The following is a 55,547-nucleotide window of genomic DNA, read 5'->3' as shown; positions in this document are numbered from 1 at the left end:
TGAACTTGAAGGTTTAAGCTTTACTAAACAGTCGTTATTTACTATACACACTGAACTTGACGAACTGTTGGCTGATTTATCGGGATTTTTTGTTAGCAAATTAATGTGGTTTTTATTACCAGAACAAAAAGGCGTAGTTGTTACCTTTAAAAAGCCAATGCATTTTGATGATGAAAGCATTGAGTGTAAAAAATCAGTGTGCTATTTCGCTGTTGCAGACAATTGGCAAGACGATACCAAAGAATTAGCTGATATAGCAGATGTTATAAAAGTAACACCTTGGATAACTAAATAAATATAATTTTATAAAAAATTATTTAAAGCGGCTTTTGCCGCTTTTTTATTTAGTAACCTTAACTCTGGTTAAGAGATTTACTAACGTATTGAATCATAGTTATATTTAGCTTTATTTTCTCTAGCCAGAGATTTTCAGTGAATTCAACGCAGTTAGCGCTGAAAATAGCTGCTTGAGATAGGTTTATTATCCGCAGTTGAGGTTATTTAGTAACCTTAACTCTGGTTAAGTATTATATTGCGGACGTGTTGGCTTGCGAGAAGAGGGTGTGATCGTATTGGCTAACTACTTTGTCGCGGCCTGTTTCTTTTGCAAGGTATAGGTGTTTGTCGGCGTGTAATAATAGCTCTTTTAAATTTAGCTGGTTAATAGTGGTACTACTAACACCGGCACTAACAGACAGAGGAATGGATTGATCATTACAATAAAATGGTTGCTGACGAATATTAAAGCTTAATTGCTCTGCCAAGGTATTTGCTTGCTCAAGCGTATAACCATTAAGCAATACTGCAAACTCTTCTCCCCCAATTCGCGCTGTTATGCCAATATTCATAAATAATTGGCTGATATGTTGCGCTATCCATTTTAATGCTTGGTCGCCTACATCATGGCCATATTTATCGTTTACACGCTTAAAAAAATCTATATCTAACATAATTAAAGCAAGGGTATGATTTTTATCGGCTGTATTGGCTTTAATGTTTTTACAGGTAGAGAAAAATCCGCGGCGATTTAATAATTGCGTTAACGAATCATTGTTTGCCAAGTTAATCAGCTTAGATTCTGAATTTGCAAAAATAATAAAAGGCAAAATTAAAGCACAGAGTGTGGTAATAAAAAGGTGCGCTATTAATAGTATGTGTAACTGGGGCTTAAAGTCATCATTATTTGAGGTTATAAAGGGGAGCAACAATAAAATAACTTGTCCTAACATCACTAAGCTATGTGTTACTAAGCCTATTATAAGTAATCGTTGCTGTAATTTAGCAACGCAGTGTGTTTTTAATAAAATAAAAGCGCCGTATAAAAATAAAATGGCAACAATAAAGCTTGTTAATATTTGGCTTAAAACATGATTGTATACAAACACGAGTAATAAAGCGCACAAGCCATAAAGGTAAGCCAAAGGCGTTAAGTTTATTACAGCTTTGTTGTTAAACTTATTTAAGCCGATTACAAGTAATAGTGGGCTCAGTATAATAAATAGGTTTGCAAGGTAGTGAGTTAGCCATGGGAGGTTTAGCTCTTCTTTAAAGCTCACAAGTAAAATAGCAGTGGCAAACGAGATACAAGCACCACCAAATAACAAAAAGCTAGTTGTTTTTTTGTGCAGGTAAAAAGAAGTAAACAGTATACCTATCAGTAAGTTGAAAATAAAAGATAGGCTAGTTATAGTTGGTAAGTGCAGCATGTTGTAAGTACTCTTAAATATAAAGTGGCAGAGCAATTCGCTGCGTCCGTGTATTATATACTGTTATAAAATTTTAAAAATCGTTGTAAAGCATTGTATTTATAACTAAATAAGTATTTATAAATGCTGAATGACTGTGCTTATACTAAACTCTCTAATGCCGAATCAATATCAGAAAAATGAAATCGGTAGTTATGCTCTAATGCTTTTTGGGGGAAAACATATTGTCCGGTAATGAGCAGATCAGCCATTTCGCCCATTAACAGCTTTAACACAAGCGCTGGCATAGGAATTAGAGCTGGTCGAGATAACGCCTTACCTAAACTTTTGCTAAATACTTTACTACTTACAGGGTTTGGTGCCGTTGCATTAATAGGCCCAGTCATATTTTTATGTTTTATAATAAATAATATTAACTGCGTCATATCGTCAATATGGATCCACGACATACCTTGCTCGCCATTGCCAATAGGGCCGCCTAAACAGAGCTTAAACGCCGGTAGCATTTTGCTCAAAGCACCGCCTTTTTTTGCTAATACTATACCTGTGCGCAGTAAACACACGCGGGTACTAGTTGATTGAGCTGCTAATGCTGCGTTTTCCCAGTCTTTACAAAGCTGGTGGCTAAACTCATCGTGGGGTTTATTATTTTCTTCATCAATTGGGGTAATGCCTTGGCGACCATAAAAACCAACAGCGCTGCCTGATATAAACGTATGCGGTGGGGTATTGGATGCAGCGATTGCTGCAGATATTTGTTTTGTTAGCTCAATGCGGCTATCGCGAATAATCGATTTTTGCTTATCACTCCAGCGTTTATTTACAATGGGCTCACCTGCGAGGTTAATTACTACATCAACATTATTAAAATCAACCGCTTCTATGTTAGTAACTGCATTTATTTTATGCCCTAAAAGTACGTTTGCTTTTGTGGGGTTACGGCTTAGCACAGTAACACTATGATGATGGGTTAAAAAAGGACAAAGGTGTTGGCCAATTAAGCCAGTAGCTCCAGTAATAAAAATATGCATAACACAGCCTTATTTTTTAATTGCTAGCAAGTGTTTAAAATTTATACTCGCTAGTGCTTGGTTTTGCAAATTTATACGTGTAATGCAGTTTTATGATCACTTAGTAAATATTTCATTTTATTAGCTTTTGCCTTACACTAAAGCCTAATAAAAAATAATAAGGATCATAATATTGGCAAGTTTAACAGGGGTAAATAAAAGCTTAATTATTTTTGCTGCACTAGTTATTGTGCTCGCAGGGATCAAGTCGGCCAGCGCTATTATTATTCCCTTTATTTTAGCGGCATTTATTGCAATTATTTGCAGCCCGCTAATTAAATTTTTTGCTCGCTATCGTATTCCTAAAGGCATTGCTGTTATTTTTGTGGTGCTTATTATTGTAGGGCTAGGAGTCAGCCTTGGCGGCTTGGTAGGGCAGTCAGTTAACGATTTTTCGCAGCAACTTCCGCAGTTTAAAGTTAAATTAAAAGAAGAGTTTGTTTGGCTGGTTGATATAGCGTCGCAGTACAATATTTTAATTAATAAAGACCAAATATTATCTATGTTTGATCCTGGTAAAATGGTTGATGTCGCCACCAATATGCTCACCGGCTTAGGTGGGGTAATGGCGAATATGTTTTTAATTATTTTAACCGTGGTTTTTATGCTATTTGAAGGGCCGTCACTTAATCATAAAATACATTCGGCGCTTAACGATCCTGATAAAAAAATGAAACAAATTAATCGCTTTTTAGACTCAATTAACTCTTATTTAGCCATTAAAACCTTAGTAAGCTTAGGAACGGGTATATTAGCTGCTTCTTTACTGTGGTTTTTAGATGTCGATTATTTTGTATTGTGGGGTGTATTAGCCTTTATGTTTAATTACATTCCAAATATCGGTTCAATTATTGCTGCTGTACCTGCGGTATTATTAGCACTTATAACGCAAGGCCCTTTAGTTGCTGGTTTAGTGGGAGCCGGATATTTAGTTATTAATACTGTGATGGGTAATATAGTAGAGCCTAAATTTTTAGGTAAAGGGCTGGGGCTTTCTACCTTAGTGGTGTTTTTGTCTTTGATATTTTGGGGCTGGTTATTAGGCTCTGTAGGTATGTTGCTGTCGGTACCTTTAACTATGATAGTTAAAATAGGGCTTGAGGCAAGTGACGAAGGCCGCTGGGTGGCAACATTACTAGGTACAGGCGAAGAGCTTACTGAAAACTAATTTATAGCAAAGTAGTATATTACTTTGCTATAAGCATAACTTTACGGCTATTAAACTTTTAAAGCATTAATAGCCGTATCTGATGCGTTTATTGCACCTTCTAAATATCCTGCCTCTTGCTGCGCAAATTCACTGCCAACAAAATGAATATTTAAGTTAGCTAACTGTGAGCTTAGCCCCGAGTAGTTAAACTCTGGGTGTTGTGAAGGCCCTGTTTTATCATTTTCATTTGCTACATAGGGGTCAGCTGCCCAGTCTTTAATAAAATACCCCGTTGCCGCGTATACTTCATCGCCATAAAAATAAGCAAGTTGCTCTATACACGCTTGTTTTAATTGCTCAGTGCTTACTGTACTGCGCGTTGAATAAGGTACACCAATAAAGCCAAATAGGGCGGGGTGGCCATTATGACTGGCGCTTGCATCGTGAACTTCTACTAATGGCCCAACACGGCTAAAACATTGCCCAGATAAGTTTTTATCACGCCAAAAAGCATGTTCAAAAGTTGCTATAAATTTAGCTTGGCCTGCCATCCATGTAGGCACTGCAGTTAAGCGATTTATAAGTGTTTGGTCAGCCCAAAGATCAGGAGTTAAGTGTTGGGTTATCATACGTGGGGGGAGCGCTGCAATTAGTTGCTTTGCGCTAAATTGCTTAATTTTGCCATTGTGGTTAGCGGTTATATGCCAGGTATTTTGTTGTTTATGTAATTTAACGACGTGATGCTCTGTTAGGATTGAAGCCGGATTAAGCTGCTCATACAAGGCTTTAATTAAGCTGTACATGCCGCCTGTTAATCTTAGTAGGTGCATTTCGCCTGCACCTGCTATTTGTTGTGGCTTTAGCGTTTGCGCTGCCTGATATAACACATCGCCTTGTGTATATTGTGCAAATACAGGTAAGCATAATAACGAGATAAGTTGTTGAATTTTAGGTTGATGATCAAAAATCCAAGTAGGGCCTAAATCAAAGCTAATAGCACTATTGTGAGTGTCATGTGCTGCTTCAATTCGCCCGCCTAACTGTGGTTTTGCTTCTAATAATAGGTAGGGAATATTGCGTTGCTGTAGCAGGTATGCACTATATAACCCAGCTAAGCCGCCGCCAATAATAATAACGGGTTCATTTGTAGTGGATTTGCTCATAGTAAGCTTTTATACCTTTGTGGTTTGCATTGTAAGGCGCTGGACTATTTATTAGTATCGCTACTTATGTCGATATCAATAGCGCAGCACTTATTTTGAATATTAAAGAGGCCGCTTTAAGTCTAAAGTAAATTGCTCTACTAGTGATAACTCGCAGGTTTTATAGGTTATTGCAGCAGTTAAAGCATTAGGCAACTTTAATGAGTAGCGCCATTGGCAACTATGCTTAATATAATTTTCGTTACTGGCAATGCTTTTTATAAACAGCTGTAAAATTTGCGTATTGCCAGTTTCAAATTCTAATTTGTTTAACTCAAATTTGCGCTTTTGGATCCAAGTGTTTTGCAGTTGTTTAGCTGTATTTAATTGATCATCAAGGCACTGAATGTAACGCTTAGTAACCTCTGGTGTTGCTTGAGCAGGTAATTTACATGCTTGCTGGGCAAAGCTTACCGAGCTAAAAAATAATAAAGTTAAGCTTAATAAATAAATTATAGAGTTACTTTTTTTCATGGTAATTAAACTCTAGCATAAACTTGGCCCCGCCTAATTGCTCAGACTTAGAAATGGTGAGTAAGCCACGATACGACTTAACTAAGTCAGATACGATTGCCATACCCACACCATGGCCACTTTCGTAGGTATCTAAGCGTGTGCCTCTGGTAAGCAGAGATTCGCGTTTGTCTTGTGGTACACCTGGGCCGTCGTCGCTAATACTAATACACAGGGTTTTACCTTGCGCTACTTTAATGGTTACTTGCGAGCGACATGCTTTACAGGCGTTATCAATTAAATTACCAAGTAATTCCATTAGGTCGGTTTTATCACCTAAAAAGTAATCTTTTTTACCTACTTTACAGTCAAAAATAATATCTTTATCGCGGTATACTTTACCCATAGCACTTAAAATAGAGTCTAAAACAGGTTTAATAACGGTTTGTTTTTTCCAAGTGTCGGAAGCACCTGTAGCAGCACGCTTTAATTGATGCTCGATCATCACATTGATGCGATCTAGTTGTTCTTGTGCATCGGCATCATTTGCCAATGGACTCGACTTTAGTACTGCCAATGGTGTTTTAAGTGCGTGGGCTAAGTCGCTTAATGACGCTCTGTAGCGCTCTTTTTGGCGTTGTTGCGATTCAAGTAATAAGTTTAAATCAGCTTTTATTGTTTGTAACTCTACTGGGTACAAGCCTTTTATTTCTTGTATATCGCCAGACTCTATCGCTTTAATTTCTTTATCTAGGCGCTGTAGTGGCCGGGCACTCCAAATAAAACCAATTGCCATTAACCCAGCAATTGCTATTCCCATTATAAACATCCAGTCAACCAGTGTTTGTTTAAAGCCATCCATAAGCTTTACTAACGCGTCGTTACGTTTGAGTAAAATAAAGCGTGCTTGCTCAGACTGATCAATATTATTGAGAATAACGGTTAAGCTTAATTGCCAATAGCTGGTGTTATTATACTCCACACGCCTAAAGTCAGCGGCGCCGGCTTTGGGCTCAATATATTCTGGCGTAAAATTAACATTCACCGCCGACTCAGAATACCAAATAGGTACATCATCGCGGTATATCATTGCGTAGGTATCTGAATTTAAATTATTAAGCTCGGGGGTTAAAATAGTGCTGGGCATAATAATGCCGCGCTCTGTAAAGTCGACTTCAGAAATTAGGGAGTACAGATGGGCTTCGAGGTTTTTTTCTGTTGCATCAACCAAAGAGGCATAATAAGCGGTGCCTATAGAGTAAAACAAAATAGGCAGGGCGACTAACAAAACAAAGACAAGGATAAATCCTTGCCTTATTTTTAACGATATTTGCGGTGCTACCACTGGCTTTTAAGCCTGTAGCCGCGTCCTCGTAGTGTTTCTACAGGGTTTAATACGCCTTCAGGATCTAATTTTTTACGTAAACGCAGTACAAATACTTCAATTACGTTCGAATCAAGGTCAAAGTCTTGGTCGTAAATATGCTCAGTAAGCTCTGATTTAGAAATTACCTTTTGCGGATTAACCATGAGGTATTCTAGTACTTTGTATTCGTATGCAGTTAAGCTTAACTCTTTATCGTCAACCCACACTTGCTGCGAGCGAGTATGAATTTTAATTGGTCCTGCTGTCATTTCTGGGTTTGCTTTACCTGCGCTGCGGCGAATTAGTGCATTACAACGGGCAATTAGCTCCTCAACATGAAATGGTTTTGTTAGGTAGTCATCTGCACCGGCATCTAAGCCTTCTACTTTGTCTTGCCAACGATCGCGCGCTGTTAGTATTAAAATAGGAATGGTAATGCCTTGGGCACGGGCTTTATTAATAAGCTCAATCCCGTCTATTTTAGGTAAACCTAAGTCAACCACAGCCATGTCCAGAGGGTACTCAGTGATATGAAAAAGACCCGCTTCACCATCGTGGCATAAATCTACGCTGTAACGTTCTTTTTCTAGAGCATTACGCAGGTTATCTGCTAAGTGTAAATCATCTTCTATAACTAAAATTCGCATCAATCAATCCTTTTTCACTTCGCCAGTTTTTTTATTTATTTTTAAATCTACGACGTGGCCGTCAGATTTTAAAATTCGTACAGTATAAAAATTTATTTTTTCGGTAATTTTTAATGTCGTACCGTCAGTGGTTTCTTTTGCAAGTACTACCGCTTTCTTTTTGCTTATCTCAACGCTATTAACCTTGGTTATTGTATTAGCTTGCAGCGTATTAGCAAAACAAATACAAGCGAAAAAGTTGAGGATTAATAATACGCGCATGACGGGACTCCTAGATCAGACCTACTCAGTTTAATAAACTGAGTTACCAAAATTCAATTAAATACTTAATAAGAATTTTACGGCAACAGTTTAATAATTAACGAGTGAACAAACCCTGAATTTTATAGTGAGATCATTCAAGGTTAAGTACATGTGTTATTAAGCAGGGAATACTTTTTTATATGGTTTAACAATTGAGTTTTCATATACGCCAGCCGCAACATAAGGGTCGGCTGCTGCCCATTCTCGGGCGGCCTCTAAAGAGTCAAACTGAGCAATTACCAGTGAACCGGTAAAACCTGCATCACTTGGGTCTTCATTATCGATAGCCGGAAGCGGGCCTGCAGTCAGTAAACGGTTTTGCGAATCAAGTTCACTTAAGCGTGCAAGGTGCGCTGGTCGGGCCTCTTTACGCAGTGCTAAGCTGTTTTCAACATCGATTGAATAAATCATGTACAACATAAAGAATCTCATAAAATTTGTTAAATTTAGTTAAGTGTATACTAGCATAGCGTTGAAAAATGGTGAATTAAAAGTGTTTACAGCTTTGTTTACAGTGAGAATATTTTTTTACTGTGTAATTGCTTGAAAAGCGCTGTGTAACACTGTTAGAGTCCCATGGATAAGATAAATAATAACAAGGTTTATACATGAGTGAAAATAGAGAGCACTTTAGCTCCCGCTTAGGTTTTATATTAGCAGCGGCGGGCTCTGCTGTGGGCATTGGTAATTTAGTGGGCTTTCCTGTTTCTGCAACAAAAAACGGTGGTGGCGCATTTTTGCTCGTCTATGCCTTGTTTGTCGCATTTATTTGTTTACCCGTAATGATGGCTGAAATGGCCATGGGCCGTAAAGCGCAAAAAGATCCCCTAGGCTCATACAAAATATTGGGTAACAATGACACAAAATGGAAGTTGGCTGGTTTTTTAGCTGTATTTACTCCTTTTATGATAGCGGTTTTTTATATGGTTATTACCGTATGGATTTTTGGCTATTTAACGCAAACCGCACTTGGTAATTTAGATTCGTTGGCAAACCCTGGACACTTTGGGTTGTTTATTAATAGCTACACAGTATTTGCTTATATGGCAGCTGTGGTACTTGTTGTTAACTTAATTTTGTTAGGTGGCGTAAAGCAAGGAATAGAAAAAGCGGCTAAATTTTTAATGCCGGCATTATTTGTCATGTTAATTGTGTTAGTGGGTTATGTATTAACGCTAGATAACGCGATGGCAGGTGTTAAGTATTATATTATTCCTGATTTTTCTAAAATGAATGCCAGTGTGTTAAATGGTGCGTTAGCGCAAGCATTTTTCTCATTATCGCTTGGTATGGGTATTTTAATGACGTATGCGTCTTATATATCTAAAAAGGACGACATTGTAGGCAGTGCAAAAATGGTTGCGATTACCGACTCATTAGTTGCGTTTGTTGCAGGTTTAATGGTGTTACCGGCTATTTTTAGCTTTGATCCAAATACAGACCCAGCAACGCTTTCTGATTCATCAGTATCGATGATATTTGTATACCTTCCTAAAATATTGTTAGCACTGCAACATGATATTGGTTACTTTGGTGCATCGGCAGTGGCATTCTTATTCTTTTTATTAGTATTTTTTGCTGCAATTACATCACTCGTTTCTATTGTAGAAGTACCTACAGCAACATTAAGCGATCGCAAAGGCATAAGCCGTAAAAAAGCATTGGGTATTTTAACCTTAGCCACAGGCGTACTTACAATTTTATGTACTATGTCGTTTGGTATGGTAGATAGCTTAACGTCGTTTACTGGTTACGGCGGTGAAAGTAAAAGCTTTTTTGATGTAGTTTACGATGTATTTTACGACACCATCTTACCGCTTAACGGTTTAATGGTGTGTTTATTTGTAATGTACCGCTGGAAAAAAGCAAATTTAAGTAAAGAGTTGAGCATAGGCTCGCCTAATTATGCAGGCAGCTTTATGGAAAAATATGTTAACTTTTCGCTTTCAACGTTTATTCCAATTATTTTAGCGACTATATTTATAAACACAGTTGCAACTAAGTTTTTTGGATTGAAATTATTTGGTTTTTAAAAACTGATTAATATTAATTAAGCCGCGTATTTCGCGGCTTTTTTATGTCTGAAATAAATGTACAGCTAATATTAATTGTATTAACGCTGCAGGGTTGACTTGCGTCCTTGTAAGCCTTAGCCTCCCTGACTTTATTTTATATTATGGTTAAATTCCCACGCTTAATTAATTTCATTATGCGTGTATTTAGGAGCATTCAATGAATAAAGCACAACTAGTTACCGCTATGGCTCAAAAAAGTGAGTTAACTAAAAAAGACGCACAAGCAGCACTTACCAGTTTACAAAAAGTAATTACTAAGTCGCTAGCAGAAGGGGATCAAGTTCAAATAAACGGTTTTGGTACTTTTGCATTAAGCTATTACCCAGCACGCACTGGGCGTAATCCACAAACCGGTGCCAGTATTGAAATTGAAGGAGCTAATAAAGCAGTGTTTAAAGCTTCTAAAACGTTAAAAGATGTTCTTTAATTTAATTCTCCGTTAAACACTTTATTTATAAAAACAGAAAAGGGCATTTTAAAAATGCCCTTTTTTAATTTCCGTTGTAGTTTATTAAAGCGCTGTAGCAGCTTTCATTTTAGCTACAAAGGCTTTTAATTGTGTGGTCATGGTGGGTAAATCATCAAGGTTTGCTTCGATAATTTTAACCACTGCCGAGCCCGAAATAGCCCCCGCAGCACCGGCACTTAATGCGGCTTTTACATCATCAGGCGTTGAAATACCAAAACCTAATAGTGCTGGTGCGCTATGGTATTCTTTTAATTTAGTTACAATGTTGCCCGCTGGCATTTGCGCTTTTTCGTCAGTGCCGGTAACTCCCGCACGCGACAGTAAATAGGTGTAACCTCTGCCATACGATGCGCATGCACGAAGCGTGTCGTCATCAGCATTAGGGGTGGCAATAAAGATAGGGTCTACACCGTTTGCCATGGCTGCTTTTCTAAATGTTTTTGACTCATGCAGTGGCACATCGGCCACTAAAATAGAGTCTACGCCGGCGGCTTTAGCATCTTTATAAAAGGTGTCTATACCGCGCTTAAAAACTAAGTTTGAATATAGTAATAAACCAATTGGAATATCTGCATTGTACTGGCGTATTTGTTTAATAATATCAAAGCAGTCTTGGGTGTTAATGTGTACATTAAGGGCGCGAATATTTGCTTTTTGAATGACTGGTCCATCAGCAATTGGATCTGAAAACGGAATACCTAACTCTAGGGCATCAGCGCCGCCATCAATTAAACTTTTAATAATAGCAATACTTTGCTCTTTACCGGGGTCGCCAATAGTTACAAAGGGTACAAATGCCCCGTGTTTTTGCTCATTTAGGGCTGCAAACATTTTACCGTAGCGATCTGTTTTTACTTGGCTCATATTTGACCTCCTTGCGACAATACATTGTGAACGTGGGCTAAGTCTTTATCGCCTCGGCCACTTAAATTAACCACTATAATGCTTTCATCAGTTAGCGCTTCTGCATATTTAAGTGCATAAGCGAGGGCGTGGCTAGATTCGAGCGCCGGAATAATACCTTCATTTTTGGCAAGCGACTGAAAAGCGTCTAGTGCTTCGGTGTCGGTAATGGCTACATATTGTGCACGACCTGTTTCGTGTAAAAATGCATGTTGCGGCCCAACAGCTGGGTAATCAAGGCCGGCAGATACAGAATACGACTCTTCTATTTGGCCGTCGTCATTTTGCATAATATAGGTGTAAGTACCGTGCAATATACCTTTAGTACCTTTACAAATAGTAGCACCGTGCTCGTGTGTATCTAAACCTTTACCAGCAGGCTCAACACCAATGAGCTTTACACTTGGCTCGTTAATAAAATCACTAAACATACCAATGGCATTAGAACCGCCGCCAACACAGGCAATAACGGCATCAGGTAGGCGACCTTCAGCTTTTAGCACTTGTTGTTTTGCTTCTTCACCAATAATTTTTTGGTATTCACGCACAATAGTTGGGAATGGGTGTGGGCCCGCTGCAGTACCAAGTAGGTAGTGCGCATCTTGATAATTTGCTGACCAGTCACGTAGTGCTTCGTTTACAGCATCTTTTAATGTGCCTGAACCCGCTGTTACCGGAATCACAGTCGCGCCCATTAGCTCCATTCTAAATACGTTTGGTTGCTGACGTTCAACGTCTTTTGCACCCATGTAAATACGGCATTTTAAACCCAGCAGAGCACAAGCAAGTGCTGTAGCAACACCATGTTGGCCTGCACCTGTTTCGGCAATAACCTCTGTTTTACCCATACGTTTAGTTAATAACGCTTGGCCAAGTACTTGGTTAGTTTTGTGCGCGCCACCGTGCAGTAAATCTTCACGCTTTAAATACAGTTTAACCTTTGGGTTTTTAATTAAATTACGCGTTAAAGTAAGTGGCGTAGGGCGACCCGCATACTCGTTAAGTAATTTTGAAAGCTCAGCCTGAAACTGTGGATCTTTTTGTGCTTTGTTAAATTCGTTTTCTAACTGCTTAAGCGCAGGGACAAGTAGCTCGGGTACAAACATACCGCCAAACTCGCCAAAATAAGCTGGATTTTTCATTTTAACCTCAATAATTTCTAATACTTGTAAATGCGTTTTGTAATTTGTTAGGGCACTTTTTACCCGGAGACTGTTCCACTCCAGAATTAAGGTCTAGCCCTAAGGCGCCTTGAAAAAGTGCCTCTTTAATGTTCTCAGGATTTAAGCCTCCAGCAAGCATAAAGGGGGTGGTGGCATCACGTAGCACCGACCAATCAAATGTTTTACCTGTACCGCCAGCTTGGGTGTTGCTGTGGGTGTCGTACAAAATGCGATCAACACCATGTACTGGAGTCGGCAATGCATCTTTTATTGCCTGTGCTTTCCAAATTTCGCAGTCGCTAGGTAGTTGTGTACGCAAGGTGGTAATGTAATCGTCACTTTCTTGACCGTGTAATTGCACAGCCGCCAATTTTAACACACTTGCGTACTGGGCTACTTGCTCTATAGGCGCATCTACAAATACCCCAACAAAGTTAAGCGGTGCACTTTGGCTAAGCTCTATGGCGCAGTCTAAGTCGACATAACGAGGCGACTTGGGGTGAAAAATTAACCCGCCATATACGGCGCCACTTTCATACGCTGCAAGCGCATCTTGGCTGCGCGTTAAGCCACATACTTTGTTATCGCCTAATATAACTCTTTTGCAGGCTTGTTCTAAATCGCGTTCGCTCATAAGTGAGCTGCCAATTAAAAAGCCATCGCAAAGTGGCGCTAATCGTTTTACGTCTTGGTGGGTGTAAATACCCGACTCCGAAATAACGACTTTATTAGCCGGAATAAGTTTACGTAGCTTTTCGGTGGTGGCTAAATCTGTACTTAAATCGCGTAAGTCTCTGTTGTTAATGCCAATTATTTTAGCATCAAGGGCAAGCGCACGGTGTACTTCTGCTTCGTTACTTACCTCAGTTAGCACCGACATATTTAACGAGTCAGCAACGCTATGCAATGCTTTATAGCTTTCATCGTCAAGTACTGAGAGCATTAATAATATAGCGTCGCCGCCATAAATACGTGCCATATATACTTGATACTCGTCTATAAAAAAATCTTTGCAAATAAGAGGCTGCTCTACTTGGCTACGTACAAACTCTAAGTAATCAAAGCTGCCTTGAAAATACTTGGTGTCGGTTAGCACGCTCATACAGCTGGCATACTTTTTATAAACCGAGGTTATTTCAGTTAAATTAAAAGGTTCTCTAATAAGCCCTTTAGACGGCGATGCTTTTTTACATTCTAAAATAAACTGAATGCCAGGGGCTGCAAGTGCTTTATAAAAGCTGCGAGTTGTTGGCACCGCAAGATGCTTAAAGTTATCTAGTGGGCGAGCGGCTTTGCGCTCAATTAGTTCTAATTTTTTATCAGCAACAATTTTGTCTAATACATTAGCCATTACTTACCTCAATAATTGCATTTAGTGTGTTCATGGCTTGCCCTGAACTTAATAACGTGTGTACTTGTTGTGCGCCGTCTTTTAGCGATTGCGCTTTACCACTTAGGTATAACAGTGCGGCCACATTGACAATAATAGCGGCATTATGCGCTTCATCACCCTTACCTTGCAAAATAGCAAGAGAGACATTAGCGTTGTATTGTGGGCCTTCACCGGTTAGTTGTTCAAGTGAATAGTTTGCAAGGTCAAAGTCACTTGGGTTAAGCGTATACTCGCTAATGTTGCCATTATTTAACTCAACCACAGTAGTTGGGCCGTGCAGAGCAATTTCGTCGGTGCCAGAGCCATGTACTATCATTGCGCGCTTGGTGCCTAGGGTTCTTAATGTTTGTGCCATAGGTAGGCATAAATTGGGGTTGTATACCCCGAGTAACTGTACTTCAGGCGCAGCTGGATTTACCAAAGGCCCTAAAATATTAAAAATAGTGCGTGTTTTAAGGGCAGTACGTACTCCCATTGCGTGGCGCACGCCTGGGTGATACTGAGGTGCAAACAAAAAAGTAAAGCCTGTTTGTTCTAAACAATTTGCCGCTTGTGCTGGCGTCATTTCAATATTGATGCCCAATGCTTTGAGTAAATCGGCAGAGCCTGAGTTACTTGAGACACTGCGATTACCGTGTTTTACCATATTAATACCTGCCGCGGCTGCAACAATAGCAGCGGTAGTGCTAATATTAATTGTATTAGAGCCATCGCCACCGGTGCCGCAGCAATCAGCAAGTTGGTTACGGGTAGTATTAAAGGCAAGCGCATTTTCTCGCATAGACGCCGCAGCGCCAGCTATTTCATCGCTGATTTCGCCTTTTGATTTTAACGCTATAAGCAGTGCGCTAAGCTCAATATCACTCATGTTACCTTGCATTATTTCATCAAACAGCGCTTTAGATTGCGTGTAGCTTAATGATTGGTTGCTTATCAGTTGCTCAATTGCAGTTTGAATGCTCGCATTGTGCATATTAGCACTGAGAACATTAATGTTTTGCTTGGTTTGTATACTCATTATGTTCTCCTTTATTGGCTAGCGGTTAAGTAGGCAATGCTTTGCTGTAATAGCTGCGCGCCGTTTGGGGTTAAAATAGACTCAGGATGAAACTGATACCCTAAAACATTGTCATCATGATGATAAATAGCCATAGGAATATCTTGGTATTGGGCAATTACTGCAATATTATCAGGCACTTTAGTGGCCATTAAAGAGTGATAACGCGCTACGGGCATAGTGCTGCCCATACCGTTAAATACTGGGTGTTCACCTAAATCAATTATTGACGATTTGCCGTGTACGGTTTCCCCAGCATGGCCAATTACGCCGCCATAACTTTGGGTTAAAGCTTGCTGGCCTAAACAAATACCCAGCATAGGGAAGTGACCTTTGGTAAGCGCTATTAAATCCATTAAGCAGCCTGCATTACTTGGTGTGCCAGGGCCTGGGGAAAGTACTAATAGCACTTGGCCTTGCTCTTGGCGCATTTTATTAAAAATAACCTCAGCGCTAATATTGTTTCTGTAAACAACCAGTTCACAGCCAAGCATAGTTAGCTCGTCAACTAAGTTATAGGTAAACGAGTCAAAGTTATCTAAAAAGTAAATTTTAATTGGGTGTTGCTGGCTCATGTTAACCCGCCTCGAAAGTAGATTTAATAGCAGTAATAACCGCTTGTGCTTTAGCACGGGTTTCGTTTGCTTCTGACTGCGGATCTGAGTCAAATACCACTCCGGCTCCGGCTTGCACGTAAGCAATATTATTTTTTACAAAGGCTGAGCGAATAACAATGCAGGTATCCATAGCGCCATCACCGGTTAAATAACCTACAGCGCCACCGTAGCTACCACGGCGTTTACCTTCGGTTTGGCGCACAAGTTCTGCAGCGCGTACTTTTGGTGCACCAACTAAGGTTCCCATGTTCATACATGCTTGGTATGCGTGTAGTGCATCAAGCTCTGGCTTTAGCGTGCCGACAACGCGCGACACTAAATGCATTACTTGAGAGTAGCGGTCTACTTTTAATAGCTCTTTTGCAAAGCGCGTACCGGCTACGCTAATACGGGCAACATCGTTACGGGCTAAATCAACTAGCATTAAATGCTCAGCGCGCTCTTTTTGATCGTTTCTCAGCTCAAGCTCGATGCGGCTATCTAAGTCTAGATTTATTTGACCATTCGCAAATTTGCCACGCGCTCGAGTACCTGCAATTGGATACACTTCGACCTGTTTTGATGCCACAGTGTATTTAAGTGCTGACTCGGGTGATGCACCAAATAAAGCAAAGTCTTCGTCGCGCATATAAAACATATACGGGCTGGGGTTTTGCTGTTTAAGTTTGCTGTAAGCATGAAGTGGATCGGGGCAAGGCAGCGAGAAAGTACGCGAAGGCACAACCTGAAATATATCGCCATCTACAATATTCTTTTTAAGCTTAATTACTTGTTCGCAGTAAGTTTCGTCGCTTATATCAATAGCAACATCGCATTCGCCGCTTTGCATCTTGGCGCTAAATTGTGCAGCGTTATCGCATAAGGTATTTAAGCGCTCTAACTCTTTACCTACTTCAAAGCAGTTTGCATGTACGTCGGGGCCATTAAATACATTACCAATAAGTTCTGTGGTTTGTTTTTGATGATCAATTACCACTAGTGTTTCGGCTAAATAAAATACGTAATCGGGGCAGGTGTTTTCGCCGTCTGGCACATCACTTAACTGTTCAAAATTGGCTACCATATCGTAGGCAAATACACCGCCTAAAAAAACCGAAAAAGGATTGTTGGTGGTGCTTTTAATACTGTTAATACAGGTGCGCAGTGCACTGAATGCATTATCGGCAACCAACTTACTCGCTTCGTCAATATCATTGTTTGAGCTTAAGTACGCAAGCGTTAATGTTGTCTCGTTTAGAGTGGCTTCGCAGCTTTTTACATTGGCTTGTAAATAGCTTAGTAGCTGTTGCCCATTATTTGATTGCGCTGTAATCGTTACGGTTTTACCCTGGCATACAATACGCAGTGCGCAATCAACTAAAATTAAACTTTTAACACTGTCTTTAGACTCAATTTCAGCCGACTCAAGCAGTAGCGAATTTGGCTTATCAAGTGCGCTATATAGTGCAAGCGGGCTACTAATATAGTCGCGTACTTGCGTAATGCTGGTTACTTCACCTGGTGTGGTAGTTATGTGACTAAAAATCAAACCTCATTCCCTCAAAAAAATAAAACCCCGCAATGCTGTGCAATGCGGGGTTTAAATAACGATATCTAAATTACAAACAGATCATTACCGTCCCGCTAAATTAAGCGCCACCAACGATGTGTAAGAGTAAGATTGTTATTCATGTTTTTTAGCCTCTAATGCTTTTTATTTTTTCCAGTCGTTACTGGTTAAAAAGATACGTTTAAATAATAATTATAAAATTTAGTGATAAAAAAACCCGCACAGTTGCGGGTTTTGAATATTTGTTAGACACGACAATTCATCACCCGGAAATTACGAGTGCCACCACCAAATAGTGTTTAAAGTAGAATTGTTCATTATTGTTAATGCTTATAGTGTCTTTAAGTGGCTACAGTAAAACGTATCATATGCTTTGATGTCAAGTGTTTATTTAAAAACAATTTAGTTAAAAAACTTGTTATACTAATTACCGATACTTTCCACACTTAATTTTAAGTAGTTTTCTTTTGATAAAATATGATTTACATAGCCATACAACACATTCCGATGGGCAGCTAAGCGTTGCAGAGCTATTGCATCGTGCTGTTGATAAAAATATAGATGTGTTTGCTATTACAGATCACGATACTGTGGCGGCCATAAAGCCTGCTCAGCATATTATTGATACCGAAAACCTACCATTATTGCTGATCACTGGAGTTGAAATATCAACCCGCTGGGAAAGCTTTGAAATTCATATTGTGGGGTTAAATATTGATACTGAAAATTCAGACCTAACGGCTTTATTGCTAGAGCAACAGCAAAAACGCGAAACTCGCGCGTTAGAAATAGGTACACGCCTAGCTAAAAATGGCTTTGATGATATTTACGAGCAAGCAAAAGAGCTTGCAAAAGATGCGCAAATTACTCGCGCGCATTTTGCTCGCGCTTTAATAGCACGCGGTGTTGCAAAAAACTTTCCCGGGGTATTTAAAAAATACTTAGGGCGCGGAAAAACCGGTTATGTACCAAGTAGTTGGTGCGATATGAAAACGGCTATTAAGGCGATTCATGCCGCTGGTGGAGTGGCGGTTTTAGCTCACCCTAGCAGTTATCAAATGTCTAATAAATGGCTACGCAAATTATTGGTTGAGTTTAAATCTGTTGGCGGAGACGCAATGGAAGTTGCTCAGCCTCAGCAAGCACCAAGTGATCGTCAATTTTTAGGCGAGTTGAGCCGTGAGTATGATTTGTTGTGTTCACAAGGGTCTGATTTTCATTTTCCGACAAGCTACTTAGAGCTTGGTAAAAATCTATACTTACCTAAGGATTGCCGCGGCGTTTGGCAAGCTTGGGAAAAGCAAGAAGGAGCAGCAACATGAGTCAACTATTTCATATTCATCCAGAGAATCCACAATCAAGGTTAATTCAACAAGCTGCCGATATAATTAAGCAAGGCGGCGTTGTTGTTTACCCTACAGATTCGGGGTATGCCATAGGGTGTAATATTGGTAATAAACAAGCAAAAGAGCGTATTGAGCGTATTCGTGGCATAGAAAAACACCATAACTTTACCTTAGTGTGCCGCGATTTATCTGAGCTTTCTACGTATGCACGCGTAGATAATCAAACCTTTAGATTAATAAAAAACAATACTCCCGGGCCTTATACTTTTATTTTTAAAGGCACTAAAGAAGTACCAAAACGTTTATTAAACGACAAGAAAAAAACCATAGGTATACGCGTTATAGCGCATCCTATTGCGTGTGCATTACTAGAGGAACTTGGCGAGCCACTCATGTCGTGTTCACTTATTTTACCAGGTGAAGAATACACTGAGTCAGATCCAGATGAAATTATTGAGCGATTAGATAAACACGTAGATTTAATTATCCATGGTGGTTATTTAGCAGAGCAAGCAACCACAGTGGTTGATTTATCTGAAGATGAAGTGCAAATTTTGCGTGTTGGCTGTGGTGATACTAGTCCGTTTGAGTAAAAAATAGTGAACGAAGAAAACACCAAACCAATAAGCACCCCCATTGAAAAGCCAGTGCAGCAAAAGCTGCCACTGGCTTTTTTACATGGTAAAGCCATGGTTGATAAACCGTCTGATTTATATATTCCGCCAGATGCGCTGGAAATTATTTTAGAAACGTTTGAAGGCCCGCTCGATTTATTGCTGTATTTAATAAAAAAACACAAGCTTGATGTTCTCGAATTGTCTATTTTTAGTATTACAGAGCAATACATGAGTTATGTTGAAATGATGACTGAGTTTCAACTCGAACTTGCGGGCGAGTATTTAGTGATGGCAGCCTTATTGGCGCAAATAAAATCTCGTTTACTGTTGCCCGTACACAAAGAGCTAGAAGAAGAGGAAGATCCACGTGCAGAGCTTATTAAACGTTTGCAAGAATACGAGCAATTTAAAAAAGCCGCCGAGAACTTAGACGAAATTCCGCGGGTGGGTCGTGATATTTTTGTAGCCCATGCTGCTATGCCGGTGGCTGAAAATATCACTGAGCAGCTTCCTGAAGTGCAACTTAAAGATTTACTTTTTGCCCTGAGCGATATAATGGCGCGCGCTAAAACACTAGAACATCACTTAATTAGCGCCGAAGTACTTTCTACCCGTGAACGCATGAGCCAAATATTGCAGCAGTTATCACATACTCAATCGGCTTTACCATTTAGTGCACTTTTTACTGTTAATGAAGGGCGAAGCGGTTCAGTGGTTAGCTTTATCGCTATACTTGAGCTGGTAAAAGAAGGGTTAATTACCTGCCTGCAAGTCACATCAGATAGCCTTATTTATGTGAGCCTCAGTAAAAAATCGACTCAATAGTTATTAATAAGCACTCAAAAACAACCTCTTTTAATAACGATTACAATTAACAATAGTTATTAAAAAGCTCTGCATGCAAGTCTTATAATTCTCTACTTATTACCTACTAGTTAATAAAATTGGCTGCGTAAACATACTTCTGTGCGTATATGCACGTAAAGTGTTTGTAAATGTTATTCCTATTTATGCTCTTGCGCGATATTGTAGGTGTAATAACATAAAGGAATAAAGACATGTTTAAAAACTCGCCTGCATCTTACGGGCTTATTGCGATTATTTTACATTGGCTAATGGCATTAACTATCTTTGGTTTATTTGGCCTTGGCTTGTACATGGTAGAACTTACCTACTACGATAGTTGGTATAAAGGCTCATTAGACTTGCATAAAAGCATAGGTTTGACTTTAGCTGCGGTGTTTTTGTTTAGAATTTTATGGCGCTCTTTTTCGACTCAACCTAAGCCACTGGGTACTAACAAAACAATGAACCAAATAGCGCACACTGCCCATATTATTATGTACATTATTTTGGCGGTTATTGTTGTAGCAGGCTATTTAATTTCTACCGCAGATGGGCGAGCTATCGAAGTGTTTACGTTATTCAATGTGCCAGCAATAAACTTTACATTTGACGGACAAGCCGATATTGCTGGGGAAGTGCATTATTACGCAGCCTGCACTTTAATTGGTTTTGCTGTACTGCATGCACTAGGTGCATTAAAACACCATTTTATAGATAAAGATAAAACATTAATTCGAATGATTAAACCAATTAACGCTAAAAATTAATAGCTAACCTGAACTCAGATTAGCTATTAATGTTAACGGGTATTTACCAATAAAAGGATGATTACAATGAAAAAACTACTATTAAGTACCGCGGTATCAGGCGCTATGCTGCTATCGGCAAGTGCTGTAAACGCTGCTGATTATGTGATTGATACACAAGGCGCACACGCGTTTGTAAATTTTAAAATAAAGCATTTAGGCTATAGTTGGTTACATGGTCGCTTTAATACCTTTGACGGTACATTTAGTTATGATGCAAAAACACCAAACGCATCACAGATCACGGTAAACATTGATACCACGAGTTTAGATTCTAACCATGCAGAGCGTGATAAGCACTTACGAGGTAAAGATTTTTTAAATGTTAGTAAATACCCAACGGCAACGTTTAAAAGTACCAGCGTAAAGTTTGATGACGACGATTCTGGTGAAGTGACGGGTGAGTTTACTTTGCATGGCGTTACTAAAACCATTACCTTTGAAATAGATAAAGTAGGCGAAGGTAAAGATCCATGGGGTGGTCATCGTGTAGGCTTTGAAGGCGAAACTAGCCTTAAGTTAGCTGACTATGGCATTGACTACAATTTAGGCCCTGCATCAACTCATGTTGATATTGGTTTATCTATTGAAGGTATTCGTCAGTAATATCTGAAGTAAGCACTTCGATAAAAACGCCACATTATGTGGCGTTTTTTGTTTCTGCTATGCGTGTTTTAAGCTTTATTTTTAAATGCGGAGGTAACCAGCGCATTAATATTTGCGTATAAGCTTGGGTTTGTTTAATTATTTTTAGTTGTTCATTTAACAAAGCAATGTGTTTGGCACCTTGCTGGTTTTTAGTGCAACCTATATAGCCATAACTTAACTCAGGTGACTCTAGAAGGGGTCGCTGTGTTAGGTTTTTATCAAAATTCATAGATTTAGCTAAATAGTAGTGCTCGCTTGGGTAACCTAATAACAAATCAATGCGTTTTAAATTAAGCATATAAGTAAGGCTTGCTAAGCTATCTCGGGTAGGTCTAATAATTAAATTTATATCGGGTGTGGTATTAATAAGTGTGTCTATTTCGTTACCGTAAGAGCGGCTCATAGAAATACCTAAAGTTAACTTATCAGCCGTAATTAAAGAGGCTAACGACACCGCTTTATCAGCAGGTAGCTTAAGTGCTCTACTGAGCTTAATATGCATAGCTACTGCAGGAGAAAGGCCAGTAGTAGAGCTTTCATCAGTAAAGTAAATGCGCTCTTCTCTAAAACTATTTTTATACAGTGACAAAGCACACGTATTGGCTGAGGTATTGGAGAGTTCTTGGATAACTCTGCCCGAAGGAATGAGTATTCTATTAAAAGTAATATTGGGGAGTTGTTTTTCGAGTAAAGAAATAATGCTTTCGTCGCGACCTTGGTGTTTGTTTTCTCCATTTAAAATGTAGTAGGGTGCAAAGTCATGCGTTAACCAGTTAATGGTGTTAGCAATAACTGGTGAGCTGAATAAGCTAAGTATAAAAACAACTAAAAATGCGCGGAGCATTACAAAAATTACCTACTATTATTCTATTAACCTTAAGTGTAGCTAATAAAGTGATAAAAAGTAAAATGCCAGCAACAAGGCTGGCATTTAATTTTGATTATTGCGCTAATAAGTAGGCAAATTATAATCAGTGTAGGTTAGCTGGCTTTTAGCCATTTAACAAATTGACGCGCATCGCTTGCTTTTTGAAACAATGCATTTTTTAAACCTTGTGTATCACTAAAAATTACACGATGTTTGTTTACTGAAATTGACTGCACTGGATGTGCAATTTGGATCATAGACCCGTTATATTTATAAGACATAATAAAACTCACTTTATTCTTGTTATTTATTCTGCGCTATTTTTTATAGCTATATGCAGTTAATAAATTAACGATGTTGTGTTTAGCTTCATTACAGTGTTGACGATCTTTATGACACTTTTGCGATGATAATAAAATCATCTCGGTATTATTTAAGGGGTTCTCGCCGTACAATAACTTAGCTTTTGAATATACGTTTTGCGGGGCTTACTGGATCAGGGTAAATGGTTAACCGCGGTGGTTTATTTAAACCAGAGAGGGAAGGTAACCCAGTTGTATTTTATATGCAAGCTTTTTGTTATATTATTTATGACAGCCACTATCAATAACTTAAAAGGGAAATGATGCAATACCTAGTTATCAGCGATATTTACGGTAAAACACCTTGTTTACAGCAATTAGCTAAGCACTTTAATGCTGAAAACCAAATAGTTGATCCCTATAATGGAGTTCATCAAGCCCTTGAAAATGAAGAGGAATACTATAAGTTATTTATTAAACACTGTGGCCATGACGAATATGCAGCCAAGCTCGAAGAATATTTTAATAAATTAAGCAAACCCACTATTTGTATTGCATTTAGTGCCGGTGCTAGCGCTGCATGGCGGGCACAAGCGAGTACTACAACTACACATCTTAAAAAAGTAATTGCTTTTTATCCTACGCAAATACGTAATTATTTAAATATAGATGCTATTCATCCATGTGAATTCATTTTCCCTGGGTTTGAACCGCACTTTAATGTAGATGAATTAATAACTAATTTATCGGCCAAAAACAATGTGCGCTGTTTAAAAACACTATACCTGCATGGCTTTATGAATCAGCAGTCACAAAATTTTAGTGAATATGGTTACCAATATTTTTATAAAGTTATAAAAACAGCGAATAGCGAAGCGCATTAAAAATGCCCGGCTGTAAATAATAAGTGCGTATAAAAACCACTAAGATTACTTTTACAGTTTTAATTATTATAAGCTGCGCCAATTCAAAAACTCATTTATTAACAGCTATAAAATGGCAAGTTCTGACTATTCATTACTGTAATAGTCGCTATAAAAAGCAACTGCAGACACGCTTAATTTAACATGCTTTAATCGAGGGTAATGTACTTTTGATGGATGTTAGCTTTGCAGTATCAACATATTAATGTGCCCGAACAGGGGCAAAGCATAAAAATAGCAAAAAATGGCCAATGGCAAATTCCGTTGCAACCTATTATTGCTTACATTGATGGTGATGGAGTAGGCCAAGATGTGATGCCTGTAATGCGAAAAGTGGTTGATAGCGCGATAGCGCATTGTTACCAAGCAAAGCGAAAAATTCATTGGATGCAGGTATACAATGGTGAGCAAGCAGCCAAACTATATGATGGTGATTGGTTTCCACAAGAAACAATAAATGCAGTAAGAGAATGTAAAATAGCGATTAAGGGGCCATTAACGACTCCTTTAGGTGGTGGTTTTCGCTCGCTTAACGTTGCACTTAGACAAGAAATGGATTTATTTGTCAATATGCGCACTATAAAAGGCTTTAGTGCATTGCCATCGCCGTTAAAAAATCCTTATTTAACTAATATCACTGTGTTGCGCGATAGCAGTGAGGATGTTTACTCGGGTATAGAGTGGCAAGCTGGTAGTGTTGAAAGCGAAAAAGTACTCGATTTTTTATGCGAAGAAATGGGGGTTACGCGTTTAAGGTTTACCCAAGAATGCGGAATTGGCATTAAAAACATTTCTAAAGAAGGCTCAGAGCGCCTAGTACGTTACGCAATTAATTACGCGCTAAAAAATAACAGCGAATCGCTGACTTTAGTGCACAAAGGCAATGTGCTTAAATTTACTGATGGTGCATTTAAACGCTGGGGCTTTGCACTCGCTAAGCGTGAATACCAAGCCATTGACGATGAAAACGGCCGTTGGTTACATATTCCACGACAAGGGCAGCCACCACTTATAATTAAAGAAGTTATAGCCGATAACATGTTACAGCAGTGTTTAATGCACCCAGAGCAATTTGATGTAGTTGCAACGACTAATCAAAATGGTGACTTTTTAGCAGATATGCTTAGCGCACAAGTAGGTGGAGTAGGCATAATGCCGGCGGCTAATTTAAATAATGAGGTAGCATTTTTTGAACCCACGCACGGTACATTTGCGCGTATTGCTGGGCAAAATAAAGCGAATCCGAGCAGCAGCATTTTAAGTGCGGTATTAATGCTTAAGTTTATGCAGTGGCATGAGGCGGCTAATTTAATAGAAAATGCCTTAGAGCGCACGTTAGCGGCGGGAGAGGTTACGTTTGATTTGCTATCTGAGCCTCATAACTCGATGCCCTTAAGCTGTACAGACTTTGCACTTAGGGTCATCGAGCACTTTTAAACAACACCATTATTAGGCTGCAGATACGTTAACAAGGTTTACGCGATGCGTACATGCACGATTAGTTAACTGCGCAGCACGATGATAAATAGCATGTGCATCTTGGTCGGTATTAAATGTGCCGCTAAGCGTATCCATTAACGCAACTACAATAATGGCTGGAACTTGGCAGCAATGCTCATCCAGAACAGCTTCTGTTGTTTGCGAGTCTACATTGCAATAAGGGTGGTTATTATGCTGATAAGCATTAAGCAATGTTTGCACGTCTAAAACATCATCCGCATTATGTTTAGTTTTACGACAAGTACAGCCAAATTCATCTACTAAAGTGGCAAGTACCTGATAAATATCATCGCTTGGCATCGCCGCTTGTGGTGCTAACTGCTGCTCAATAAATTGATGAAAATGGCTATTAATAAACAATCCGTCTTGTTGGGTGAAGCTTGATGAAGTTTGCATAATTATTACTCTTAGTTAGTTGGCTTAACTTCACTCTAGCGCTAACTCTAGTATTAATAAAATTGTTGTTTTCAATAACTGATATTGATTATATCAATACTGTTAAATTACGACGAATTTTAGTGTGTTTAGCAAGGCTACATTAAGCCTAATTAGCTTACAGTAGCCACAGTTGTTAATTTTACAAACTAGATACAGAGGCTTAACCACACTGGTATAAGTATCTATTATTAGTAAGTTAACAGATAACACTTAACAATAACCTTGTTACACAGGCAATGGTTTAACCACTAACTAACAATAAAGAGACTGCTATGAAAATTTTTGCTCCTGCTATTATTATCACCACATTAATGCTTTCGGCTTGTGGTAATGAGCCACAAGACAACAGCCACACCGACGTAAAAAACACGGCACAAACAGCGGTAATAGTGCATAACTATCAGTGTGAAAGTGGTAATACAATGGCGGTAACTTACCCCTCTACAGACACTGCAACAGTTGACTATTTAGGTACAGAATACGAAATGAAGATTGCTGTGTCGGCCAGTGGTGCGCGCTATATAAATGACAAGTACGAGTTTTGGACTAAAGCATCAGGTACTGGCTCTGAAGGCACGCTGTTTAGCCATATGCAAGATGGTAGCACCGGTGATGCAATTGAAACATGTACAGCGCTATAAGCCTTATTAATACGCATTAAAGCCTAAGTTTAGGCGAATTTAACGAGTAATTTGCAACACCTACTGTGCAAGTTACTCGTTGTAAATTTTATATACCTTTGCACTAGTATTACTACCTGTCGGCAATTGTTTTTGCAAATTCCAGTAGTTCTCTGCGTAACCATTGGTGCGCCGATGCATGATGCAACAATGGGCTCCAGATCATTTTTACCTCAATAGGTACAATTTGAAAAGGTACTGGGCTGATAACCAAGTTAGTATGCGTAGTTAACAGCTTAGCTTGGCGACGTGGTAATGTAGCAATTAACTTATCTGACTGGCACAGTAAACTGGCAATCATATAGTGGCGTGTAAAAACGCGTATTTTTCGAGTTTGTTCTAATTGCCACAGTGCTTCGTCTACCCATCCTAACTTTTGCTTACCAGATTTATTAGTAACAGCGGGCTCAGGCCCCCAACCTGCACGATTTACCCAAATATGTTCGCTTTTTAAGTAATCTTCTAGGCTCGACTGTTGTAAAAATTGATTATTGGGGTGCGTTAAACAACAATAGTTATCGCGCCAAACCGTAGCTTGGTGAAACGAGCGTGGTAGGCCATTAAAGCGGTTAATTGCTAAATCTATGGTGCCTTTTTCCATATCTTGCAGATTTACATCACTTGGGCTGAGTATATCAAAGTTTATTCCTGGGTTTTTACTCAACTGCTCAGTTATAAAAGGGGCGATTAACGTCGACTCTAAATAATCGTTTGCCATAATTCTAAACGTTACTTTGGCACTTGTCGGATCGAATAGCTCAGTGGGCTGAGTAATTTCTTCAGCCATTTTAAGTAATAACTCTATTTCGGGCTTTAGTGCCAGCGCTTTTGCTGTGGGCGCCATAGAGCCTGAAGCCCGCACCAAAAGCGGGTCGTCAAATAAGTCACGCAGCCGCTTTAACGCATTACTCATAGCAGGTTGGGTAAGTGCGAGTTTATTAGCCGCTTTAGAAACACTTTTTTCGTCTATTAGTACGTTTAGGTACACAAGCAAGTTGAGATCGACATTTCTTATATTCATTTAATCAATCTTATTTATTTACTGTATTAATTATCTAAATTAAAGCCTGCTTGCTAAGGTGTAAACAACTAAAAAATAATAGCCGTAATAAGCCTAGTAAATATGCCAGATACAATAACGAATAAACTGCAAAATAGTACAGTGCAAGATGTGATTGCGACTAAGTTAGCGCGCGCCGTTTTTGCTGGGTTTGAAGCTATGTTTGCCACCTTTTTAAATATAACCTTAGGCGCACAAAGCCGCTTTGAACAGCGACAATATCACGAGGTACAAAGTGCTATGCGCGAGCGTTTACAAGTGTATGAGCGCCAAGTTAAAAGTGTAAGTGAAGCGGTAAAGGTTATTGCCTACGCGGAGTTAAGCTGTCCACAGACCTGGCAATTAGCTAAAAATATTTATGGCAACATGGTAAAAAATCATGAAAACGAGCCAATAGCGCATACTTTTTTTAATTCTACCTTTGGTGCTATTTGGGACGATAAAAAAATACGTACTGTGCATTTATTTGTATTAAAAGCTAAATATCGTACTCAACCTCGACCATACGACAGCTTAGTTAAACGTATTTCATTGCAGCATGGCTTTAATAGCGCAATAAAAACGCTGATCACTAATCAGGTTTTTAGAGTGCCATTTAGTAATTTAAACCAAGATGTTGCCACCCTGCAGGCTACTTTAACGCAAGGTGCTAAGCAACAATGTCGACAAGTTTATGAGTTAATAAACTTAAATGACGGCTATATAGAATATGCATATTCACATTTTTATAGAAACAAAGCCTGTTACTTAATAGGCCGATGCATTGCTAAAAATGGCGATAATATGCCCTTTGCTATTGCCATTTTAAATACCCCCAAGGGGCTTAAAATTGATGCGGTAATGATGGGCGCCGACCAGCTAAGTTTACTATTTGGATTTGCGCGCACGTATTTTATGGTCGATACCGACCAACCAGCGCGTTATGTAGATTACTTAAGTGTACTTATGCCGCATAAACAGCGCTTTGAGCTATTTAATGCGATTGGCTTTATAAAACATGCCAAAACAGAGTTTTATCGTTATAAAGTAGATACCACTAAAAATAGCCCCGCGAGCTTTAAGTATGTGGCTGCGCCAGGTACACCGGGTATGGTAATGCTAGTGTTTACTATTGCTGGCTCAGACCATGTTTATAAAGTAATTAAAGATAAATTTAGCGCACCAAAAACCGCCACTAAAGCGCAAGTAAAAGAAAAATACAACTTTGTAAAACAAGCCGATAGAGTAGGGCGACTGGTAGATACGCATGAGTTTAGGTATTTAGCGTTTGATTTGAGCCGCTTTAGCGAGCAGTTGCTGCAACAAATGAAAGAGCACATTGGGTCCAGTTTAATTATTTCGGGCAAGGCGCTTATTTTAAAACATGTTTATGTTGAGCGAAAAATGACCCCGCTTAATTTATATATAAATGATTGCGACAGCAAAGCACTTGCACAAGTGATGCTAGATTACGGCAGAGCAATTAAAGACTTAGCCGGTGCTAATATTTTCCCTGGGGATATGCTGATGAAAAACTTTGGTGTTACGCGCTGGGGGCGGGTAGTTTTTTATGATTATGACGAAATTTGCCCACTTACCGATTGCAACTTTAGAGAAGTGCCGCAAACGCAAAATGCGCTAGAAGAGCTAAGTTCAGACTCGTATTTTGATATAGAGCCAAATGATATTTTCCCGAGTCAATTTAAAGTGTTTTTTAGTGCTAATGAATTGGCATTTAATGCTTTTAATAGTCATCACAGCGATTTATTTAACGCCCAGTTTTGGCAAACGTGCCAACAACAGGTACAACAAGGCTATTTACCCGACGTGTATCCATATAAACAAAGTTGGCGCTTTAAATAAGGTGTTTTGATCCCCATATATAAATTACATTAATTTAGTTATGCAACGTTTAGTAATAGCGTTTAGTTATATAAAGCTTAGGAGTGGCAATGAAATACATTTCTCATGAAGATGGCATACTTGCATTTAGTGAAACCAATAAACCGGTTTTAAAGAGCCATGAAGTACTGGTAAAAGTAGCCGCCATTGGTGTAAATCGCGCCGATTGTATGCAACGCCAAGGTAAGTATCCGGCGCCAAAAGATGACAGCCAAATATTAGGGTTAGAGTGCGCAGGCATCGTTTGCGATATTGGTGGTAAAGTTGATAAAATTTGGCTTAATAAACGCGTTTTTGCTTTATGTGCTGGTGGTGCTTACAGTGAATATGTTGCGGTTGATGCCAAACAGCTAATGGAGTTACCAGATGACGTGTCTATGAGAGAGGGCGCTGCAATAAGTGAAGTATATTTAACAGCATTTGGTGCTTTGTTTGAATTAGGTAAATTACAAGCTGGGCAAACGGCGTTAATTCATGCAGGTGCAAGCGGTGTGGGTGGTGCTGCAATTCAAATGGCTAAAAGCGCAGGGGCAACTGTGGTTATAACCGCAGGTTCAGATGAAAAATGTGCACATGCCAAAGCACTGGGCGCCGATCATGCTATAAACTATAAAACCACTGATTTTGTAGAATATATGAAGGCTAATAACCTAACGGCTAACACAATTGTAGATCCTGTTTCGGGTAGTTATTTAAACAAAAATGCGGCTGTTGCGGCTATGGATTGCCAAATTGTAATGCTGGCATTTTTAGATGGTCGTTTTGCTGAAGTTGATTTTGCCCGTTTACTGCAAAAACGTATCTCGTTTCATGCATCAACACTTAGAAACCGTAGTATAGAGTTTAAACGCGCATTAAGAGATGATTTTGTAGCGCGTTTTTATAGCGATATTGCAAGTAAAAGCTACGATTTTAATTTATATAAAGTGCTACCTTGGAGCCAAGCAAGCGAGGCTCATGCTATTTTAGAGCGCAATGAAAACGCCGGTAAAGTAGTGTTAAGTGTAGAATAAACCAGTACGTGTAATGTATAGGCATTGTTTATGTCTCTGGTAGTCAATATAATTTAGTTATAACACACATAATAAGGTTAATAATGAATCCAATTATCGCCACTTTAAAAGAGCATAATGTTAGCGACGAGCAAATAGCCGAGCTATTTGAAGCATTAACGCAAAACCCAATGATGGCAATGGCCATGGTGCAACAACTTGGTATACCACCTGAAAAACTACAGCAACTAATGGCAGTAGTGATGACTCAGCCGCACTTAATTAAAGAAGCGACAGACGAGTTAGGTTTAGACTTTTCGAAAGTACAAGCCGCAAAAGATAAGTTAAATCAGTAATCCCTCCGTACTTTTAACCAAGGTATAACCTTATACCTTGGTATTTTAGCTCACCTTAAACATGTTTTGTTACATTAGTAATTGAACTGCGATTGATTTTTAGCGTCTTAGTTTTAGTCGATAAAATGGTGGGAATATTGTATGAAAACACTGATTAAATTTTGGAAAAATAACCGTTCATTAATCATATTTATAGCGTTAATGAGCGTATTTAGAAGTGCAGTTGCCGATTGGTACGAAGTACCTACAGGCTCTATGCGGCCCACCATTGAAGTAGGCGACAGAGTTTTAACAAATAAAATGGCTTACGATTTACGCTTACCCTTTACGCATATACCACTAATGAAGTTAGGCGACCCACAAGCAGGTGATATCATAGTATTTGATTCAAAAAAAGCTGATAACCGCTTAATAAAGCGGGTAATAGGCGTACCTGGCGATACTGTGTCGCTTGAGCATAACGAGCTTATTATTAATGGTAAAAAGCTTAACTATGCTCGTTTGCACAGTAATTTAGGTTCACTTGATAAAATTGAAAACTTAAACGGTCATAAACACTCAATAAGAGTAGCCAATAGAGCGTCGCGATTAGCAGGGTTTGATAAAATCACAATCCCGAATAATTACTATTTAGCCATGGGGGATAACCGCGATAACAGTGCCGATTCTCGCGTAATAGGCTTGATCCCGCGTAGCGAAATGCTAGGTAAAGCAGAGCGAGTAATTGTATCGCTTGATTACGATAACTATTATTTACCGCGAACTGATCGATTATTAAAAGCGCTTGAATAAGCGTGTTTGTATTTTAGCAGCTAAATAAAAACCCGGGTTATACCCATTGAGTTGTATTGCATAAAGTAATAAAACGAATGTAAATTGATGGTAATTATAGTAGCTTGATATTCCTGCTATTTTTTAACACCTGTTCAGCAGAGTCAATAATATGAGCTTAAAGACTAAAGAATCGCCTATATTACTGTTCGATGGCGTATGCAATTTATGCACAGGCTCGGTACGCTTTGTGATTGAGCATGATCCATATAAAAAATTTCGCTTTGCGTCATTGCAGTCAACTGTAGCAAAAAACTTACTCAAGCAGCAGGGAAGTGAAGCTACAAGTAAGCTGGGTTCTGTGGTGCTTATTGACGATAGTGGCATTTGGTTTAAGTCAACAGCGGCACTTCGTACTGCTGGGCAGTTATCGGGTTTGTGGCCGTTGTTGCAAGTGTTACTCATAATACCTCGGCCATTACGAGATTGGGGTTATGATTTTATTGGTGCTAGACGTTATAAGTGGTTTGGGCGTACAAATGCTTGTTGGTTGCCAGCAGAGGACATAAGTGATCGCTTTTTAGATTAAATTTATAAATAGACTTTTAACTTTAATACGCAAATGCTAAGGGGAATTAATCATGATAGTAAGAATACTTGATAAGCTAACCTTTGCTGTTGCGTTAATTATAGCGTTGCAAGTACCGCAACTTACGGATCATTATCAGCAACATTTAGCAGGCTTGTATCAGGCAACAAAATGGCAAGTTGATGGTTATAAAGCCACCGCCCAAATGCATGCATTTCCCAGTGTTAAAGCAATGATTGATAGACACTTACGCAATAGCGAGCCAAGTGTTAAAACTGATGCACAACAAAAGCTGTTAACCCTTGATTTATTTGCAGATTTAGAAGGTGGAATGACTATATTTAAACAGGGTAACTTTTTTGAAAAACTAATTTATATGTTTACTCCCACCCGTTTCGATATATTAAAAAATACTATTGATAACTTTAAATTAGGCATACCGCTTACTTTTAGCGGTATTGCGTTTGGGCTAGTATTTGGTTTTTTATTAAATCAATTAATTATGCTACCTTTTACAATTTACTCAGTTAAAAAAAGGGCAAGTAAAGTCAACACTATCGAGAAACCAGCCCAATAATAGTATAATCATTTAAATCACCTATATAACTAGGCTCACATATTATGAGAACTGATAGCATTTATGCGATATTTATCGGCAATTTCCCTTTGTTTATTTATGGTTATAAGCATGCTTTTTGGTTGCGCTAGTTATCCTAAGGTTCAAGCCGAACCTAGCTATGCATTTAGCAAAACGCAAAATACTAGCTTAGCTAAAGGCATAGCATTAGAGGCGAGTAAACACCCTGCGAGCTCAGGGTTCTATCTACTTGGTGATGGCCTTGATGCATTTGCAACTAGGCTGTTATTAATAGAAAAAGCCGAAATGTCTATTGATGTGCAGTATTACTTATTTCATAACGATACTACGGCCAAAATATTCACTCATTACTTACTTCGTGCAGCCGATAGAGGCGTGCGGGTACGCATGTTACTAGATGACTTTGGCCACGAAAGCCAAGACGCTTTATTTAGTGCCTTGGTGCAACACCCTAATGTGTCAGTACGGTTATTTAATCCGTTTTCAAATCGCACTTTACCTTATGTTGATTTTTTAACTAATTTTAAACAGATCAATAGGCGCATGCATAACAAGTCGTTTATTGTTGATAATCAGGCGGCTATTATTGGTGGCCGTAATATTGGAGATACTTATTTTTCTGCCAATATTTACACTAACTTTTCTGATTTAGATGTACTTGGCGTGGGGGAATTTGCCCCGCGTGTGGCCACTGCATTTGATTTATATTGGAATCATTCACTCTCGGTAGCGATTAAATATATAGCGCCTGCATCGAGTGCAGCTAAACTAGAACAAGTACGAAAACAACTCGCTAAAATATATACTAGTGAGCAAAGTAAAGCCTATCTACGGCGTTTAGAGTCACTGGATATTATTGATAATTTGCTACGCGGACAGCTAGCACTTTACTGGGCAAACTCTGAATTAGTATACGATCATCCTGATAAAATAATGAATGAGAGTGATGATAATACCGGTTATATGGCCCCAGCATTAAGTAATTTACTTAATGATGCACATAGTGAAGCATTAATTGTTTCACCTTATTTTATTCCCGGTGATGCAGGCGTTGCAAGCTTAAAACGTTGGATTAATACCGGTGCTAATGTGACCATTTTAACCAATTCGCTCTCGGCCAACGACGTACCCGTTGTGCACGCCGGCTATGCAAACTATCGTAAGTCACTTATAGAGGCGGGCGTTAAATTATGGGAGTTACGCGCTACAGTAAAACCTAAGTATAAGTCTAAGTCTAAGCCTAAAATTAAATCTAAAGATAAAACAAAACATAAAAAAATCACCGATTTAGCTGGTTCATCAAAAGCGAGCTTACATGCTAAAACAATGATTTTTGATCGTAATACGCTTTTTGTTGGCTCAATGAACTTAGACCCACGTTCAATTAATTTAAATACCGAAATAGGTGTTGTAATTTACAGTGACAAAATGGCAAGCACAGCAGCAGATATATTTTTAGAAGAGTTACCTCGCCATGCATGGCGATTAGATGTCACTAAAACTGAGAATTGGTGGGGTTTTAATCACGACTTACTGTGGTTAGATGAATCAATTACACCCACTAAAGTGGTAAGTAAAAACTCTGAGCCAGAGGCCAGCACCTGGGTACGTTTTCAGGCTTGGTTATTTGGCTACCTGCCTGTAGAACACTTACTTTAATATGTGTTAAATAAGGCGGTAACCCCAATATTAATACTTAATCAGCACTCAGGGTAAGAGGTTTAACAGTTTGAATAATAATAGTATTTAAGGGTGCTTTTTTACAACAAAAGCGCCTCGTATATCGCCCAAATTAAAACCAGTCGCTTTATCGCTTGGATAAAGCTCAGTTAATTTGTTTTTTACTTCAGGCTTTAATTCACTACCATGGCAGGCTAAGCAAGCCTGCCCAGTAGGAATTGCTTTGACTAAATACCAAGCATCGGCTTTTTGTTCTTGATGTTCAATATTTGCTATAGGTTCGCCATTTTCTTTACGCTGCTCAAAATCGAGCAGTATTGAATTTAACCACTCGTTAGCTTGGTTATTAGGATTGCGCACTTTTAATGATGTACGACTAATTTCCCACTCATTCGCACTGTGTTGTAGTGCAATAGCCGGCGCACTAATATTGCATACTTCAATTGCTGCAACAGGCCCGCTCGCTTTCATGGTACTTACTAAAACATTTTTTAAATCAGTTGAAAATGCTTTAACAGTGCTGCGAGCAAAGTATGCATCGTCGCTATTAGCTAATACGCTTGATGAAACAACCAAGCTGGTAAATAATAAAATAGAGCGCATAATACACCTTTGTACATTAGAGGATTCTAATGTACAGCTGAGCAATAATTTATTCAAGTTTTTCTATCGCTAATTATCCGGATCTCTGGTTAATTTAAGTACTGTATAAATTATAGCTGCAAAGAGCTTAGCTAAATGATGATAAACCCAAAATATAAATTACATAAAAGGTAGCTAATAATGACAACTAAAAATGATGACAGTGCTAAATATGCATTATCGCAGCAAAGTAAACCGCTTGATGATCCGCTAGAAGCAATTAAAAGCATGCGTTTAGAGCAGTTGGCCGTATGTAAGCTAAAAGCAGAAAAAGAGATGCAAACTATGAAAGCAGAATCTACCCCTGACAAAAATAAACAATAACGTAAAACAGCTTACTGGATTTGTTTTATGAATAAACACATTACGCTTTCGTTTTTAGCTTGGTTAGCGGCTCTTTTTGTGGGAGCTGCAGGTATATATGGTTTATGGCCTTCACCACAGAGTAAAGTGCTTTTAGCTATTGAAATAATAACCTTAATTATTTTGTTATTTAATAGCGCCAGTATTACCTGCTGGGTATATAAACACACTAAAAACAAACAACAACGTTATATTGCCTTATTATGCATAGCCTCCTTAGTGCTATGCATTTGTGGAGACGTGGTAAATTTTAATTTAAATAATCAATATTACCGTTATAACGAGGTAATTAAGCACGACTATTTAGCTGACTCTGTATGGTTTTTTGTACCCGGATACAGCTTACTCTTTATTGCTGTGTTGTTGGCGAGCCGTAGTTTAGTTATGTATCCATTATATTATGTGGCTGCTTATTTAGGGGGCACGCTATTAATATCGCTGCTTTGTTTTTATTTTATGCATATTCCAGAGGCAGGTTATTATGTACTGCTATTAACCGGGCTTCATAGTTTTGTTGTAACCAGTGTGGGATTAATGAGTTTAGTGCTGCTTAATACATATTGCGGGTTAAACGCACCTTTGGGAGTATGGCTGGTTAGTTTAGGGTTAGTATTAGCGGCAATTGCCGATGCATTAATTGGTTTATATTGGATTTATGGGAACAGCGGTGAAGGGTACTTTCCACAAATTAGGTATATAAATTGGATAATTTATATTAGCTCGCAATGCTTAGTTATTCATTTAGCTAAAATAAATATAACCTACAAGCTGGGTTAATAAAAAAGCCGCTAATAAATTCAGCGGCTTTTTACATTAACAAAAATATTAACGCAAATATAAATTTATAAGCAAAGCTTACATTACACGCATGCCAGGCTCTGAGCCGTCGTCTGGGTTAAGAATGTAAATCTCTTTACCGCCAGGCCCTGCAGCTAATACCATGCCTTCTGACATACCAAAACGCATTTTTCGTGGTTTAAGGTTAGCAACTATAACAGTAAGCTTACCTTCAATATCCTCTGGAGCGTAAGCCGATTTGATACCCGCAAACACTTGGCGCGTTTCGCCGCCTAAATCAAGTGTTAGCTTAAGTAGTTTATCGGCGCCTTCTACGTGCTCAGCTTTAGCAATTTTTGCTACGCGTAAGTCTACTTTTGCAAAGTCGTCAAATTCAATTTCATCACAAATTGGCTCTTTAGCCAGTGGGCTATTAGGGTCAATAGTCACTTTTGATTCTAAGCTTTCTTTTGACTCCTCAACCATTTTATTTACTTTGTCCATTTCTACACGTTGCATTAACGGTTTAAATTTATTGATTGGGTGGCTTACTAATGCATTTTGCACGCCGTCCCATGCAAGGTCGTCATTTAAGAATGCTTCTACGTTATCGGCCATTTCAGGCAGTACAGGCTTTAAGTAGGTAATTAACACGCGGAATAAGTTAAGCCCTAATGAGCAAACTTCGTGCGCTTCTTGTTGTTTAGTTTCGTCTTTAATGAGTACCCAAGGTGCTGCGGCATCTATAAATTGGTTTGCTTTGTCGGCAAGCGCCATTATTTCACGAATTGCACGGCTAAACTCACGGTTTTCGTAATGGGCTGTAATGCTTGGTGCAGCTGCTTGAAATTCTTTAAGCAACTGGGGTTGCATAACGGTTGCGCTTAGCTTGCCATCAAACTTTTTAGTAATAAAGCCCGCACAACGGCTTGCTATATTTACTACTTTACCAACTAGGTCTGAGTTTACGCGTTGCGCAAAGTCTTCTAGGTTTAAATCAAGATCAACAATGCCGCCGCTTAATTTTGCCGCGTAATAGTAACGTAAATATTCTGGGTTTAAATTATCTAAATAAGTACGCGCTTTAATAAACGTGCCTTTCGATTTAGACATTTTTTCGCCATTTACGGTAACAAAACCGTGGGCAAATACGTTAGTTGGCTTTCTAAAGTTAGCGCCTTCTAACATTGCTGGCCAAAATAAACTATGAAAATAAATAATGTCTTTACCAATAAAGTGGTAAAGCTCAGCGTCTGAATCTGCAGCCCAAAAAGCATCAAAGTCGATACCTTTTTTATCACACAGGTTTTTAAAGCTGGCCATATAACCAATAGGCGCATCTAACCAAACGTAGAAGTATTTACCTGGTGCGTTTGGTATTTCAAAACCAAAGTAAGGCGCATCACGGCTAATATCCCACTGTTGCAGGCCATCAGTAAACCATTCATCAAGCTTGTTAGCCATTTCTTGCTGAATAGTACCCGAGTGTAACCACTCTTTTAACATGCCTTCAAATGCTGGCAGATCAAAAAAGTAATGCTCAGAGTCTTTTAAAATAGGCTCAGCACCAGACATAACCGAGCGCGGGTTAATTAAATCTGTAGGACTATATGTTGCACCACATGAGTCGCAGTTGTCGCCATTTTGATTTTCAGACTTACAGGTTGGGCACGTACCGGTTACAAAGCGATCGGGTAAAAATATGCCTTTTTCTGGGTCGAATAACTGCGAAATAGTGTGCCTTTTAATATGCCCTGCATCGTTTAGGCGATTATAAATAAGCTCACTCAGCTCTTTGTTTTCTTGGCTGTGGGTACTGTGATAATTATCAAACTTAATATTAAAGTCGGCAAAGTCGCGTTGACGCTCAATACTTACTTTTTCTACCGCTTCTTCAGGCGTGATCCCTTGCTTTTGCGCGTTAAGCATAATAGGCGTGCCATGGGCATCGTCGGCGCAAACATAATAGGCTTCGTGGCCTTGTAGTTTTTGAAAACGTGACCAAATATCAGTTTGAATATATTCCAATAAATGACCTAAGTGAGTAGGGCCATTTGCATAAGGTAATGCGCTGGTAATCAGGATCTTTCGCTGTGCCATAATCATTCCGAATTGACGGTTCCTATTAAGGAACGGATGAAAATCATTAATTTATTTACAAGCTAAGCGCTAACAACGCAACAGCTTGTGGATTTGTATTAATTGACTGGTGTTAATGCCCTGAATGTTACATAATTCCGAGGCACTTTTCATCAAAGAAACGTTATTTAATTACTATGTTTGGACTGTCGAAACTATTCTCTTCTAAATCGGTGCAAAAACAACCGATCTTTGCTGCTTTAGCCGCGTATCGTAGTGCCGCTTTTGCTGTGGGTATTGATGAAAGCTTCATTAAGAATATCACCCAAAACGACGATAAATCGCTCACTATTACTTTAATTTTGCCATTTGCTGCACAGTCAGAAATGCCAATGGTGGCAGAGCATGTTACTAACGCTCTCAAGGTGGCAGTAACTGTGTCGGCCACGGTAGAGCTTAAAGAGCCTGCAAAATTTAAAACAATTAAACATATTGTGCTTATTGCCTCAGGTAAAGGCGGGGTGGGTAAATCGACTACTGCTGTTAATTTAGCAGGCGCGCTGCACAGCGAAGGCGCAAAAGTTGGTATTTTAGATGCCGACATTTATGGCCCGTCAATCCCTATGCTTTTAGGCTTGGTAGGCGCAGAGCCCATCACTAAAGATAACAAACAGTTACAGCCTTTTGATGCAAACGGTATTAAAGCACAATCAATCGGCTTTTTAGTACCCAGCGATGACGCCACTGTATGGCGCGGGCCTATGGCATCGGGGGCGCTTAGCCAGCTACTAAATGAAACTGATTGGGGCGAGCTTGACTACCTTATTGTTGATATGCCACCAGGTACGGGTGACATTCAACTTACTATGAGCCAAAAAGTACCGGCAAGTGGCACAGTAATTGTTACCACACCCCAAGATTTAGCCTTAGCCGATGCGCAAAAAGGCATCGCCATGTTTAATAAAGTAAACGTGCCAGTGCTGGGCTTAATTGAAAATATGAGCCATTACATTTGCAGCCACTGCGGCGAGGCAAACCACGTATTTGGTAAAGATGGCGCACAAAAACTAGCACACAAGCACGGCGTTCCTGTGCTATCACATATTCCGCTTGCAATAGATATTCGAGAATACTCTGAGCAGGGCAAACTTATTGCTTGCGATAACACTGCAGCAATAAGCAAAACTTACAGCGCAGCAGCGCGGCTTATAGCCAGCACGCTTTACTATCAACAGCATCACAACTCGGTAGAGATTGTGATTACGGATGATTAATACACCATGAGACTTTCAGATACACATATTAAAGAATACCTAAACGATGGCCGTATTGTTATTGAGCCTGCACCCACAGATGAGATGATTTCGGGTGTTACTGCCGACTTACGCTTAGGTAATAAATTTAGAACTTTTCATGCACATACAGCAGCATATGTAGATTTAAGTGGCCCTAAAGATCAGCTCAATAAAGCCATGGAGTCAATCATGAGCGACGAAATTGTGCTAGATGAAGGCGAAGCATTTTTTTTACACCCAGGCGAGCTTGCACTGGCTATTACCTATGAAAAAGTAACACTGCCAGCAGACATTGTAGGCTGGCTAGATGGACGTTCATCGCTGGCACGATTAGGTTTAATGGTGCATGTAACCGCGCATCGAATTGATCCCGGTTGGAGTGGTAATATTGTTTTAGAGTTTTATAACTCAGGTAAACTCCCTTTAGCACTAAGACCTATGATGAAAATTGGTGCTATGAGTTTTGAAACACTTACAGGCCCTTGTGCTAATCCTTACAATACGCGTAAAGATGCTAAGTACAAAGATCAAAACAGTGCCGTAGCAAGTCGTATTAGCGATGACAGGTAATGATTAAATAAAGCACTTTACTCATCTAACTTATGAAGCGCATAACCCAGTAATTCAAAATATTGGTTAAGCGCTTTATTTGCAGCGTTAATGTGCTCATCATCTGGGTATATTAAATCACTACTTTTTAGCCCACTGACTAAAAAGCTATTTTTTATATGCGGGTGGCTGGCTATACAGGCTTCAAAGCAACGCGCTGCTAGCTCCTCGGGCATACTCATGTAATTCATATTTTTTGCTTTATCGTATTCAATGCACGTTTGTACAAATCGGTTTGCAGCAATGCCCTGTGCATCTAAAAACACGTTTTTGTAAAAGTCATTAAGCGTATTATTGAGCGGATGCGATAAATTAGGCGTGTTTGATAACCACAGTTTAGACGCAAAACCAAAGCGTGGTTTTGCTGCAAATAAATGCTCACTTATATGATGATCAAAAGCATGAAACCATTCATGGGCGAGCGCACCACCGCCGGCATTTTTTGCAAGTGCAAGCGTTTGGCTAGCTGCATTATAATGCGCTTGTACATACTTTTGTCCGCCAGCACCAAACGCAAAATTGAGTTTACCGCGCAGGCCAATTGCTTTAGGTGGTAAGTGCAGTATTTGTGCTAAGTCGGCAAGCGCATCATAAATTAAATTTGCACTAATGTAGCGCTCTTCTTTGTTTACCCATTTACCTACCACCATAGATCTAAAACCGAAAGTGTCTCTTATATCGCTAAAATCAACTTGATCGTCAAAACGATAATCGGGACCTTGACGGCTAAAGCCGCGTTTTAATCTATTTTGATAGTTACGCATCGCTAATATCATTTATAAAAACTAATCATAAATTATAAGTAACGTGCTTTTACGTGAGCAGGCATGTGATGGGTTTGTTTTTGTATTAATTCATCAAGTAAATTATAAAGTGGGGCAGGGTTTAACTGTTCAATAAGCTGTAAGCTATGTGCAACGGCCTCAAGCGTTGACAAGCTATCTGCGCGGGGAGCTTTACGTATTGTGTAACGATTTTTAGGTAAATTAGCAAAGCTTACAGTTTGAAACCGTTGCAGTAGCGAGCTTAGCTGTAAAATTTTATAGGCTTTTTTCCATGTACCATCAATAACAATTAAATGCGTAATAGGTAGTAGTGTGTTTAGCGCGTCGTTATTATCTAAATTTATAGCCTGCTCATTAGGGTAAAGTAAAACGGTTGAGCTGACAGGTAGGGCACGAAGCTGCGCAAAGTCGTTATTACTTTCGCCTTTGATTATTTGGCAATCAGCTAGGCATAAATTTAATAGTTTAGCCGTGTTTTTTGTTACTTTTTCTTCACTAGGGTGCTGTAAAATAATTACTTTTACTTTATTGTTAATAGAGGTTACAGCACTGCAAATACAAGTATTAAGTGCGAACAAACAAAAATTACACAGTGGGCGAGCCATTTAAACTACTTTTGGTGAAGGTACATTATGAGTAATTATACATTTATAAGGTAATTAAGTTGGATTTTTTTACGCTTAGCTATAGAGTGTTATAGATTAAGGTTAATTAAGTATAGATTGTTTTTAAGGGTTAAAATATGACAGAAGTAAGTATTAACGAAGCAGCATTAGAGAGTATGGAATCGTTATTAGGTGAGCAATTTGCAGCTACTCTCGACTTTTGTTGTGTGGAATTTGAGCGCTTAGGCTCAGAAGTGTTGGCCACAATAGGACAAGACAAAGAAGCGTCGGTGCGCCACGCTCATAGTTTAAAGTCGAATGCGGCTCAATTTGGTGCCGATAGCTTGGCCGCGGTAGCGGGTGAAATTGAACAAAGTTTAAATAACGATAACTTAGCTCAAGCCACTGCTGCATCAGCGCAGTTAATGACGCAAGTGGCGCAATCTCAAACGCTATTAAATAACTGGTTGGCATCACGTTAAGCAGATAAGTAAAGGCGTAGGTTTAGGCATTAAACATGAATTTATTTCAGTATTAAGTTACTAAATTGACTAGTGTTTTACGTCTTTACTAAGTTATTCTAAGGGTTATTCGTGCCCTTTAGAGGTAGTAATGTCAGAAATTAAAATGAGTCATAAATTAGACGGTGTCTGTTATGACATTCGCGGCCCTGTTTTAGTCCAAGCTAAAAAAATGGAAGACGAAGGCCAAAAAGTTTTAAAGCTAAACATCGGTAATCCGGCTGCGTTTGGCTTTGATATGCCAGAAGATATGCACCGCGATATTATTCGCAATTTATATTCAGCCCAAGGTTATTGTGATTCTAAAGGGCTTTATTCGGCGCGGGTGGCTATTTATCAGCATTATCAACAACGCGGTTTATATAATTTAGATGTAGATAACATTTATATTGGCAATGGCGTTAGCGAACTGATTCAAATGGTTACGCAGGCATTGTTAAATAATGACGATGAAGTGCTGATCCCCGCTCCCGATTACCCTCTGTGGACCGCTGCAGTTAAGCTCTCTGGTGGCAATCCGGTGCATTATTTATGTGATGAAGAGCAAGATTGGTTTCCGGATATTGCTGATATAAAAAGTAAAATCACCTCTAAAACCAAAGCATTAGTATTGATCAATCCAAATAACCCGACAGGGGCTGTGTATAGCGATGATTTACTGCAGCAGTTAATTGACATAGCGCGTGAGCACAAGTTACTACTGTTAAGTGATGAAATTTACGAAAAGATTTTATACGACGGCATTACGCATAGCTCAATTGGTGCACTGTGCGACGATGTGCCTATTATTACCTTTAACGGTTTAGCAAAAACGTACCGTGCTGCTGGCCTAAGAATGGGCTGGATGGTGTTAAGTGGGCGTACGTCGGTTATGAGTGACTTACGCAAAGGCCTAGAAATTTTATCATCTATGCGTTTGTGCGCTAACGTACCTGCTCAATATGCCATTCAACAAGCATTGGGCGGAGTACAATCAATCGACAACCTAATTAATCCAGGCGGGCGTTTGTATGTACAGCGTGATATAGCGTGGCGCGGGCTCAATGCAATAGAGGGTATTAGCTGCGTAAAACCAAAAGGTGCCTTATATGCTTTTGCTAAAGTAGATACCGCGCGCTTTAATATTAAAAGCGATGAGCAAATGATGTTTGATTTACTCAAAGCCGAAAAAATATTACTGGTGCATGGGCGTGCATTTAACTGGCCTGAGCCTGATCATTTTAGATTGGTGTTTTTACCCAACAAAGATGATTTAACGGATGCGATGACTAAAATGCAGCGCTTTTTTAAAGATTACCGACAAGGCTAACTTTTAAAACACACAAAAAACGAGCCAATTTAGGCTCGTTTTTACTTATGCTAAAGTTAATATAATTGCTATTAATAGGCTTTATCAACACGTACGCTGTTATCGTTTAAATACACCAGCCTTACACTATCGCCTTTGCTAAAGCGCATTGATTGGTCTTGATTTTGAACCACCATAAATTGATCGCCATTTTCAACTTGTATTAATAACTCTACTAAACGAGTTTGTTGGTAATGGCTTTTTTGCTGTTGATTATGCGCTACATTGCCGCCTATCACTGAGCCCAAAATAGTAGCAACGGTACGCCCGCTGCCACCGCCAAACTGATTACCAACAACGCCGCCAAGCAAAGCGCCGCCAAATGTTTTCCAACCATTGCTTTGATCTTGTACTAGCTCTTGCTCAGTAATATTACGCACTGATTGCACATCGCCAAATAGCACTTGTTGTACTGCTACTGCTTTATTGCGCTCGTAATTAGCCAATGCAGGTGCGCTAATTGTAAGTAATGTACACATTAATACAGTAATCGCTTTCATAATTAACTCCTATTGACTACCAGCCAAAGGTTGATTTTTCTTTCGTTTTACGAATTTCTGTTTCGTCAGCCCATTCAACTAAGCCACTTTCCATATCCATTAAACGCATGGTAAATTTATAGTATACGTCTGATTTGTCAGCATTGGATTTAACTATGCTTGATAAGTTGCCGTACAGCATATACTGCGCACCAATTTGTTTACCAAATGCCACAGCAGTCGTGGGGTTAACTAATGCATCTTCGTTTTGAAATTTAAGCTGCTCACGTATAGCTTCAACTCGGGTCATATCAACAAATCTAAATTTTCCGCTACGCAGTAACTGAGTTGAAATAGAGTCGGTGATTGATTCGGTATCAATGTGCTCGCTGGTTTTGTTTTTAATTCTTTCAACAAATACCACAGGGCGTTTATTGGCGGTCATGGTGCCAACAACCGGAGAGCTTAATAGTGAATCGGTCATTTGGCTGGCTACTTTTTGTAAATCGGTAGAGCCAAAGTTAATGTCAGTGGTTTCTACGGCTTGTGCGTCGCCATAACTAACTACCGCTTTATTTGCACAACCACTTAATACTAATGCACTTAAACCAATAAGCGCGTAAGTTGAAGCTGTTTTGAATTTTTTACGTATGATCATTGTTATTTCCTTTATTCTTTAAATTCTTGCGCATCGGTAGACACTTCTCTTACTGCTAATGAGAAGGTAACTGCATCTGGGCTGGGTGCTAGGCCTGGTAATTGTGTTTGTGCAAAGCCAAATAAGGTAATTGCTTGCCAAGGGGAGTGATTACCCTTAATAACAAAGCCGTCTTTGTCGTACCAATTAAATTGATACTGTAAGTATTGCGACTTTTTATATTGGCTTGCTAAGGTAACTACCACGTCAGTTAATTGGTTTGTTTGACGTGTTTTTACGTCACTAATAGCTAGTTTCTCACCAAGCTCTGGGTTATCAACACGTAGTTGCTGATTAAATGTTTTATTACCTTGCTCAATTGCTATACCCGATGTGTCTGGTTTGCCAGCACAGGCACTGAGTATTAAAACCGCAAATAATGGCATTATGTATCTCATAATCGCTCCTAGAGTTGTACTACATGATAATTAAAGTAGTTATTTATAGAGGTTAGATAAATTAAGGTTAACCTTTGCTTACTAACGGTAAAATTTATTGGCGCTTGCGTGCCTATGGTTAATGAATGTGCGCCGCTGTTTAAGCTACTTCGCGCCACACTTATTTGATTTGGTAGCGTGAGCCAACTGCGTGTATCGGCTTGCTCAGAGGCTAAGTTATAAATGTTCGCAATTATATTCCCTACGTCTCCGGTGCTACGAGCCAGTTCGGCTCGTACTTTTTCTTTGGCGACTAAACGTAGTATTTGCCGCGCTATTCTGGCAGGTATTTGATCTTCTAACGTTTTAGCAGCCAGTGATTCTATGTGCACTAGCGGGCTTAATACTAAGTTTTGGGCATTAATACTGATGTTATTAATGCTACGAACATAGGCGTTGTCTTTATAAACTGGCATAGCTAAGCTATAAAAACGTGCATTACCGCCAGAGGTAAAAATAGGTAAACGTAATTTAAATTCGTGTTGCTTAGGCACTAAGCCTTGTTCAAATAATATAACTACTTCGCCTTGTTCAGACGGTATATTTGCTGCCTCACCAAAGCGCTTTTTAAACTCACTTAGGTCTTGATCAAAGCCTTGTTTTTTAGCAAGGCGAAGTACATCACGTTGCAAATAAATATTGTTGGGTTGTATTTCGAGTGCTTTTTTATAGTCAATGTAGGCATCATCATACTGTTTACTGCTTTGGTACAATAAAGCGGATAAATAAAAAGTATAAGCATTTTGAAAGCCATTTTTAACGTCTCGGGTAACCTTACTCATACTTGGATAATGCTGCTGCGCTTCTTTTGTAGCGGAATCTAGCGCTGCCTGATTTTGAATAAGTGCGTCTACTTGTACTTTATTAGCCCGCCTAACTTCAACTAATGCACCTTCAACATCATTTTTATATACGTAATTAAGCGCTTTATAACTATGCAGCATGCTCATTTCATAAGGGGCGGGTATATAAGTAATAGCCGAGTCGTTGGTAAATAAAGCATTACTTTGTTCAAGCCCACTACTGAGCTGAACTTTGGCAGCCTCGCGCTTGTTTTGTACTTGTTGATAAACGTTTTCAAATTGGCTTTGCGCATCGGTTTGCATATTAGCTAAGTCGGCAAGGCGCGCTTGCTCTAGTTGATTAAGTAAGTAGCTACTGTGCATACTACTATTTTTAGCAATAAGCGACTGCGCTTGCGCTATGTTGTTACTCTCTATTGCTTGTCTTACAGGGGTTACTTGAGTCGCATAGTCATTAAATAGATCGCTAAATCCTATGGTACTACAACCACTTAAAATAAAACAAAAACTAAATATTAAGCTACGGCGCACTGAGCACTCCTTTAAATTTACTTAATAAGATTAACATACACCCATTAAAAAAATATGTGAAATATTGTAAAAAAGCGTAGCATAACTGCCGAGCAGTGAACGAAGCGTTAATCGTATTAATATTGTAATGTTATTATAATAACTAAATCTAAAAATCATTAAATTAGCAGTGTTAACTGTACTTATTTTAGCTAAGGATTGTTTTTGAAAACAACGTTGTACACTTTAAGTGCTTTAATTGCGTTTGCCGCTAACTCTTTATTGTGCAGAATGGCGCTCGCACAAGGGTATATAGATGCATGGAACTTTACTGTTATTCGCTTACTTAGCGGGGCTGTATGTTTAGCCATTATTATGCTGCTTTATACTAATACTACAAAACGTAACGGTACGTTTAATAGCGAAATATTAAAAGATACAGGAAGTTGGCGAAGTAGTATTAGTTTGCTTGTTTATGCATTGTGTTTTTCTATCGCGTATATAGAGCTTGATACTGGCACTGGTGCACTTGTTTTATTTTCCGCGGTACAACTTACTATGATTGGCTGGGGAATTTATAAAAAAGAGCAATTGAGTCTATTACAATGGTTGGCATTTATAAGCGCTTTTGCCGGTTTTGTTTATTTAATGTTGCCCTCTGCAGCAATACCTTCATTATTTGGAGCGACCCTTATGGCCATTAGTGGCATAGCGTGGGGTGTTTATAGTATACGAGGCAAAGCTTGTATATCACCACTGAGAACCTCTGCATTTAACTTTATTCGCAGCTTAGTTGCTTTGCCTATATTGCTAATAATAGGTATGGGTTATATAAAAAGTATCCGCATAGAAGGGGTGTTACTTGCATGTGCCAGTGGCGCAATAGCTTCAGGTATTGGTTACAGTATTTGGTATACGGCAATGCCAAAATTAAAAAGCACCCAAGCAGCAGTGGTGCAGCTATGTGTACCTGTGCTTGCTGCCATTGCGGGCGTGGTGTTTTTATCTGAGCAGTTAACCGTGCAATTTATAGTTGCCAGCAGTGTTATTTTGGGGGCAGTGCTGGTATTTACGCTCAATAAAAAACAGCCCTGTTAAACAGGGCTAACGTTTATTATAAAGCGCTCATAAAGCATGGGTAAGTTGGCTAAAATAGCCTCTTTGGCTAATAGGTCACTATTACTTATACACTCATGCAGTACTTGCAGACTAAGCATATTAACCAGTAATTGCGACTGCTTAATATGGCTAATATGCCAAAGCTCGGGGGCTACACCACCTAAGTCATGCTGATAAGGCCGATAAAACCCAAATAGTGCTAAGTTAGCATCTAGCCAGTCGCTCAGTGGGGAAAATGGGCCGCTTTGTTGATATTCATCGGGCGTGAGTTGCAACTGGTAATCATCACTCACTGCCGCTTTATCAAACACATCTAAATCGGTCCCTAAATGATGTCTACTTGCGCCAGGCAGTGCAGAGTAGAGCATAATGGCAATACATTTATCTATATCGCTTAAGCTATCTAATTCAACAACTTGCTGTTGTTTATTATAAACAGGGCGTGCACCTGAAAATTTAGCGTTAAAAATAGCCGCTTGGCGGTTAAAGTCACGAAAGCTGGAAGCTATTGTAAGCTCAAACCCTGCTGCTTTTGCGGCACTTTGCAATGCTAAAAAATCATTAACGATATTGCAGTGCAAACGATGATTTTGAATTTGGGTTAAATGCGTATCACTTTGTCCTGTAATACACATTGTGGTTGTTTTTTTTGAGTCCATTACGTTAGTAGGTTTTCTAAAATTTGCTCGTAAATATCGCACAGTGCAATTAAGTCATCGGTACTTACACATTCATCTACTTTATGAATAGTGGCATTGCGCGGGCCAAGCTCAATTACTTTAGCGCCGGTTTGAGCAATAAAACGCCCGTCTGATGTACCGCCAGTCGTTTCTAGATTTGTTGTTAAACCGGTTACCGATTTAATTGCCTTTACTGTGGCGTCAACCAGTGGGCCGTGCTCTGTTAAAAACGGTTGGCCGTTTACAATCCAGCTTAATTCATAATTTAAATTATGCTGCTGTAAAATAGCGTTAACGCGTTGTTGTAATTGCGTATGAGTAACTTCAGTACTAAACCTAAAGTTAAACTGTACTTCTAACTCCCCGGGGATCACATTACCGGCCCCAGTGCCGCCATTTATATTTGAAATTTGAAAACTAGTGGCGGGAAAGTACTCGTTACCGTGATCCCATACTGTTTGGCTTAGCTCAGTGAGTGCAGGGGTAGTTAAATGAATAGGGTTTTGCGCTAACTGCGGGTATGCCACATGCCCTTGTATACCTTTAACAGTTAAAAAGCCGGTCAGTGAGCCTCGGCGTCCATTTTTAACTACATCGCCTAATACATCACGAGATGAAGGCTCGCCAACTAAACACATATCTATTTTTTCACCGCGAGCTTCAAGAGTGTCAATTACCCGAGTAGTGCCGTTTATAAATGGGCCTTCTTCATCTGAAGTAATTAAAAAAGAAATAGAGCCTTTATGGTCTGGGTGCTTTGTTACAAAACGTTCAGTAGCAACCAGCATAGCAGCCAATGAGCCTTTCATATCGGCTGCCCCGCGCCCGTGTAATAAACCATTTTCAACTAGGCCAGAAAATGGCGGGTACTGCCAGTTTTTCTCAGGGCCTGTGGGGACTACATCGGTGTGCCCGGCAAAACAAAAATGTGGCGATTGCGTCCCTTTGCGTGCCCAAGTATTTAAGGTATCGGTAAAAAATAACGATTCGATGTTAAAGCCAACTGCTTGCAATCTATCGTTCATCATTTGCTGGCAGCCAGCATCTTCAGGTGTTACTGACTCGCGTTGTATTAAGGCTTGCGCTAGAGCGATTACGTCATTTGTCATTATTTAAAAATCTCATCGTATTGTGCTGCTTTAAAACCTAAGTGGTACTCGTTATTATTAACCAGTACAGGGCGTTTTATCATTGCAGGCTGCTCAACTAATAACGGTATCGCTTTTTCTTTAGTTAAGCTTTGTTTTTCATCATCGCTTAAAGCGCGGTAAGTGGTGCCACGCTTGTTTACAAGCTGCTCCCAATCAAGTTTATCAGCAAAGTTGCTAACCATACTCTCGTTTACGCCATCTTTGCGATAGTCATGAAAAGTAAACTCAATGTTGTTATCGGTTAAGTATTTTTTAGCTTTTTTTATAGTGTCGCAATTGCTTATGCCGTAAAGGGTGATCATAAATCTACTTCTTTTTAATAATAGTTAATAAAGTATCGACACCCGCATTTACCTGCAAGTGTGAAAAGTGAAATGTACCTAGGCTGTGGCCATTGAGCAAAATTAAACTTGCTAGCATAGGTGTATCAAGTTCGCGTAAATCAAAATAAGCAAGGCGTTGGCCTTTACTTATTTTGCTACCATTTAACTGAGCTATGTGGGTATGGGTAATGTGTTGCGAGCTCGCAATAGTTAAATTAATCAGTACTTTTAGGCCGTTTTTAGCTTGTAAAATAAATTCGGTGCCGGCATTTTTTGCCTGCAGCAAAGTGCCGTCAAACGGGGCTAATATTTTATGGTTGCTTAGCTGTACCATAATACCTGGGCCTAATGTGCCAAAGCGAAAAAGTGGTTCGGGGTGTTCGTTAAGTGCTATTACTTTTCCTGAAAATGGGCTAGTAATATTAATGGCATGACGAGGTAATTTATTCTGAGCTAAATAATCTATTGTTTGCGGTTTCATAAGTCACTCAAAAATTACGTTATAGCCATCTTTTTTCAAAGCGGTAATAGCTAAATCTACGGTGTGTTTTTTTACTAATATATAATCGGTATCGACTGTACTATGCAATTGTAATGTTTTTTTTGACATTAAAAGCCCGACGAACAGCAATAACTATAAGGTTATAGTATAGATTATTAACCTTAAATTAAAGCAGTAACAGTAACTAAGCTAGTTGTGGTTACGTTAGCAAAAGTGAGGTTAATTATGTTGTCCACATTTTCTGTGGATAACTGTGGGAATTGTGGCGTATAAGTGGCTTAACGTACTGATTATAATGTTTAAAATTATTAGATTAGAAAAGATCCATTTAGCACTTAACAGCGTATGTATGAATATTGAGACGAGACCTGTTCAAACAAAAGGCCTTAAAGTATGAGTGATTTTTTACTCGTTTAGTGCGTTTTTATGAAAATTCCATATAAAATAATTTGTGTTACACTATCATGATAACAACCAATATTATTGGTAGTGTTGATATTATGTATGAGGAGTCATGATGCAAAAAAGTGTGATGTCGCAAGTACAAATAGGGCGTGTGTACGCTAAAAAATGGCCAATGCGAAAAGAATTAGCCCCCTTGTTTGCTGAGTTTAAAGTAATAAAGGCGACAGAGTTGGCGATTACGGTAATGCCAATATTAGCCATGCTAACGTTATTTTTTCAGTTAAATTATCTTGGCTCTGACTTTTTACCGCAAGCAATTGCAAGCGCGCTTTTTTTTATATCGCTCCCTTTACAAGGTTTGTTATGGTTAGGAAAACGAGCGCAAACCGAGTTAGAGCCTGCTATGCAACGTTGGTATAACGAGCTTTATGCTAAAATGGTCGCTAATGGCTATCAAGCACAGCGCAGCGAAAAAAAGCCCCGTTACTTGGAGCTTGAAGAATTACTTAACGATATGTTTGATAAAATGGACAAAACGTTCACTAAAGAGCAATTTTAAGCGCCTGTTGCCTTTATATATGCGCAACAGCTACGCTTTTGTCTCTTGTAAATTGTGTAATATAAAACGATAAGGTGACACTATGCTCACCTTTTTCTTCGAGCGCTAGCCAGTGCTCGGGTCTGAACTTCCACGCGAATGGTGTCATCATTATTAAGTTTTTAACGTCACTAAAGTTCAAGGTAACTTGCTCTGTGATGAGTGTTTGCGACGTTTGTGTAAACATTGCAGGCACTTCTATTTGTGTATGTTCATTAACACTGGAGTAAATATACTCTTTTAACTCTTTTAAATGCTTAGGTCCGGGGCTTGCCACTACGAGTGTTGAACCGGGTTTAGCAAGTCTTGCTAGTTCTTGAGTAAATAATGGTGCGAATACACTGACCAATACATCGGCAAAGTAGCTTTTAAAAGGTGCTTGGCTAATAGATGCCACGCTAAAGTGACAATTGCTGTAGCGTTTTGCCGCATATTTTACCGCCGCCTTCGATATATCAACCCCGTACACAGTAGCTTGGGTATTACTAGCTAAAGCTTGGGTATAAAATCCTTCACCACACCCTAAGTCAATAATATTATTAGCTGCTATATTACTAATAATTTGGCCAAGTTCGTGCTGTAAAAAGGCATAATAGTTGCGCTCTAAAAAAGCGCGCCTAGCTTGCACCATTTCTAATGAGTCACCAGGTTGTTTTGAGTTTTTTTGCTGTACAGGCAATAAATTTACATAGCCTTCTTTTGCAAAGTCAAAACTATGGTTGTTTTCACAGCGAAGCATATTAGCTGTTTTTATTAGTGAGTTGCTACACAGTGGGCAGCTATATTCAAGACTCATGAGCCTAGGTAGTCCTTATCGTAAAAAGTTTTTACCCAATGTGGGCGATAAGTGATCATAATTGTAATAGCCATACCGTTTAACATGGCTTCTGGCAGCCAAATAATAGCGCTTAAGTAAACGTAATTATCTGCTAATTGTTGCCAGCTATATTGACCAATAGCAAGATAAAATAATGCCCCTAAAGCTATTTTTATACAGGCGATAAACCCAGCCGTAATAAACGCACATACAAATATATAAACAAAAAAGTGGCGCGGTAAATACTGATAACTAACAATAAAAGCCAAGTAGCTCAATAAAATAGGAATAAATGCGCCAATAAGCAATTGCACTGGCAGTAACTCAAACTCAATTAAACCAAATGCGGCTAATAGCGCCGTTGCCAGAACACTACTTAAAATAGTTAAACGCCAACCGAGTATAAGTGTAGCTGCAGTAATACCTAAAATATGTAAATCAAGGCCCGTTAAAATGCCAGCTTTAATGCGCCATAAAACAGCAAACACCAACGCACATGCAAGTACTCCTGTTTGGCGTATGGGTACTTTGTAGAGTGCTTTATAGGTCGCTTTATCAATACTAAATAAGCTTATAGCGATTACAAGGGCCCAAAGTAGCCCTTGTATTGGGAGGTTAAGCATAGGGTTATTTAAATTCAGACCAAATAGGGGCGTGATCTGATGGCTTTTCGATGCCACGTAATTCGTAATCTATACCTGTGTCTATACAACGCGCGGCTAGCTCATGTGTTGCAAGTACAACATCAATTCGTAGGCCACGGTTATCTAAAAACCCTTTTGAGCGGTAGTCAAACCACGAGTATTGATCGCTGGTTTCTGGGTTTTGCTCTCTAAAGGTGTCTTTAAAGCCCCAATTAAGTAATGTTGCCAGCCATTCACGCTCTATCGGTTGAAAAGAGCATTTACCGGTTTTTAACCAACGTTTAGCATTTACTTCGCCAATACCTATATCTAGGTTGGTAGGTGAAATATTAATATCGCCCATTACAATCACGTCTTCATCGGGGGTATGATTTGTTTGCAGGTGGGTCATTAAATCTTTATAAAACTGACGTTTATACGGGAACTTGGTTTCGTGATTAATGTTTTCACCTTGCGGGAAATAACCATTCATTACCGTTAAATCGCGGCCATTGTCTTGCTCTACGGTAACACTGATCATGCGTTTTTGTGATTCTTCAGTATCAGTGGCAAAGCCTTTAAATACCGATTTAGGTTCTTTTTTGCATAACATAGCTACGCCGTAATGGGCTTTTTGGCCATGATAATAAACGTGATATCCCATTTTTTGTACATCTTCTAGTGGGAACGCTTCGTCATGAACTTTAATTTCTTGTAGGCCAATAATATCGGGTTGATGTTTGTCGATAATAGCTTGTAATTGATGAAGACGCGCACGCAGACCATTGATATTGAAAGAAATCACTTTCATAGCATATACCTTAAAATTGGTTCTATATAATGCGTTAAATTATATCAGTAAATACACTTACATAACACGCCCGAAACAAGGAAGTTATTGGCTGAACTTTTAAGTGTAAAAACACTCGCTGTAATGTCCGGTATTACACCAATATTTTTTGCAAAAATTACAAGGCATGAAGCAAAGCTTTCATTACTATAATGCGCTACGTTAGTTTTTTTACTTATGTTTTTTTTGTAACCAATTGATTTTAAGAGATTAGTGTTTTTGGCATTTAACTTGTATTAGTTAAAGTGACATTAATTAACTACAAGGATACGTCTTATGAAAAAGTTAACATTAGCCTCTACTATTTTAGCAACGTTAAGCTTAGCAGCTTGTGCATCTAACCAAGGGTTAGATAAAATTGATAGTGACTTTGCAAGTTTAGATAACGATAGTGATGGTTTTATTTCGAAAGTTGAAGCCGATGACGATAATATTTGGCAACACTTTTCAAATATTGATACCAATATGGATAATCAAATAAGTCGCAATGAATTTAATGCGTACATGCAATTAAATACCGGAAAAGTTGCCACAGACAGTGAAGTAAGCGAATCAGCATTTAAAGCGGATATTACTAAATTTGATAAAATACAAAGCAGTTTCTCGAGTTTAGATAACGATAAAAGTGGCTATATTTCGGTTGAAGAAGCAGACGATGATGATATTTCAAATCACTTTGGCTATATGGATGTAAATAAAGACAAGCGTGTTAGCAAACGTGAATTTGTAACTTACATAAAAAAATATGGCAATGCAGTCGCTGAAGACGACGCACTTAAAAGCGCCAATAACAGCTAAGCACACCATTTTAAAGTGTGAGGAAGGAGCCAGTGCTGTGCACTGGCTTTTTTTGTGGCTTTGATTTACTAAATTGTTCGATATGTTTTCCTACTTTGCTGTAGTTCTGGCATAATAGTTGGCTGTGTGTGTTTATTAGTTTAAGAGCGTTTATGGTGGGTCGGCGAGTTAGTGATGAGCAATTAATTGAGATCATTGAAGCGGCGATTTTTGTTGCTGACAAACCATTAAGTAAACGTCATCTAAAGGATGTTGTTTTAGCCGATTTAGCAATATCTATGGTGCGTATAAACGATGCAATAACAGCAATACAAACACATTTTCAGACCCGTGGTATTCGTTTGGTAGAAGTAGGCAGTGGTTATCGTTTTCAGGCATGTAGTAGCTTAAGCCCTTGGCTAAGTAATTTATGGCAAGAACGCGCGCCCAAATATTCGCGTGCTTTGCTCGAAACATTATCGCTAATTGCTTATAGGCAACCAATTACACGCGCCGAAATTGAACAAGTGCGTGGTGTTACTACGGGGTCAAATATTATTAAAACACTACTCGAAAGAGAGTGGGTTAAAGTGGTAGGCCACAAAGAAGTGCCGGGTAAGCCGGCGCTATATGCGACTACTAAACAATTTTTAGATTATTTTTCGATAACAGGTTTAGATAATTTACCTGCCTTGCCAGAGCAACAGCAAAGTAAAATTAACCAGTTATTAAGTGATCCTTCTGTGAGAGAACCATCCGAATGAGTGTTATACAAGGTGAAAAGTTACAAAAAGTCCTAGCCCGTGCTGGCGTAGGCTCACGCCGTGAAATGGAAAAATACATTGATGCAAACCGCGTTAGCGTTAACGGCAAAGTGGCTAAATTAGGCGATCGTGTTGAAGAAACAGATTCAATTCGTGTTGATGGCCATACGGTAAAAATTGAAGAAAAAGCCGATAGAATTTGTCGCGTAATTATGTATAACAAGCCTGAAGGTGAGTTAAGCACGCGTAAAGATCCTGAAGGTCGTCGTACTGTATTTGACCGACTCCCTCGTATTGATGGCGAGCGCTGGATTGCGGTTGGCCGATTAGATATTAATACCGCAGGCTTGATGCTATTTACTAACGATGGTGAATTAGCAAACCGACTCATGCACCCAAGTTACGAGGTTGAACGTGAATACTCAGCCCGTGTATTTGGTGAAGTAACCAAAGAAACCATTAAAAACTTAACCCGTGGTGTTGAACTTGAAGATGGCCCAGCAAAATTTCTAACGGTTAACCCTATGGGCGGCGAAGGTATAAACCGTTGGTACAATGTAACGCTTAATGAAGGACGTAACCGAGAAGTTCGTCGTTTATGGCAATCACAAGAGGTGGAAGTTTCTCGCCTGATCCGTATTCGTTACGGTAAATTAGAGCTGGATAAGCGCGTACCACAAGGTGGTTGGATTGAATACGACCTAGACACTGTAAACTATTTACGAAAAACAGTTAAGTTAGGACGTGAAACACAAACTAAGCTTTCTGTAATGCCTGAAAAACGCAAAGATAAGCGTGCCAAAATAAACCAAATACGTAAAGCGGTTAAAAAGCACAATCAGCGTGTTAAACCAACTAAACGTAAGTAACCTGCTATTTAGTTAAATTAACCTGAGCTCCGGATAATAAACTTATCTCAAGCAGCTATTTTCAGCGCTAACTGCGTTGAATTTACTTGCAATAG

General features: G+C 39.1%; 63 protein-coding genes (1 of these 63 running past the window's edge). 30 read left to right on the top strand and 33 right to left on the bottom strand.

Annotated features, from left to right (window positions below):
• Positions 1-295 carry the final stretch of a DUF2987 domain-containing protein gene (locus J5X91_RS02950; RefSeq protein ID WP_041454402.1) on the top strand. Its footprint begins 374 nt before the window's first position, so the window shows 295 of its 669 coding nt (coding positions 375-669); its start codon lies off the left edge, out of view; it ends in the stop codon at positions 293-295.
• 232 nt (positions 296-527) lie between these two features.
• On the opposite strand, the gene J5X91_RS02945 is transcribed toward J5X91_RS02950, so the two are convergent.
• The gene (locus tag J5X91_RS02945) at positions 528-1,706 is read right to left on the bottom strand and encodes a GGDEF domain-containing protein (RefSeq protein WP_208834038.1); all 1,179 of its coding nucleotides are present in this window, start codon (positions 1,704-1,706) and stop codon (positions 528-530) included.
• 140 nt (positions 1,707-1,846) lie between these two features.
• Positions 1,847-2,737 carry a TIGR01777 family oxidoreductase gene (locus J5X91_RS02940; RefSeq protein WP_208834037.1) on the bottom strand — a complete coding sequence of 297 codons (891 nt, stop codon included), beginning with the start codon at positions 2,735-2,737 and terminating at the stop codon, positions 1,847-1,849.
• A gap of 172 nt (positions 2,738-2,909) precedes the next feature.
• Between J5X91_RS02940 and J5X91_RS02935 the strand changes: the two genes are divergently transcribed.
• Positions 2,910-3,944: an AI-2E family transporter gene (locus tag J5X91_RS02935; RefSeq protein ID WP_041454403.1), complete on the top strand. Its 1,035-nt coding sequence runs from the start codon at positions 2,910-2,912 to the stop codon at positions 3,942-3,944.
• Positions 3,945-3,994: 50 nt separating this feature from the next.
• On the opposite strand, the gene J5X91_RS02930 is transcribed toward J5X91_RS02935, so the two are convergent.
• The 6 genes from J5X91_RS02930 to J5X91_RS02905 all read right to left on the bottom strand — a co-directional run bounded on the left by J5X91_RS02930 (position 3,995) and on the right by J5X91_RS02905 (position 8,317).
• Positions 3,995-5,089, bottom strand: a complete 1,095-nt coding sequence (locus J5X91_RS02930) for an FAD-dependent oxidoreductase (RefSeq protein WP_208834036.1) — start codon at positions 5,087-5,089, stop codon at positions 3,995-3,997.
• Positions 5,090-5,191: 102 nt separating this feature from the next.
• A complete protein-coding gene (locus J5X91_RS02925) occupies positions 5,192-5,602 on the bottom strand; it encodes a hypothetical protein (protein WP_208834035.1) in 411 nt (136 codons plus the stop codon).
• Complete coding sequence (locus J5X91_RS02920) at positions 5,589-6,926, bottom strand: ATP-binding protein (RefSeq protein ID WP_011327965.1); 1,338 nt, start codon at positions 6,924-6,926, stop codon at positions 5,589-5,591. The genes J5X91_RS02925 and J5X91_RS02920 overlap by 14 nt, the downstream gene beginning before the upstream one ends.
• Entirely contained in the window at positions 6,920-7,594 is a 675-nt protein-coding gene (locus J5X91_RS02915; RefSeq protein ID WP_007375447.1) for a response regulator transcription factor, read from the bottom strand. The genes J5X91_RS02920 and J5X91_RS02915 overlap by 7 nt, the downstream gene beginning before the upstream one ends.
• A 3-nt stretch (positions 7,595-7,597) precedes the next feature.
• Positions 7,598-7,855 carry a PepSY domain-containing protein gene (locus J5X91_RS02910; RefSeq protein WP_011327966.1) on the bottom strand — a complete coding sequence of 86 codons (258 nt, stop codon included), beginning with the start codon at positions 7,853-7,855 and terminating at the stop codon, positions 7,598-7,600.
• A gap of 159 nt (positions 7,856-8,014) precedes the next feature.
• The gene (locus tag J5X91_RS02905; RefSeq protein WP_058373227.1) at positions 8,015-8,317 is read right to left on the bottom strand and encodes a YciI family protein; all 303 of its coding nucleotides are present in this window, start codon (positions 8,315-8,317) and stop codon (positions 8,015-8,017) included.
• A gap of 188 nt (positions 8,318-8,505) precedes the next feature.
• On the opposite strand from J5X91_RS02905, the gene J5X91_RS02900 reads away from it, so the two are divergent.
• Positions 8,506-9,930 carry a sodium-dependent transporter gene (locus J5X91_RS02900; RefSeq protein ID WP_011327968.1) on the top strand — a complete coding sequence of 475 codons (1,425 nt, stop codon included), beginning with the start codon at positions 8,506-8,508 and terminating at the stop codon, positions 9,928-9,930.
• Positions 9,931-10,129: 199 nt separating this feature from the next.
• Positions 10,130-10,399 carry an HU family DNA-binding protein gene (locus J5X91_RS02895; protein WP_089368169.1) on the top strand — a complete coding sequence of 90 codons (270 nt, stop codon included), beginning with the start codon at positions 10,130-10,132 and terminating at the stop codon, positions 10,397-10,399.
• Between the two features lie 84 nt (positions 10,400-10,483).
• Here the strand turns inward: J5X91_RS02895 and trpA are convergent, their stop codons facing one another.
• From trpA to J5X91_RS02865, 6 genes are read right to left on the bottom strand one after another with little or no spacing between them, the layout of a single operon-like run.
• Positions 10,484-11,305, bottom strand: a complete 822-nt coding sequence (gene trpA, locus J5X91_RS02890) for a tryptophan synthase subunit alpha (RefSeq protein WP_086995558.1) — start codon at positions 11,303-11,305, stop codon at positions 10,484-10,486.
• Positions 11,302-12,486: a tryptophan synthase subunit beta gene (trpB, locus tag J5X91_RS02885; protein ID WP_011327971.1), complete on the bottom strand. Its 1,185-nt coding sequence runs from the start codon at positions 12,484-12,486 to the stop codon at positions 11,302-11,304. Before trpB ends, trpA begins: the two co-directional genes overlap by 4 nt.
• 7 nt (positions 12,487-12,493) lie before the next feature.
• Complete coding sequence (gene trpCF / locus J5X91_RS02880) at positions 12,494-13,858, bottom strand: bifunctional indole-3-glycerol-phosphate synthase TrpC/phosphoribosylanthranilate isomerase TrpF (RefSeq protein WP_208834034.1); 1,365 nt, start codon at positions 13,856-13,858, stop codon at positions 12,494-12,496.
• Entirely contained in the window at positions 13,851-14,918 is a 1,068-nt protein-coding gene (gene trpD, locus J5X91_RS02875) for an anthranilate phosphoribosyltransferase (protein WP_089368172.1), read from the bottom strand. The genes trpCF and trpD overlap by 8 nt, the downstream gene beginning before the upstream one ends.
• A gap of 11 nt (positions 14,919-14,929) precedes the next feature.
• Positions 14,930-15,532 carry an aminodeoxychorismate/anthranilate synthase component II gene (locus tag J5X91_RS02870; RefSeq protein WP_041454404.1) on the bottom strand — a complete coding sequence of 201 codons (603 nt, stop codon included), beginning with the start codon at positions 15,530-15,532 and terminating at the stop codon, positions 14,930-14,932.
• 1 nt (position 15,533) lies between these two features.
• Positions 15,534-17,102, bottom strand: a complete 1,569-nt coding sequence (locus J5X91_RS02865) for an anthranilate synthase component 1 (protein ID WP_182683268.1) — start codon at positions 17,100-17,102, stop codon at positions 15,534-15,536.
• A gap of 488 nt (positions 17,103-17,590) precedes the next feature.
• Between J5X91_RS02865 and J5X91_RS02860 the strand changes: the two genes are divergently transcribed.
• The 5 genes from J5X91_RS02860 (at position 17,591) to J5X91_RS02840 (ending at position 21,344) form a co-directional block, all read left to right on the top strand.
• Positions 17,591-18,445, top strand: coding sequence for a PHP domain-containing protein (locus tag J5X91_RS02860; RefSeq protein WP_182677081.1), 855 nt, complete (start codon positions 17,591-17,593; stop codon positions 18,443-18,445).
• Complete coding sequence (locus J5X91_RS02855; RefSeq protein WP_011327977.1) at positions 18,442-19,062, top strand: L-threonylcarbamoyladenylate synthase; 621 nt, start codon at positions 18,442-18,444, stop codon at positions 19,060-19,062. The genes J5X91_RS02860 and J5X91_RS02855 overlap by 4 nt, the downstream gene beginning before the upstream one ends.
• A gap of 96 nt (positions 19,063-19,158) precedes the next feature.
• Complete coding sequence (locus tag J5X91_RS02850) at positions 19,159-19,911, top strand: ScpA family protein (RefSeq protein ID WP_244363736.1); 753 nt, start codon at positions 19,159-19,161, stop codon at positions 19,909-19,911.
• Between the two features lie 233 nt (positions 19,912-20,144).
• Positions 20,145-20,699 carry a cytochrome b gene (locus J5X91_RS02845; protein WP_011327979.1) on the top strand — a complete coding sequence of 185 codons (555 nt, stop codon included), beginning with the start codon at positions 20,145-20,147 and terminating at the stop codon, positions 20,697-20,699.
• Between the two features lie 66 nt (positions 20,700-20,765).
• Positions 20,766-21,344 (top strand): YceI family protein, encoded by a 579-nt coding sequence (locus J5X91_RS02840; protein ID WP_011327980.1) that lies wholly within the window; start codon positions 20,766-20,768, stop codon positions 21,342-21,344.
• A 34-nt stretch (positions 21,345-21,378) separates the two neighbouring features.
• Here the strand turns inward: J5X91_RS02840 and J5X91_RS02835 are convergent, their stop codons facing one another.
• Together J5X91_RS02835 and J5X91_RS02830 are read right to left on the bottom strand one after the other, a co-directional pair.
• Entirely contained in the window at positions 21,379-22,230 is an 852-nt protein-coding gene (locus J5X91_RS02835; RefSeq protein ID WP_011327981.1) for a transporter substrate-binding domain-containing protein, read from the bottom strand.
• Positions 22,231-22,367: 137 nt separating this feature from the next.
• On the bottom strand, positions 22,368-22,535 hold the full coding sequence (locus tag J5X91_RS02830; protein WP_007375427.1) for a hypothetical protein: 168 nt from the start codon (positions 22,533-22,535) through the stop codon (positions 22,368-22,370).
• 344 nt (positions 22,536-22,879) lie between these two features.
• Between J5X91_RS02830 and J5X91_RS02825 the strand changes: the two genes are divergently transcribed.
• Both J5X91_RS02825 and icd read left to right on the top strand, forming a co-directional pair.
• Entirely contained in the window at positions 22,880-23,440 is a 561-nt protein-coding gene (locus J5X91_RS02825; RefSeq protein WP_011327983.1) for a hypothetical protein, read from the top strand.
• 225 nt (positions 23,441-23,665) lie between these two features.
• Complete coding sequence (gene icd / locus J5X91_RS02820) at positions 23,666-24,916, top strand: NADP-dependent isocitrate dehydrogenase (protein ID WP_041454683.1); 1,251 nt, start codon at positions 23,666-23,668, stop codon at positions 24,914-24,916.
• A 12-nt stretch (positions 24,917-24,928) separates the two neighbouring features.
• Here the strand turns inward: icd and J5X91_RS02815 are convergent, their stop codons facing one another.
• Complete coding sequence (locus J5X91_RS02815; protein WP_192531693.1) at positions 24,929-25,375, bottom strand: hypothetical protein; 447 nt, start codon at positions 25,373-25,375, stop codon at positions 24,929-24,931.
• A 314-nt stretch (positions 25,376-25,689) separates the two neighbouring features.
• Here J5X91_RS02815 and J5X91_RS02810 point away from each other — a divergent pair, with 314 nt between their 5' ends.
• A complete protein-coding gene (locus J5X91_RS02810) occupies positions 25,690-26,058 on the top strand; it encodes an MliC family protein (protein ID WP_208834033.1) in 369 nt (122 codons plus the stop codon).
• A gap of 112 nt (positions 26,059-26,170) precedes the next feature.
• Here J5X91_RS02810 and J5X91_RS02805 read toward each other — a convergent pair whose 3' ends face one another.
• Positions 26,171-27,118: a LysR family transcriptional regulator gene (locus tag J5X91_RS02805; RefSeq protein WP_011327987.1), complete on the bottom strand. Its 948-nt coding sequence runs from the start codon at positions 27,116-27,118 to the stop codon at positions 26,171-26,173.
• Between the two features lie 102 nt (positions 27,119-27,220).
• Here J5X91_RS02805 and aceK point away from each other — a divergent pair, with 102 nt between their 5' ends.
• The 7 genes from aceK (at position 27,221) to J5X91_RS02770 (ending at position 34,003) form a co-directional block, all read left to right on the top strand.
• On the top strand, positions 27,221-28,999 hold the full coding sequence (aceK, locus tag J5X91_RS02800; RefSeq protein WP_011327988.1) for a bifunctional isocitrate dehydrogenase kinase/phosphatase: 1,779 nt from the start codon (positions 27,221-27,223) through the stop codon (positions 28,997-28,999).
• 89 nt (positions 29,000-29,088) lie between these two features.
• A complete protein-coding gene (locus tag J5X91_RS02795; protein WP_086995580.1) occupies positions 29,089-30,051 on the top strand; it encodes a zinc-binding dehydrogenase in 963 nt (320 codons plus the stop codon).
• Positions 30,052-30,134: 83 nt separating this feature from the next.
• Complete coding sequence (locus J5X91_RS02790) at positions 30,135-30,386, top strand: DUF2999 domain-containing protein (RefSeq protein ID WP_058373242.1); 252 nt, start codon at positions 30,135-30,137, stop codon at positions 30,384-30,386.
• Positions 30,387-30,527: 141 nt separating this feature from the next.
• Complete coding sequence (gene lepB, locus J5X91_RS02785; RefSeq protein ID WP_089368176.1) at positions 30,528-31,178, top strand: signal peptidase I; 651 nt, start codon at positions 30,528-30,530, stop codon at positions 31,176-31,178.
• 151 nt (positions 31,179-31,329) lie between these two features.
• A complete protein-coding gene (locus J5X91_RS02780; RefSeq protein ID WP_208834032.1) occupies positions 31,330-31,746 on the top strand; it encodes a DCC1-like thiol-disulfide oxidoreductase family protein in 417 nt (138 codons plus the stop codon).
• Positions 31,747-31,798: 52 nt separating this feature from the next.
• The gene (locus J5X91_RS02775; protein WP_208834031.1) at positions 31,799-32,323 is read left to right on the top strand and encodes a DUF2937 family protein; all 525 of its coding nucleotides are present in this window, start codon (positions 31,799-31,801) and stop codon (positions 32,321-32,323) included.
• 111 nt (positions 32,324-32,434) lie between these two features.
• Positions 32,435-34,003: a phospholipase D family protein gene (locus tag J5X91_RS02770; RefSeq protein ID WP_208834030.1), complete on the top strand. Its 1,569-nt coding sequence runs from the start codon at positions 32,435-32,437 to the stop codon at positions 34,001-34,003.
• Positions 34,004-34,090: 87 nt separating this feature from the next.
• On the opposite strand, the gene J5X91_RS02765 is transcribed toward J5X91_RS02770, so the two are convergent.
• Positions 34,091-34,627, bottom strand: a complete 537-nt coding sequence (locus tag J5X91_RS02765) for a DUF3365 domain-containing protein (RefSeq protein ID WP_197108040.1) — start codon at positions 34,625-34,627, stop codon at positions 34,091-34,093.
• A gap of 180 nt (positions 34,628-34,807) precedes the next feature.
• Here J5X91_RS02765 and J5X91_RS02760 point away from each other — a divergent pair, with 180 nt between their 5' ends.
• Together J5X91_RS02760 and J5X91_RS02755 are read left to right on the top strand one after the other, a co-directional pair.
• Positions 34,808-34,990, top strand: a complete 183-nt coding sequence (locus J5X91_RS02760) for a hypothetical protein (protein WP_011327996.1) — start codon at positions 34,808-34,810, stop codon at positions 34,988-34,990.
• A gap of 27 nt (positions 34,991-35,017) precedes the next feature.
• Entirely contained in the window at positions 35,018-35,806 is a 789-nt protein-coding gene (locus J5X91_RS02755; RefSeq protein WP_208834029.1) for a hypothetical protein, read from the top strand.
• Between the two features lie 78 nt (positions 35,807-35,884).
• Here J5X91_RS02755 and metG read toward each other — a convergent pair whose 3' ends face one another.
• Positions 35,885-37,906 carry a methionine--tRNA ligase gene (gene metG, locus J5X91_RS02750; protein ID WP_208834028.1) on the bottom strand — a complete coding sequence of 674 codons (2,022 nt, stop codon included), beginning with the start codon at positions 37,904-37,906 and terminating at the stop codon, positions 35,885-35,887.
• A 176-nt stretch (positions 37,907-38,082) separates the two neighbouring features.
• Between metG and apbC the strand changes: the two genes are divergently transcribed.
• Positions 38,083-39,159 (top strand): iron-sulfur cluster carrier protein ApbC, encoded by a 1,077-nt coding sequence (apbC, locus tag J5X91_RS02745; protein ID WP_089368183.1) that lies wholly within the window; start codon positions 38,083-38,085, stop codon positions 39,157-39,159.
• Between the two features lie 6 nt (positions 39,160-39,165).
• On the top strand, positions 39,166-39,750 hold the full coding sequence (dcd, locus tag J5X91_RS02740; RefSeq protein ID WP_011328000.1) for a dCTP deaminase: 585 nt from the start codon (positions 39,166-39,168) through the stop codon (positions 39,748-39,750).
• Between the two features lie 17 nt (positions 39,751-39,767).
• On the opposite strand, the gene J5X91_RS02735 is transcribed toward dcd, so the two are convergent.
• Positions 39,768-40,553, bottom strand: coding sequence for a CLCA_X family protein (locus J5X91_RS02735; RefSeq protein ID WP_208834027.1), 786 nt, complete (start codon positions 40,551-40,553; stop codon positions 39,768-39,770).
• A 32-nt stretch (positions 40,554-40,585) separates the two neighbouring features.
• Positions 40,586-41,179, bottom strand: a complete 594-nt coding sequence (locus tag J5X91_RS02730) for a tRNA-uridine aminocarboxypropyltransferase (protein WP_208834026.1) — start codon at positions 41,177-41,179, stop codon at positions 40,586-40,588.
• Positions 41,180-41,316: 137 nt separating this feature from the next.
• On the opposite strand from J5X91_RS02730, the gene J5X91_RS02725 reads away from it, so the two are divergent.
• Both J5X91_RS02725 and J5X91_RS02720 read left to right on the top strand, forming a co-directional pair.
• On the top strand, positions 41,317-41,661 hold the full coding sequence (locus J5X91_RS02725; RefSeq protein WP_011328003.1) for an Hpt domain-containing protein: 345 nt from the start codon (positions 41,317-41,319) through the stop codon (positions 41,659-41,661).
• 130 nt (positions 41,662-41,791) lie between these two features.
• Complete coding sequence (locus J5X91_RS02720; RefSeq protein WP_089368185.1) at positions 41,792-43,009, top strand: pyridoxal phosphate-dependent aminotransferase; 1,218 nt, start codon at positions 41,792-41,794, stop codon at positions 43,007-43,009.
• 71 nt (positions 43,010-43,080) lie between these two features.
• Here the strand turns inward: J5X91_RS02720 and J5X91_RS02715 are convergent, their stop codons facing one another.
• From J5X91_RS02715 to J5X91_RS02700, 4 genes are read right to left on the bottom strand one after another with little or no spacing between them, the layout of a single operon-like run.
• Positions 43,081-43,548, bottom strand: a complete 468-nt coding sequence (locus J5X91_RS02715) for a glycine zipper 2TM domain-containing protein (protein WP_086994301.1) — start codon at positions 43,546-43,548, stop codon at positions 43,081-43,083.
• 16 nt (positions 43,549-43,564) lie between these two features.
• The gene (gene lpoB / locus J5X91_RS02710) at positions 43,565-44,185 is read right to left on the bottom strand and encodes a penicillin-binding protein activator LpoB (protein ID WP_011328006.1); all 621 of its coding nucleotides are present in this window, start codon (positions 44,183-44,185) and stop codon (positions 43,565-43,567) included.
• 11 nt (positions 44,186-44,196) lie between these two features.
• Positions 44,197-44,622: a YcfL family protein gene (locus J5X91_RS02705; protein ID WP_058373255.1), complete on the bottom strand. Its 426-nt coding sequence runs from the start codon at positions 44,620-44,622 to the stop codon at positions 44,197-44,199.
• 8 nt (positions 44,623-44,630) lie between these two features.
• Positions 44,631-45,995: an adenine DNA methylase gene (locus tag J5X91_RS02700; RefSeq protein WP_182677111.1), complete on the bottom strand. Its 1,365-nt coding sequence runs from the start codon at positions 45,993-45,995 to the stop codon at positions 44,631-44,633.
• A 204-nt stretch (positions 45,996-46,199) separates the two neighbouring features.
• Between J5X91_RS02700 and J5X91_RS02695 the strand changes: the two genes are divergently transcribed.
• Positions 46,200-47,072 (top strand): DMT family transporter, encoded by an 873-nt coding sequence (locus J5X91_RS02695; RefSeq protein ID WP_197108033.1) that lies wholly within the window; start codon positions 46,200-46,202, stop codon positions 47,070-47,072.
• Here the strand turns inward: J5X91_RS02695 and J5X91_RS02690 are convergent.
• Genes J5X91_RS02690 through J5X91_RS02675 form a run of 4 tightly spaced genes read right to left on the bottom strand, consistent with a single transcriptional unit; the run spans position 47,069 to position 49,728 of the window.
• Positions 47,069-47,752: a M15 family metallopeptidase gene (locus tag J5X91_RS02690; RefSeq protein ID WP_208834025.1), complete on the bottom strand. Its 684-nt coding sequence runs from the start codon at positions 47,750-47,752 to the stop codon at positions 47,069-47,071. The two genes, J5X91_RS02695 and J5X91_RS02690, sit on opposite strands and share 4 nt — an antisense overlap.
• Positions 47,752-48,882, bottom strand: coding sequence for a succinyl-diaminopimelate desuccinylase (gene dapE / locus J5X91_RS02685; protein ID WP_011328012.1), 1,131 nt, complete (start codon positions 48,880-48,882; stop codon positions 47,752-47,754). The genes J5X91_RS02690 and dapE overlap by 1 nt, the downstream gene beginning before the upstream one ends.
• Positions 48,882-49,226 (bottom strand): ArsC family reductase, encoded by a 345-nt coding sequence (locus J5X91_RS02680; protein ID WP_086994314.1) that lies wholly within the window; start codon positions 49,224-49,226, stop codon positions 48,882-48,884. Before J5X91_RS02680 ends, dapE begins: the two co-directional genes overlap by 1 nt.
• A gap of 4 nt (positions 49,227-49,230) precedes the next feature.
• Positions 49,231-49,728, bottom strand: a complete 498-nt coding sequence (locus J5X91_RS02675) for a PTS glucose transporter subunit IIA (RefSeq protein ID WP_011328014.1) — start codon at positions 49,726-49,728, stop codon at positions 49,231-49,233.
• A gap of 538 nt (positions 49,729-50,266) precedes the next feature.
• Between J5X91_RS02675 and yfbV the strand changes: the two genes are divergently transcribed.
• On the top strand, positions 50,267-50,713 hold the full coding sequence (gene yfbV / locus J5X91_RS02670) for a terminus macrodomain insulation protein YfbV (protein WP_011328017.1): 447 nt from the start codon (positions 50,267-50,269) through the stop codon (positions 50,711-50,713).
• A gap of 13 nt (positions 50,714-50,726) precedes the next feature.
• Here yfbV and J5X91_RS02665 read toward each other — a convergent pair whose 3' ends face one another.
• From J5X91_RS02665 to xthA, 3 genes are read right to left on the bottom strand one after another with little or no spacing between them, the layout of a single operon-like run.
• Positions 50,727-51,548: a putative RNA methyltransferase gene (locus tag J5X91_RS02665; RefSeq protein WP_208834024.1), complete on the bottom strand. Its 822-nt coding sequence runs from the start codon at positions 51,546-51,548 to the stop codon at positions 50,727-50,729.
• Positions 51,545-52,192, bottom strand: a complete 648-nt coding sequence (locus tag J5X91_RS02660) for an energy-coupling factor ABC transporter permease (protein ID WP_208834023.1) — start codon at positions 52,190-52,192, stop codon at positions 51,545-51,547. The genes J5X91_RS02665 and J5X91_RS02660 overlap by 4 nt, the downstream gene beginning before the upstream one ends.
• A 4-nt stretch (positions 52,193-52,196) precedes the next feature.
• Positions 52,197-53,003 (bottom strand): exodeoxyribonuclease III, encoded by an 807-nt coding sequence (gene xthA / locus J5X91_RS02655; protein ID WP_011328020.1) that lies wholly within the window; start codon positions 53,001-53,003, stop codon positions 52,197-52,199.
• 315 nt (positions 53,004-53,318) lie between these two features.
• Here xthA and J5X91_RS02650 point away from each other — a divergent pair, with 315 nt between their 5' ends.
• The 3 genes from J5X91_RS02650 to rluB all read left to right on the top strand — a co-directional run bounded on the left by J5X91_RS02650 (position 53,319) and on the right by rluB (position 55,452).
• The gene (locus J5X91_RS02650; RefSeq protein ID WP_058373266.1) at positions 53,319-53,840 is read left to right on the top strand and encodes a calcium-binding protein; all 522 of its coding nucleotides are present in this window, start codon (positions 53,319-53,321) and stop codon (positions 53,838-53,840) included.
• Positions 53,841-53,992: 152 nt separating this feature from the next.
• On the top strand, positions 53,993-54,583 hold the full coding sequence (gene scpB / locus J5X91_RS02645) for an SMC-Scp complex subunit ScpB (RefSeq protein WP_086994328.1): 591 nt from the start codon (positions 53,993-53,995) through the stop codon (positions 54,581-54,583).
• The gene (rluB, locus tag J5X91_RS02640) at positions 54,580-55,452 is read left to right on the top strand and encodes a 23S rRNA pseudouridine(2605) synthase RluB (protein ID WP_011328023.1); all 873 of its coding nucleotides are present in this window, start codon (positions 54,580-54,582) and stop codon (positions 55,450-55,452) included. The genes scpB and rluB overlap by 4 nt, the downstream gene beginning before the upstream one ends.
• Positions 55,453-55,547 lie beyond the last annotated feature (95 nt).

This window comes from Pseudoalteromonas sp. K222D (genome assembly GCF_017653575.1).
GTDB classification, from domain to species: Bacteria; Pseudomonadota; Gammaproteobacteria; order Enterobacterales; family Alteromonadaceae; genus Pseudoalteromonas; species Pseudoalteromonas nigrifaciens.
The sequence above is the reverse complement of the archived record's forward strand: the minus strand, read 5'-3'. Positions and strand labels throughout refer to the sequence as shown.

Excerpts from the sequence above, each read along its gene's own strand:
- apbC (WP_089368183.1), top strand. The coding sequence starts at position 38,083 with ATGTTTGGACTGTCGAAACTATTCTCTTCTAAATCGGTGCAAAAACAA.
- J5X91_RS02675 (WP_011328014.1), bottom strand. The coding sequence starts at position 49,728 with ATGAAACCGCAAACAATAGATTATTTAGCTCAGAATAAATTACCTCGT.
- J5X91_RS02725 (WP_011328003.1), top strand. The coding sequence starts at position 41,317 with ATGACAGAAGTAAGTATTAACGAAGCAGCATTAGAGAGTATGGAATCG.
- J5X91_RS02835 (WP_011327981.1), bottom strand. The coding sequence starts at position 22,230 with ATGCTCCGCGCATTTTTAGTTGTTTTTATACTTAGCTTATTCAGCTCA.
- trpD (WP_089368172.1), bottom strand. The coding sequence starts at position 14,918 with ATGAGTATACAAACCAAGCAAAACATTAATGTTCTCAGTGCTAATATG.
- J5X91_RS02905 (WP_058373227.1), bottom strand. The coding sequence starts at position 8,317 with ATGTTGTACATGATTTATTCAATCGATGTTGAAAACAGCTTAGCACTG.
- J5X91_RS02660 (WP_208834023.1), bottom strand. The coding sequence starts at position 52,192 with ATGCTTAACCTCCCAATACAAGGGCTACTTTGGGCCCTTGTAATCGCT.
- trpB (WP_011327971.1), bottom strand. The coding sequence starts at position 12,486 with ATGAAAAATCCAGCTTATTTTGGCGAGTTTGGCGGTATGTTTGTACCC.
- metG (WP_208834028.1), bottom strand. The coding sequence starts at position 37,906 with ATGGCACAGCGAAAGATCCTGATTACCAGCGCATTACCTTATGCAAAT.
- J5X91_RS02735 (WP_208834027.1), bottom strand. The coding sequence starts at position 40,553 with ATGCGTAACTATCAAAATAGATTAAAACGCGGCTTTAGCCGTCAAGGT.
- J5X91_RS02755 (WP_208834029.1), top strand. The coding sequence starts at position 35,018 with ATGAATAAACACATTACGCTTTCGTTTTTAGCTTGGTTAGCGGCTCTT.
- J5X91_RS02850 (WP_244363736.1), top strand. The coding sequence starts at position 19,159 with ATGGTTGATAAACCGTCTGATTTATATATTCCGCCAGATGCGCTGGAA.
- lpoB (WP_011328006.1), bottom strand. The coding sequence starts at position 44,185 with ATGATCATACGTAAAAAATTCAAAACAGCTTCAACTTACGCGCTTATT.
- J5X91_RS02665 (WP_208834024.1), bottom strand. The coding sequence starts at position 51,548 with ATGAGTCTTGAATATAGCTGCCCACTGTGTAGCAACTCACTAATAAAA.
- xthA (WP_011328020.1), bottom strand. The coding sequence starts at position 53,003 with ATGAAAGTGATTTCTTTCAATATCAATGGTCTGCGTGCGCGTCTTCAT.
- J5X91_RS02720 (WP_089368185.1), top strand. The coding sequence starts at position 41,792 with ATGTCAGAAATTAAAATGAGTCATAAATTAGACGGTGTCTGTTATGAC.
- J5X91_RS02910 (WP_011327966.1), bottom strand. The coding sequence starts at position 7,855 with ATGCGCGTATTATTAATCCTCAACTTTTTCGCTTGTATTTGTTTTGCT.
- yfbV (WP_011328017.1), top strand. The coding sequence starts at position 50,267 with ATGCAAAAAAGTGTGATGTCGCAAGTACAAATAGGGCGTGTGTACGCT.
- trpCF (WP_208834034.1), bottom strand. The coding sequence starts at position 13,858 with ATGGCTAATGTATTAGACAAAATTGTTGCTGATAAAAAATTAGAACTA.
- J5X91_RS02760 (WP_011327996.1), top strand. The coding sequence starts at position 34,808 with ATGACAACTAAAAATGATGACAGTGCTAAATATGCATTATCGCAGCAA.
- scpB (WP_086994328.1), top strand. The coding sequence starts at position 53,993 with ATGGTGGGTCGGCGAGTTAGTGATGAGCAATTAATTGAGATCATTGAA.
- J5X91_RS02775 (WP_208834031.1), top strand. The coding sequence starts at position 31,799 with ATGATAGTAAGAATACTTGATAAGCTAACCTTTGCTGTTGCGTTAATT.
- dapE (WP_011328012.1), bottom strand. The coding sequence starts at position 48,882 with ATGACAAATGACGTAATCGCTCTAGCGCAAGCCTTAATACAACGCGAG.
- J5X91_RS02715 (WP_086994301.1), bottom strand. The coding sequence starts at position 43,548 with ATGAAAGCGATTACTGTATTAATGTGTACATTACTTACAATTAGCGCA.
- J5X91_RS02780 (WP_208834032.1), top strand. The coding sequence starts at position 31,330 with ATGAGCTTAAAGACTAAAGAATCGCCTATATTACTGTTCGATGGCGTA.
- J5X91_RS02790 (WP_058373242.1), top strand. The coding sequence starts at position 30,135 with ATGAATCCAATTATCGCCACTTTAAAAGAGCATAATGTTAGCGACGAG.
- J5X91_RS02680 (WP_086994314.1), bottom strand. The coding sequence starts at position 49,226 with ATGATCACCCTTTACGGCATAAGCAATTGCGACACTATAAAAAAAGCT.
- J5X91_RS02795 (WP_086995580.1), top strand. The coding sequence starts at position 29,089 with ATGAAATACATTTCTCATGAAGATGGCATACTTGCATTTAGTGAAACC.
- J5X91_RS02840 (WP_011327980.1), top strand. The coding sequence starts at position 20,766 with ATGAAAAAACTACTATTAAGTACCGCGGTATCAGGCGCTATGCTGCTA.
- lepB (WP_089368176.1), top strand. The coding sequence starts at position 30,528 with ATGAAAACACTGATTAAATTTTGGAAAAATAACCGTTCATTAATCATA.
- trpA (WP_086995558.1), bottom strand. The coding sequence starts at position 11,305 with ATGAGCCAAGTAAAAACAGATCGCTACGGTAAAATGTTTGCAGCCCTA.
- J5X91_RS02815 (WP_192531693.1), bottom strand. The coding sequence starts at position 25,375 with ATGCAAACTTCATCAAGCTTCACCCAACAAGACGGATTGTTTATTAAT.
- aceK (WP_011327988.1), top strand. The coding sequence starts at position 27,221 with ATGCCAGATACAATAACGAATAAACTGCAAAATAGTACAGTGCAAGAT.
- J5X91_RS02925 (WP_208834035.1), bottom strand. The coding sequence starts at position 5,602 with ATGAAAAAAAGTAACTCTATAATTTATTTATTAAGCTTAACTTTATTA.
- J5X91_RS02650 (WP_058373266.1), top strand. The coding sequence starts at position 53,319 with ATGAAAAAGTTAACATTAGCCTCTACTATTTTAGCAACGTTAAGCTTA.
- J5X91_RS02765 (WP_197108040.1), bottom strand. The coding sequence starts at position 34,627 with ATGCGCTCTATTTTATTATTTACCAGCTTGGTTGTTTCATCAAGCGTA.
- dcd (WP_011328000.1), top strand. The coding sequence starts at position 39,166 with ATGAGACTTTCAGATACACATATTAAAGAATACCTAAACGATGGCCGT.
- J5X91_RS02870 (WP_041454404.1), bottom strand. The coding sequence starts at position 15,532 with ATGAGCCAGCAACACCCAATTAAAATTTACTTTTTAGATAACTTTGAC.
- J5X91_RS02930 (WP_208834036.1), bottom strand. The coding sequence starts at position 5,089 with ATGAGCAAATCCACTACAAATGAACCCGTTATTATTATTGGCGGCGGC.
- J5X91_RS02845 (WP_011327979.1), top strand. The coding sequence starts at position 20,145 with ATGTTTAAAAACTCGCCTGCATCTTACGGGCTTATTGCGATTATTTTA.
- J5X91_RS02805 (WP_011327987.1), bottom strand. The coding sequence starts at position 27,118 with ATGAATATAAGAAATGTCGATCTCAACTTGCTTGTGTACCTAAACGTA.
- J5X91_RS02705 (WP_058373255.1), bottom strand. The coding sequence starts at position 44,622 with ATGAGATACATAATGCCATTATTTGCGGTTTTAATACTCAGTGCCTGT.
- J5X91_RS02915 (WP_007375447.1), bottom strand. The coding sequence starts at position 7,594 with ATGCGAATTTTAGTTATAGAAGATGATTTACACTTAGCAGATAACCTG.
- J5X91_RS02895 (WP_089368169.1), top strand. The coding sequence starts at position 10,130 with ATGAATAAAGCACAACTAGTTACCGCTATGGCTCAAAAAAGTGAGTTA.
- J5X91_RS02770 (WP_208834030.1), top strand. The coding sequence starts at position 32,435 with ATGCTTTTTGGTTGCGCTAGTTATCCTAAGGTTCAAGCCGAACCTAGC.
- J5X91_RS02855 (WP_011327977.1), top strand. The coding sequence starts at position 18,442 with ATGAGTCAACTATTTCATATTCATCCAGAGAATCCACAATCAAGGTTA.
- J5X91_RS02900 (WP_011327968.1), top strand. The coding sequence starts at position 8,506 with ATGAGTGAAAATAGAGAGCACTTTAGCTCCCGCTTAGGTTTTATATTA.
- J5X91_RS02825 (WP_011327983.1), top strand. The coding sequence starts at position 22,880 with ATGCAATACCTAGTTATCAGCGATATTTACGGTAAAACACCTTGTTTA.
- J5X91_RS02730 (WP_208834026.1), bottom strand. The coding sequence starts at position 41,179 with ATGGCTCGCCCACTGTGTAATTTTTGTTTGTTCGCACTTAATACTTGT.
- J5X91_RS02940 (WP_208834037.1), bottom strand. The coding sequence starts at position 2,737 with ATGCATATTTTTATTACTGGAGCTACTGGCTTAATTGGCCAACACCTT.
- J5X91_RS02810 (WP_208834033.1), top strand. The coding sequence starts at position 25,690 with ATGAAAATTTTTGCTCCTGCTATTATTATCACCACATTAATGCTTTCG.
- J5X91_RS02830 (WP_007375427.1), bottom strand. The coding sequence starts at position 22,535 with ATGTCTTATAAATATAACGGGTCTATGATCCAAATTGCACATCCAGTG.
- J5X91_RS02690 (WP_208834025.1), bottom strand. The coding sequence starts at position 47,752 with ATGGACTCAAAAAAAACAACCACAATGTGTATTACAGGACAAAGTGAT.
- rluB (WP_011328023.1), top strand. The coding sequence starts at position 54,580 with ATGAGTGTTATACAAGGTGAAAAGTTACAAAAAGTCCTAGCCCGTGCT.
- J5X91_RS02945 (WP_208834038.1), bottom strand. The coding sequence starts at position 1,706 with ATGCTGCACTTACCAACTATAACTAGCCTATCTTTTATTTTCAACTTA.